The sequence below is a fragment of the Shewanella sp. SG44-2 genome (assembly GCF_014164215.1).
GTDB lineage: Bacteria > Pseudomonadota > Gammaproteobacteria > Enterobacterales > Shewanellaceae > Shewanella > Shewanella frigidimarina.
In genome coordinates this window covers 1-57,671 of the sequence record NZ_JACJEU010000016.1, presented here as the reverse complement: position 1 = coordinate 57,671, position 57,671 = coordinate 1, and the positions used below count along the sequence as shown (strand labels likewise).

Here is a 57,671-nt window from a genome sequence, read left to right as displayed (position 1 = left end):
CAGCATGTTCACCCAAAGCCCAATTGGGTACTTGTTGAAGATCGCCAAATTTATCTCGCTCACCTTGAACAATCAGCATCGGAATTGAATTGTGCTGAATAGGCGCAAGTCGTGGTTCTCCACCTTTGAGAGGAATAAAAGGGTAGCCCAAACACACAATGGCACTAATTCTATTGGCTACATCTTTAACAAGAGGTTGTTGTAATTGATGGTCTGAGCTGGTCAATATTGCCGACATACGGCCACCCATTGACTTACCCATTAAGATTATCCGCTGACAATTGATAAGCCCAAGAGCCATTTTTTGTTGAATATCTAGCAGCACCTGTTCATAGTGCGCAAGTAATTTAGGTGCTCGATCAGGCGGACGACGTTTACCATCTTGCATATTGGCTTGCATATACAAGAAATTAAATCGGTACACTTGATAGCCTTGAGCGATTAACTTATCGGTCATCGAGGTCATATATTGATGATGCATATTCGCACCAGCACCATGAGCAAAAACAATCAAGGTGTCACTTTTAGAACCTTGCAAAAGAAAATCATCAGCTAACACTGGCGTATTATCCGGTAAGCAACTCACTACGCGACTCCTCTGCAAACATATCAACCATCCACTCTCTAAAAGCTGAAATTTTACCTATTTCAGAATGATTTTGCTGACACACTAAATAATAAGCATCTTTGCTCACCAGCACCTCAGAAAACGGGCACACTAAGCGCCCTGCTTTGATATCAGGTCTTGCTAGTACGCTATATCCTAATGCCACACCTTGGCCATGCGCAGCAGCTTGCAGCACTAATGAAGAATGGCTAAATATCGGTCCTTGATTGACATTGATGTCAGTGACGCCACATTGCCTAAACCATGCCTGCCAATCTTGACGGCTGGAATCATGTAATAGGGTATGGAGCTTTAAATCGCTAGGCTGAATTAATGGCTTAGGGCCATTGAGTAATAATGGTGAGCATACTGGAATCAGCACTTCATTACGCAGTTTATCAGCACGTAATCCAGGCCAGTTACCTTGACCGTAATAAATCGCCACATCGACATCATCGGTTAACGAACTGGCATCACTGTCTACCGCTTTAATACGCACATCAATATCAGGATTTTTTTCGCTAAATTTAGCTAAACGAGGCACTAACCATTGAATAGCAAAACTCGGAGACATACTCACCGTTAACGATCCGACCGCGCTTCGGGCAAGCAGACGATTAGTAGCCTCGCCGAGCTCAATAAAAATGTCTTTAATGTCCAGAAAATAGCTTTGCCCTTCTTCTGTTAACAATAATGATCTGTTTTTACGCCTAAACAGTTTTAGCCCTAAAAAATCTTCTAATGCTTTAATTTGATGACTCACTGCAGCCTGAGTGACAAACAACTCTTCTGCGGCGCGGGTAAAGCTCAAATGTCGTGCTGCAGCTTCAAATGCTTTAACTGCATTCAAAGGAGGTAATCGTCTAGACATAGTGATCAATCTCTCGTTTTTTAATTAGTTTTTCTAATGATTATCGTTATTTTTTGTCGTTTGTAAAGAACACTGTGTTTGGTTAAATTAGCATCATTGAAAATACAGTTGGACAATCTCTACGATGTTACTGGGATAGTCCGGCAAATGTGACTTATTAGCCTGGAGGCTCACCCCCAATGTTCAACCTAAACACTATTTTTGCAGTCGCGTTAACATCCATAACGGGTTTATCTTCTGCTCAAGCGACTGAACTAGAACCTATCGATATGATCGATTTACATGCTGAATTATCGCAAAGCATTGAAGCGATGCAAATTGATATCAATTATGATGTTAACAGCATTTTAGTTGCTGACAATGATGAACAACAAAAAACTTCAGAAGCGGTTCAAGCTAATTAGAGCCAGTTCATCTTAAGCACGTTACTGAGACAATAAAAAACCGCATTAAATGCGGTTTTTTATTGTCTGTGATTCGTCGCACTCGAAGCGTATTACTGCTCCAGCTCACCGCTTCAACCAACACGAAAGAGGATAAGTCACCCAAATAGCTCCAAGTCACAACACCGTAAAGACGGTGTCGTTTCGAAGACTTAAGGACGATACACTTTAACGTTAGTATAGCCTTGCTCTACAAGGTATAAGGCTTGCAGCTTACTCATCACACCACGGTCACAATACAATAAATACGTTTTAGACTTATCTAAATCGGCAAATTGGGTCGCTAACTTAAAGAATGGAATCGCTTTAACCATTACATTATCAATTAATAATGGGCTACGTTCTTCTTCTTCAGGAGCACGAACATCAATGATTATTTCACCTGAAGCTACGTCTTTAACCGTTTCAGTTTCGGTCACTTGTTGGTTCATTTCAGCTTCAATATCACGAATATCCATTACCACTGCAGATGCTACTACACGGTCGATTAAATCTTCAGAGAATTTCAGCTCTTCTGCTTCAACCTTAGATAATACCGCTTTAACTGTAGGTTTTTGTGAAATCACACCACAATACTCGGGAATAGACTTCGCAAAATCTTCAGTGCCAATAATACGGCTCTGATTAATAATATCTTGTTTATCCATTGCGATAAGCGGGCGTAAAATCAATAAATCGGTACTGCGATCAATAACATTTAGGTTAGTCAGTGTTTGGCTTGATACTTGACCTAAGCTCTCACCTGTTACTAACGCTTGAATACCGTATTTGTCAGCAATACGTGTCGCTGCACGCATCATTACACGTTTAAGTACCACACCCATTTGACCGTTATCAATACGCTCTAAAATCTCTTCAACCACGGGCTCGAATGGCACTGACACAAAACGTACTTTGTGAGACTCACCGTACTTTTTCCACAGGTGATACGCGACTTGCTTAACGCCAATTTCGTGCTGAGCGCCACCTAAATTAAAGAAACAGTAATGGGTACGAGCGCCTTTCTTAATAAACTGAAAACTCGACACACCAGAATCGAAACCACCCGAAATAAGTGACAACACATCTTCTTGTGTCGCCATAGGAAAACCGCCCAAACCTTGAATGCGACGTTCAACCATGTAAAGCTTATCTTGATTGATTTCAAGATTAACGGTTACGTCAGGGTCTTTAAGTTTTACCCCTAGCGCCTCAGTGTGTTGATTTAATCCACCACCGACATAACGCTCAACATCAATTGAATTAAAGTCGTGATTACCAGAACGTTTTACGCGGACACAAAAAGTTTTACCGGCAATTTCATCACGGTATTTAGGCAAAGCTTGCTGATAAATATGATCGATCGAATCAAAACTGTACTCACTCACTTGCACCACATGAGCAATACCTGGAATACAAGCTAGTCGCTCTGCAAAAACGTCACACAATTCAGGTTTATCGCTCGGTACTTGCACGATGATACGATCGTATAAACGTTGTACTTTTGCACCTTCATCCACATTTTTAAGCACATTACGTATATTAGTTTCAAGCATTTTGGTAAAGCGCATTCTTACCGACTTGCTCTTCATCATAATTTCAGGGTACAGCTTTACAATAAACTTCATGGGGCGTCCACAGGTATAACCATCACAATAAAACTACACTCGGTGTTACTCGGTAAAGAGATAGTAATACATTGATAATAAATAAAAAAACAGCAAAGCTCTGTCTACTCGGTTAGCTTAAGCCATCAAGCGCAGAGTAAAGCGTATGCAATAATTTGCGGATTATACCAAAGGATGCCTATTAACCAAACATATTCACTTTGTTTATCTGTGATTCGTCATAGGTCGAGACATAGTTGATAGTGTTCGGCTTGTGAATATCGATAGCTAAAAGCCATTTTATGACTAAAAACCATATTGCTAGAACAAAAAAAACGCAACCTCGTTAATCTACAGAGATTGCGCTTAACATTTGATGGCAAACTATTTAGTCACTATTATTTCATTCGACTCTTTAGCTTTACCTTGCTCGATGGAGATTTCAACACGACGGTTTCGAGCTTGATTTTCATTGGAATCATTGGCGACTAATGGTCGGTTAGATGCCTCTCCAACTACTTTCATCCTGGATTCATCAAAACCAGAGACTCTTCTTAACTCATGAGCCACAGCAACAGCTCGTTGAGTTGATAATTCCCAGTTTGAACTGTAAAGCTCATTATTGATATCTGCACCATCAGTGTGACCTGACACAGTAATAATGCCGGGGACATCTTTTAATAACTCACCAATAGAGCGCACAATCGGTTTGAACTTAGGTTGTAAAAAACCTGATCCAGAAGCAAACGAGCCTTTCTCACGAATACGAATAATAATTTGTTGGCCTAAAGATTCAATTTCAATGGCACCATCAACAATTTCTTCATTGAGTTTTTCAGCCATTTTTTTAACTTGATCATTAATGTTTTCTTGCGAAGAGGCTGCGTCTTTTTTAACAGCTTCAGCTTCTTGTTGCGCTGTTGCGGCTGCATTGCCACCACGTTGCTCACCGCTTTGCTTTTGAGTACCACCAGCACTGTCTTCTTCACCCGCCTGATATTCTATCGTCGGCTGAGTCATTTCATTGGTTTGTTGATTAATGATCTCAATGGGCGTGGGATCGGGGCGACCAGGGCGGAATTCAAGCGCAATAACAGACGTCCCCTTAGGAATGTCTTTCACTTCAACTTTATTTTGCACCCCGAATGCATACTTCATAGAGCCAGCAATTTGTTTAAACTTCATCACGTCCATTTCAGAGAACGCTAGCAACAACACGAAGAAACACATCAGCAACGACATTAAGTCTGCAAATGTGGCCAGCCACATAGGGGCGCCAGCGGGTGGACAATCACACTTGGCCTTAGCCATGAGTTACTCTCCGTCCGTTGTATCAATTTTTCGCAGACTTTCAGCCAAATAATTCTTCAAAAATCCTTCAATAACTCGTGGGTTCTGCCCATCTTGAATCGCTAAAACCGCATCCATAATTAAATTACGATTAAGCAATTCTTCGTTCATTCGTAATGATAATTTATCCGCCATCGGGATGGCGATCATGTTGGCAATCACCGCACCATAGAGAGTTGTTAACAATGCAACTGCCATTGAAGGGCCAATGGATTTGGGGTCGTCCATGTTAGATAGCATCGCCACTAAACCAACCAAAGTACCAATCATGCCCATTGCAGGTGCCACATCGCCCATGGCTTTAAAAATACCCACCCCGGTTTTGTGACGTTCTTCAGTTAATGCAATGTCTTTTTCTAATGCGTTGCGCACCACATCACCGTCATGGCCATCAACTAACATATCAACGGCTTTTTGCATAAAGGTGTTGGTAATAACCGCTTCTTCTAATGCTAAAAAACCGCCCTTACGGGCAGCATCAGCCATGGTGACAGCTTGTTCTATCAAGTCTTCAGGCTTATCTAATTTAAACATGAAGGCTTTCATACCAATCTTTATTGAACCTAAAAATTGCTTTAGGTTAAATTTCATCATCACCACAAATAAAGAGCCTGCCACAACAATCAAAATTGACGGTACATCGATAAATAATCCGATACCACCACTGGTGATCATTGCACCAATAATAAATGCAAAAGCACCGATAATACCTATTAGGGTAGCTAAATCCACAACCTCTCCTCAATCGCAGTCATTACGCTGCGTATTTGTGCTACTTCCACCGTGCTGTTAGCGCACGTTATACGACCCGAATAATCCGTCAGCATTTTGTGTTGATAACAATGCCCATCGTTATGTATTACAGCAAAAGTTTCAATACTATTTTTCGCTAGTAATGTTAAATCATGACTTGTTATCGGACAAACTTGGCTCAAGTTTAGCTTGTTTTTGTACATTCTAAACAAAATTCAATAACAAAGCGTGCTGTTGAGCAAATAACCAGCGACTGTATTTGACCGATACGCTGGGCTGATATACCTTGTCACACGCTGAATGAAAGGAATATAACTCGTGGCTAAAAAACCTGAAAATCTCAGTTTTGAACAATCATTAACTGAACTTGAAACCATTGTTGCTCATTTGGAGCAAGGTGAAGTGTCGCTGGATGATGCACTTAAACAGTTTGAGCGCGGCATTAAGTTAGTTCGTCAAAGCCAAGCCAAACTTGAGCAAGCACAGCAAAAAGTCTCTATCTTATTAAATGAAGATGATGCCGAATTAGCGTCGTTCACTGTAGAAAGTGAATAATCGTCAACATAGTGTGTATTGAATAATAGGTATTGATACGTGTTAGCTGAAGCAATAACAACATACCAAAATCGCGTTAATGGAATTCTTAACCAACATTTAACGCTGCTTGATGACGCTGCACCAGATTTAAAAGCAGCGATGCTGCATGGCGCGCTATTGGGCGGGAAACGCATAAGACCATTTTTGGTCTACAGTGTAGGTGACATGTTAGGTGTTAACATCAATGCACTTGATAAAGCCGCTGCTGCCATTGAGTGTATTCATGCCTATTCGTTAATACACGATGACTTACCGGCAATGGATAACGATGCTCTTCGTCGTGGCCAACCTACTGTGCATATTGCATTTGACGAAGCCACCGCTATTTTAGCCGGTGATGCATTGCAAACATTGGCTTTTGAAATTATCACAGCCCCTTGTAATGACTTACATCCGAAGCAACAACTGGCGATGGTCAGAGTACTCGCGAAAGCATCAGGCTATCAAGGTATGTGTGGTGGGCAAGCGATTGATTTGAGTGCAACAGATCACAGTATAAATTTAGACCGATTAACCGAATTACATAATAAAAAAACCGGAGCGTTAATCAGTTGTGCGGTTGAGCTTGCCTTAATTGCTGCTGACGTACCCGATGAGCATTACAAATTAATGATGAAATATGCCCATACGCTTGGGCTAGCTTTTCAAGTGCAAGATGATATTTTAGATATTACCGCTAGCACCGAAGAGCTAGGCAAACCACAAGGCAGCGATCAGCAATCGAATAAAAGCACTTTCCCGAAACTATTAGGTCTCGATGGTGCCAAAGCCTGTGCAGAACAACTAATACAAGATGCACTATCAGCGCTGACTAAATTACCATACAATAGCCAGTTAATTGCAGACTTCGCCCACTACATTATTGAGCGAAGATTATAATAAAGAGTCAGACAATCTCGCTATGAGCTTCGATATTTCTAAATTTCCAGTACTAGCGAAAGCTAATACACCAGAAGAATTAAGGAAGTTACCTCAAGGTTTACTTCCGCAAGTGTCTGATGAACTCAGACAATTCTTACTTCAGTCTGTTGCTATTTCTAGCGGACATTTTGCTTCTGGCCTAGGCACAGTTGAATTAACTGTGGCACTTCATTATGTCTACAATACCCCATTTGATCAGTTAGTTTGGGATGTAGGGCATCAAGCTTATCCACATAAAATCCTTACCGATCGTCGTGAACAGATGCACACCATTCGACAAAAGAATGGCTTACATCCTTTCCCATGGCGTGAAGAAAGCCCATACGATACGTTTAGCGTGGGTCACTCTGGTACCTCTGTTAGTGCCGCATTAGGCATGGCGATTGCGGCAGGCAAAGAAGGTGTTGGTCGAAAAGTGGTTGCTGTAATTGGTGATGGTGCCATGACCGGGGGAATGGTATTTGAAGCCCTCAATCATGCTGGCGACTTGCACAATGATATGCTCGTGGTATTGAATGACAATGAAATGTCGATTTCTGAAAATGTTGGCGCGCTTAATAATCATTTAGCACAATTAATGTCAGGCCGTTTTTATACCACCATTCGAGAAAACAGTAAAAAGGTCCTTAAAGGAATGCCAGTCATTAAAGAAATGGCTAAGCGTACTGAAGAACACCTTAAAGGCATGGTTGTGCCTGCAACGCTATTTGAAGAGCTAGGGTTTAATTATATTGGCCCAATAGATGGCCACGATGTTGACTCGCTCGTTGAAACAATGCGAAATATGCGCAACCTCAAGGGCCCACAGATACTGCATATCATGACCAAAAAAGGTCGTGGTTACGAACCTGCTGAAAAAGATCCTATCGGTTGGCACGCGGTGCCTAAGTTTGATCCCAGCCAGTTTAAGAAACCGACAACTAAACCAGGTTTGCCTACGTTTTCACAAGTATTTGGTAAATGGTTATGCGACATGGCCGCAACAGACGACAAGTTAGTCGCTATTACGCCCGCTATGCGTGAAGGCTCAGGTATGGTTGAATTTTCACAACGATTCCCAAGCCAATATTTTGATGCTGCCATTGCCGAACAGCATGCAGTCACATTAGCAGCTGGTTTTGCCTGTGCAGGACTAAAGCCTGTAGTCGCTATTTATTCGACTTTTTTACAGCGCGGATACGATCAACTTATCCATGATGTGGCTTTACAACGTTTACCAGTATTATTCGCCATTGACCGTGGTGGCATTGTTGGTGCAGATGGCCCAACTCATCAAGGTGCATTCGATTTAAGCTTTATGCGCTGTATTCCGAATATGATTATTATGGCACCATCAGATGAAAATGAATGTCGCCAAATGCTCTATACCGGTTATTGCTATCAAGATGGGCCGACTGCAGTACGTTACCCTCGAGGTTTTGCTACAGGGGCGGAACAAATTGACACCATGACGATGATACCCATTGGTAAAGGGGTGTTAACCCGTCAAGGTCAAAAAATTGCTATTGTTAACTTTGGTACCACACTAGAGGCTGCTACCGATGCAGCTGAAAAACTGGATGCAACCATTGCCGATATGCGCTTTGTTAAGCCACTAGATTTAGGCTTGCTTGAACAACTTGCCAATAGCCATGATGTCATCGTTACCGTTGAAGAAAACGCGATTATGGGAGGTGCAGGCTCAGGAGTGATTGAAGCATTACACAAAATGCGGATTGTGAAACCTGTGTTACAGATTGGTTTACCTGATGAGTTTATTAAACACGGTGCACCTGATGAAATCACCGCAGAGTTGCAACTTGATGCCCAGGGTATTTTGGCGCAAATCCAAGCCTTTATGGCTTAATATTTAGCTATTCCTACTGGCAGATGATCAAAAAAGGACTGAAAATTCAGTCCTTTTTTGTGGCTAACATTCTAGTTATCATAGTGTCGGTAACTAGATGAATAGCACTATGTCGAATAGCACGACAATGCTATTTGCTACAGCGCTAGAGTCAATTGAGATTAACGTTATCGTTAAGCTTCAATATCCACACTGCCACCGCCTTGAGATACCATCACCATCGCTGGACGCAGTAAGCGGTCATTCAATAAATAACCTTTCTGCATTACCATCATCACAGTGTTCGCAGGATACTCAGCACTTGGCTGCATGCCAATAGCTTGATGATGTTCAGGGTTAAATGCTTGGCCTAGTGGATCAACTTGAGTTACACCAAACTTTGCCACCGAGGTTAAAAAGCCTTTCATGGTCAGTTCGACACCCTCATAAATCGCTTTAGTCGCTTCATCTTCAGGGTTAGTCCCCTGTAAGGCGCGTTCCATATTATCGATTACAGGTAATAATTCGTTAGCAAACTTTTCCAAGGCAAACTTACGTGCTTGTTCGACATCTTTTGCCGCGCGAGTACGAATGTTCTGTGTTTCTGCCGCTGCGCGCATTTCAACATCTTTACGCTCAGCTAACGCAGTTTCAGACTCAGCCAATAGTTGCTCTAGTTCTTCAATTCGAAAATTTGCTTGGGTTAATTCATCCATCAAACTTGCCTCATCAACTACGATTTCAGGAGTTACCGCTTCTTCCACTTGATCTTGCGATGTGTTGTTCGATTCGTTGCTCATTTTCACTCCAGCTAAAAAATGCGTTATTTCGTATTCTACGACAATAAATAAAGTGGCTATTTGCTGATAATTTAACAGCAAATCTCACACTTTTAATAAGTTTGAGTATATTATGGGGATCAATTCTTATGTTTCAAGGCCTAAAGGCATAACAAACTCGAATATGACTAAAATGTTCCAGACTATCGGTCTCATCGGTAAACCACATCATCAAGGGACTAACCTCACGTTAACTCGTTTGCATCATTGGTTAAGCATGCAGGGCTTTAAGGTGATCGTTGAAGGACGTGTCTCTGCAGAGCTAGGAGCGGATGTGTGTTCAATGGACCTACTTGAAATGGGTGAGCATTGTGACTTAGCCATCGTAGTGGGTGGTGATGGCAATATGCTAGGAGCAGCCCGAGTATTGGCTCGTTTCAATGTTGCAGTGATTGGTGTAAACCGGGGTAACTTAGGCTTTTTAACCGATTTACCTCCCGATAACTTCGAAGAGGCCTTGTCTAAAGTTCTCAGCGGTGAATTTGAAACTGAGCATCGTTTTTTATTGGAGGCTGAAGTTCACCGCCACGGTAAAATTACTGCCAGTAATACCGCCGTCAATGAAGCAGTACTTCACCCTGGAAAAATTGCTCATATGATCCAGTTTGAGGTTTATATAGACGAACAGTTTATGTATAGCCAACGCGCTGATGGCATGATCGTGTCCACGCCGACAGGTTCAACAGCTTATTCTTTGTCCGCTGGCGGTTCAATATTAACCCCTAATCTGCAAGCACTTATTTTAGTGCCCATGTTTCCTCATACCTTGTCTTGCAGACCCATTGTAGTCGATGCCTGTAGCACCATTAAATTAGTGGTATCACCTGAAAATGGCGAAAACCTTGAAGTCAGCTGTGATGGTCATGTCCATTTAGCCGTATTACCCGGTGATGAAATTTTTATTCGCCGTTCAAATGAACGCCTAAGACTCATCCATCCAAAAGGTCATAATTATTTTCACGTATTACGTAACAAATTAGGTTGGGGAAGTAAACTTTTCTAACAGTTTGAGCTCGGTCACAACCCTATCACTTTTCTAGTGAGCCCCTTCACATTACCAAATGCTAATTAATTATATTGTAAGCCAATCGATAACTCGCTTGGTTTTACTTTATATGAACTGCCACATCCCTAAAAAACGTGACCTCAAACACGCACTAAAAACCTCGCATCAGACTCGCTTCACAGTTCTATCGGCTAATGCACTTTCTCGTGTGTTAGATGATCTCGATCAACACTTTTAACACTTAAATAACGTCTATTACGCCCTAGTTAGCCAAATGCTAACAAATAATAACAATTTAGTACCCACTTATAGTGATACGAGGTATGCATGACAATATTACAAATACTAGCAAGCTTAACCCCCATTATTAGCGTAATGGTATTCTTAGTGCTTATGCGCTTACCAGCGTCTAAAGCAATGCCCATATCCATGGTCGCTACAGGCCTTGTAGCAATGTTTATTTGGCAAATGGATACGCAACTTCTTGCGGCATCTGTCGTTGAAGGTCTTCTCGCTGCGTTAACGCCGCTGACCATTATTTTTGGCGCGGTATTTTTGTTAAATACCCTTAAATATTCTGGCGCCATGGACACGATTCGTTCTGGCTTTACCAACATCAGTGCAGATGCACGTGTTCAGGTGATTATTATTTGCTGGTTGTTTGGCTCGTTTATTGAAGGTTCTGCAGGCTTCGGTACTCCAGCAGCCATCGGCGCACCGCTACTAGTATTATTAGGTATCCCACCCATTGCTGCTGCCGTAGTGGCCTTGATTGCTGATTCAACATCAGTGTCATTTGGTGCAATTGGTTTACCAGTGCTATTTGGGATGGAACAAGGCTTAACGGAAGGCGGCGTAAACATGGCAGCAGCTCAAATTGCTGAACATGGTGGCACCTTCGCAGGTTACGCACAGTACATTGCTAAACACATGATCACCATAGATTTAATGACAGGTACATTAATTCCGTTAGTGATGGTTTGCGTATTAACAGGCTTTTTTGGTCGCAACAAATCAATTAAAGAAGGTTTACAAGTTTGGAAATTTGCAATATTTGCCGGTTTTGCCTTTACCATACCAGCATGGTTAATTAACTACTTTGCAGGTCCTGAGTTTCCATCGGTTATTGGCGCACTTGTCGGTATGGCGTTAGTTATCCCTGTCGCGAGAAAAGGCTGGTTACTGCCATCAACACCTTGGTGTGACTTTACCGAAAACGACAATAAATCAGATGAAGAATTAGCGATTAACCAAACACCGGTTAAATTTTCACAAATTGCCGCTTGGTCTCCATACATCATTATGGCGTCGCTATTAGTCTTATCTCGTGTCGTTGCTCCATTTAAAAGCTGGTTACTCGGCTTTAACATCAGCTGGACAGGTTTATTAGGCACAGAGCTTAAAGCTGGCTTTGCTACATTATATGCACCGGGGATCTTCTTTGTTGTTGTATGTTTATTCGGTTTTATCTTATTTAAAATGAAACCAACTGCGATGAAGCAATCAATAACCGTTTCTTGTCGCTCAATGTTACCAACAATCATTTCACTAGGTGCATCAGTACCTATGGTGAAAATATTCCTAAATTCAGGAGAAAATGGTGCAGGTCTAGCTTCAATGCCTGTTGCATTAGCAGACCTATTGGCCAATAGCATGGGTTCAGTTTGGGCTTGGGTTTCACCTATTGTCGGTATTTTTGGTGCATTCCTATCGGGTTCTGCGACATTCTCAAACATGATGTTCTCAGGCTTGCAGTATTCAGTTGCAGATAATATCGGCATGAATCACGCCATCGCGTTAGCATTGCAAGGCATTGGAGCCAATGCGGGCAACATGATGTGTGTAATGAACGTCGTTGCTGCGGCTACTGTGGTAGGTATGGCTGGTCGTGAATCTGAAATTATTCGTAAAACAATGCCTATCGCACTGGGTTATGCCCTAGTTGCAGGCACTATTGCTGTTATCTGGGGGGGATTCTAATTAACGCTAAAGTTACTTATATTCTAACGATAACAATACAACAGCAGGCACAAAATGCCTGCCGTTCATTCGAGTGTAAAGAGAGCATGTTATGACTATTAATTATCAAGTAGTGATGGATACGTTAACGTCACAGCTCGGCAGTCACGCCGTATCTAATGATCCAGTGCGTCGTTTTGCTTGGTCAACTGATGCCAGTTACTTTCGTATCGTACCTGAAATTGTGGTACACGCAGATACTCCAGAACAAGTTAAAATAACCCTTAATATCGCCAGAGCACATAATGTGCCCGTAACCTTTCGTGCTGCCGGTACCAGTTTATCGGGCCAAGCAATTGGTGATGGCATTTTACTTATTTTGGGTCATGATGGTTTTAGAAACATTGAAATTAGTGAAGATAGAAATTCAATCACTCTAGGTGCTGCGGTCATTGGTTCAGATGCCAACATGGCATTAAAACCTTACAATAAAAAAATTGGTCCCGATCCTGCCACACTAGCCTCTGCGCAAATTGCCGGTATGGTGGCAAATAATGCCTCTGGAATGTGTTGTGGTACCGCACAGAACAGTTATCAAACCATTAAATCAGTTAAATTAATGCTTGCCGATGGTACTGAACTTGACACAGGTTGCCCGCATTCAAAAGCGGCGTTTAGCAAGTCGCATCCATTGTTGCTAACTGCGTTAACCGATTTGGCACAACTGACACAGAATAACCCAACACTATCAGCTCGGATCCATAAAAAGTTCTCAATTAAAAACACCACGGGTTACAGCATTAATGCATTAGTGGATTTTAGCGATCCATTTGACATCATTAATCACTTAATTGTGGGTTCAGAAGGCACACTTGCGTTTGTCAATGAAGTTACTTACCACACGGTTGAAGAAGCGCAATTTAAAGCTTCTGCTATGGCGGTGTTCTTCAATATGGAAGATGCCGCAAGCGCAATACCACCGATTAAAGGTGATAGTGTAGCCGCAGCAGAACTACTTGATTGGGCATCGATTAAGTCGGTTACCGGTAAAACAGGCATGCCTAAATGGTTAAGCGATCTACCAGAAGGTTCAGCTATTTTATTAATTGAGTGTCGTGCTAATGATCCAGAAACATTAGTGCAATATACGCAAGATGTAATCACAAAAATCGCTCACATTGACACTGAACGCCCAACAGAATTCAGTAATGATCCAGCAGTATTTGGCCAATATTGGGCTATGCGCTCTGGTTTGTTCCCAATTATTGGCGGCGCAAGACCTAAAGGTACATCGGTTATTATTGAAGATGTTGCATTTGAATTACAGCATTTAGCCAGTGCAGCAGCAGACTTAACCGCATTATTCCATAAACACGGTTACCCTGAAGGGGTCATTTATGGTCATGCTTTAGCGGGTAACTTCCACTTTATTATTACGCCAACATTTGCCTCTCAAGATGACATCAATCGTTTCCAAGACTTCATGCAAGATGTCGCTGAAATGGTGATCAATAAGTACGATGGTTCTATGAAAGCAGAACATGGTACTGGTCGAGCGGTAGCCCCCTTTGTCGAAATGGAATGGGGCACTGACGCTTATACGTTAATGAAGCAAATCAAACAGATTTTCGACCCAAGTAAATTGTTAAATCCTGGGGTAATCCTCAATGATGACACGCTAGTACATGTAAAAAACATCAAACCTTGTCCAGTGGTAGATGACTTTGTCGACAAATGTATTGAATGTGGATTTTGTGAGAAAACTTGTCCTACATCGGCGCTAAATTTCTCTCCTCGTCAACGTATTGCGGTACTACGAGAAATTGAACGCTTAGAACAATCAGGTGATAAAAAAGCGGCAGCAGAAATGCGTGCTAGCTCTAAATACGATGTTATTGATACCTGTGCAGCATGTCAGTTGTGTACTATTGCTTGCCCTGTTGATAACAGCATGGGGCAGTTAGTGCGCAAATTACGTACACCTTACATCACCACTACAGAACAAAAAGTACTCGACTTCCAGGCCAAGCATTTTGGTGCAGTAAACCAAGTGATCAGCACAGGTTTTGACATCTTAGGTATTTTGCACAAAGTGACTGGCGATGGCATTACCAACTCGTTGATGAAAGCCGGTCGTTTAATTACGAAAGAAGTGCCTTATTGGAATCCAGACTTCCCTAAAGGTGGCAAAGTGGCTAAGCCATCAGCCCACAAACCGGGTCAGCAAACGGTTTTATACTTCCCTGCTTGTGGTGGCAGAACCTTTGGCCCAACACCAAAAGATCCTGACAACCGCACTCTGCCAGAAGTGGTTATCACTTTACTTGAACGTGCTGGCTACAATGTAATTATTCCAGAGAATACCCGTCATTTATGTTGTGGACAGATGTGGGAATCAAAAGGTGATTTTAAAAACGCTGATGCTAAGCGTGATGAACTGATTGAAGCACTCAGTAAATTGTCTGAAAATGGCAAAGTACCTGTGGTGGTTGATGCACTATCTTGTACTTATCGCACATTAACGGGTAATCCTAAGGTCAAAATAACTGACTTAGTCGAGTTTATGCACGACGAATTGTTACCTAATATGGCTATCACCAAGAAATCGAACGTCACCTTACACCAAGGCTGTAGTGCCCGTAAGATGAAATTAGAACCTAAGCAACAAGCCATTGCTGATGCATGTGCTAATCATGTAGTGTTGCCAGCAGGCATTAGTTGTTGTGGTTATGCGGGTGAGAAAGGACTTTATAAACCTGAAATTAATGCCAGCGCACTGCGTAACATTAAGAAACTCATCCCAGCAGAAACGAAAGAAGGTTACTACGCTAACAGAATGTGTGAAGTAGGCTTAACCCAACACAGTGGTATTTCTTATCGCCATTTAGCTTATTTACTAGAAGAATGTACTCGTTAAACTAACGGACAATCACAGTAAATAGCGTAAACAATAAGGGCATTGATATTATATCAATGCCCTTAATTTTTGTTTGCATACTTAACACTAATTCTCATATTCAACGTTAATTATTGGACTCAACGAATTGTCCTATCCAATCAAATTGTCCTATCAAAACGAGCAGTCCAACTCAGACTAAGCCTATAAACACGCCAGTAACTGTTGCTGTAATCGTTGATGTTCAAGTGGCATATCACTAATAATTTCAACCCGAGTATCTAACGCATCATCAAGCTCATTAAGCATCAACTTATCATCCACCATATTGACACTCAACACCCCATCATAGGTGATAACAATAGCTTTTAATCTCAGCACATTTTCCATTTTAACCGTGTCTACCCACGCCATGAATTGCTCAAAATGAAAACAATGTTCTGCTGAAAATACCCAACCACTACTGTAACAGCCTTCACCCTGGTTAGTTTTGTGAATAACCCCCGCTGGAGAAAATTCAGGAGTATCGATATCGCTCAGTGGTGGTTCGTTAGACAGCCAGTTATCCATAAGCGTTTTCCGCCCTAATAGCCGTTGTCCCGCTTGCATCGTTTGATACTTTGTCGGGGTATTTAAGCGCAACAATAGCTGTTGGATTAGGTCAACATCAGTAAAATGATTATCGACATTAATAAGTGGTGCCTGTTGTAAATGTAACGTGCTGAGAAATTGCTGTAACTGTACATGATCTGTTTCAGTGTAATGCTGTGCTTTGTTGGCCAACAGCACATCCGCCATTTGTAATTGCTGCGCAAACGTACCATGATTTTGATAGCGCGGATCGCTGACTTTACGCGCATCAACCAGACATACACTACTTTGCAAAGTAATAACATTTCGATAATATTCAGATGTTAATAACTTCACGATTTCGGCAGGATGTCCAAGCCCAGTAGGCTCTATCAATAACCGGTCCGGTTTAGTCTGCTGAATAAGCTGATTTATCGCGACTTGAGTAGGTAAGCCAGAGACACAACACAGGCAACCACCTGGCACTTCTTTTATGACAATACTGGCAGGTTTTGCTGGTGTAGCATCAGGATCACTATTTTCATTACCAGCAGCGGTAGCATTTAACAACCCGCCATCAATACCTATTTCGCCAAACTCATTTACCAGCACGGCCCACACTTCGCCTTTGGGCTTATGAGCTAATAACTGGCTAATGAGCGTGGTTTTACCCACGCCCAGAAAACCAGTAATAATATTGGTGTTAATCGGTTTGGTGATCATTTTTTCGCTTTAGCGTATTTGCCCTTTCGAGTAGGCTTCACATCAGTTTGCGATGGCTTACCACGTTTGTATTTAAGTACCTTTTTCGGTTTCTCTGCCGCAACATCGCGATATCGAGCAGGTAATGGTGCCCCTTCCTCGTATCCTGTCGGCACCAATATCGGCAATGATTGTTCAATAAGTTGTTCAATCGCGCCAAGCAACTCTAGCTCTTGTGGACTCACCAGAGAAATCGCTTCACCGCCTAATCCCGCACGGCCAGTACGCCCTACTCTATGAATGTAATCTTCGCACTCTTCAGGTAATTCAAAGTTAATGACTCTTGGCAGAGCTTGGATATCAAGCCCTCGAGCGGCCAAGTCGGTAGCGATTAACACGCGTAATTGGCCTGTTTTAAACTCTTCCAACGCACGATTTCGAGCCCCTTGGCTTTTATCACCGTGAAATACCGATGACTTAATGCCGTCTAAGCTTAACTCACGGTATAAATGATCTGCTGTTTCTTTGCGGCTGGTGAATACCATAACTTGCTGCCAGTTATGCTTACCAATTAATTCAGATAACAGTTCGGCTTTACGGCGGGTATCCACTTGGTACACTTGCTGGACAACATTAGCGGCTGTAGTTTGGGTTTCTACATGAACGTATTCAGGGTTGTTTAGCATTTTAGCGGCAAGGGTTTTAACGTCTTCAGAAAAAGTAGCAGAAAACATCATAGTTTGGTGTTGTCTGGCGATTAAACGCTTCACTTTTTCAATATCTTTAACAAAACCAAGATCAAGCATGCGATCAGCTTCATCAATCACTAGGTGGGTAACAAAAGATAAATCCAATTCATGCTGGCCAATAATGTCAAACAATCGTCCTGGCGTTGCCACTAAAATATCTATGCCTTGCTCTAATGCCTTACGCTGAGGATTGATACTCGCGCCACCATAAACGGCTAAGCTGGTCAGATTGATAAACTGGCTGTACTTAACTAAATTTTGCTCAATCTGAATCGCTAACTCACGAGTCGGAGTCATAATTAATGCGCGTAAACGATTTGCTGGCAATAAGTCTGAATGATCTTGATTCATCAAATGGCTTAGTAAAGGTAACGCAAAAGCAGCTGTTTTTCCGGTACCGGTTTCGGCACTGGCCAACACATCTCGGCCATCTAGCGCTAGTGGGATCACAGCTTGTTGGACAGGAGTAGCAGTTTGATACCCAGATTGATTAACCGCATCTAATAATAATGGCGGTAACCCTAGCGACGTAAATGACATAACAGACCCAATAACACAAATAAAAATAGGTCGCTATTGTATACTAATCTAAACGTCATTAACTATTACATTAGTAATGGCATTAGCCATATCATCACGATGGATCATGCAGGATTTGAAATAAGAGTCACTGCATGAGCGTTACATCTGCTGACTAGCCTGCAATGGTATTGCTTTCTCCACTAAATACTTTTGTTCAAAATCATCACGGCACAAGGCATGCGAAAATAAATATCCTTGGCCATAATCACAGCCAGCAAACGCCAATAAACGCCGTTGACTTTCGGTTTCAATACCTTCAGCAATGACTTTGATGCCGAGTTTATGCGCCATTGCGATAATGGCTTCACACAAACACATATCATTATTTTTGGCAGCCAAACGACCCACAAAAGATTTGTCTATCTTAAGGTAATCAACATTATATTTGGTTAAATAAGGTAAGGATGAATAACCAGTACCAAAATCGTCAAGCGACAATTGCATACCAGCATTACCATAAGCCTGTAATTTAGCCTCAACATTAGGTTCAATGTCATGCAGTAAACTTTCAGTGATTTCAATACAAATGCTATTGGTTGGCAGTGCGAGCAAAGACATCTGCTTAAACCAATTATCAACATCGGTCGACTCGTCTTTAAACTGTACAGGTGACATATTAATACTAATTTGAATATCGCAATTAAATTGTGCCTTCCATTTAGCGGCTTGCTCGCAGGCTTGATAAAAAGCCCAATTACCAATGTCGATTATCATCCCAGTCTCTTCAGCAATAGAGATAAAATCTGCAGGTGGGATTAACCCCATGGTTGGATGGTTCCAACGTATTAACGCTTCAACCTTGATGATCTGCTGACGGCTTAAATCCACAATAGGCTGATAATACAACTCAAATTGCTGCTGGATAATCGCCACTTTAAGGTCTTGAATCAACGCCATCCGCTTTTGTGCATTGTCTTGCATTGCGGAGGTAAAATAATTAAACCGATTACGACCATGGGATTTTGCCGAATACATGGCTTGATCGGCATTCTTCAATAATGCTTCGGTTGTTTTGGCATCGTCTGGAAATATAGTAATACCAATACTGCCACTAATATAGGCCGTTTGATCACCTAATAAATAAGGCTCGGAAAGTCGTTTAAGTATTTGCTGTGCAACACGTTCAACTCCATGAGTATCTTCAAGGTTAGTTAACACTATGGTAAATTCATCACCACCAAGACGGGCAACAACATCGGTTTCGCGTACGCTGTTTTTAAGACGTTCCGCCGTCTCAATTAACAACACATCCCCCATATCATGGCCCAAGGTGTCGTTAATCTCTTTAAAATAATCCAAGTCTAAAAACATCAAAGCAAAGTGATTATGCTGTCGGTCAGAATGAAATACTTCTTGATTCAAAAATGTTAACAACATCCTACGATTTGGCAAACCGGTGAGTGCATCATAATTAGCCTGGCGCCATATCAACTCTTCAGTTTGCTTTTTCTCGGTAATATCGGAAAATAACGCAACAAATCGCGCACCCTGCGACTTTGTTCGGATGATTGAATTAATGGTTAATAAGATAAGGTAATTTTCACCATTTTTACGGCGCATCCACACTTCACCATGCCAATGTCCCTGCTGACTAAGCTGTTGGCTTAATTGTTGATAAAAATGTTGTGGTTGAAGATCTGTTTCAAACATACGTAAATGTTTATCTTGTATGTCTTGTTGACTGAATCCAGTGATAAAAGAAAATGCAGGATTTGAATCAATGATAATGCCCTTTGCAGTAAACACACTCATGGCTTCACTGGAGTTTTGATATACAGATGCTGCAATACTTAGCGAATCTTCAACCTGCTTGATATCAGTAATATCGCTATGAGTGCCACACACTCTAAGCGGTTTACCTTTATCATCAACATCAACGACCCTTCCAGTTTGCAAAATCCATCGACTGTCGCCGTCCATGTTAGTTAATTGATATTCTACACGTTGGCTTATGCAGCGGCCTTTTACAATTTCATTAATGCTGCGAAGAAACTTAAATTTATCTTTTAGCTGTATCGCATTTATCCATAGTTTAGGGTGTAGATTAAGCTCTTCCATTGAACAACCTAAAATGTCAGCACTGTATCGATTAGTACTAATACGATTGTGTTGTACATCCCAGTCCCACACTCCTAGCTCACTGCTATCAAGTACTAGCGCAAGCTGTTCGTTACTTTGCAATAAATCTTGCTCGGCTTGTTTCTGATGAGTGATATCGAGAAAACCGGCAATCACTAGAAAAGTATTGTCTTGAACATGACGGCGGCAGGCAATTGTCACATGGGTATAAATGACCGAACCATCTTTAGCAATAAAACGCTTATCAATTTCGTATTCATTGAGTTCGCCTTTGACCATTTTTTCAAATAATAATAAATCTTTATTCAAATCATCTGGGTGTGTTAACTCTACCCAAGTTAGCGACTTTAACTCATTTTCGGTATAACCGAACATCCGACATAAATAGGGGTTAACTCTCAACCAATGCTTAGTTTTAGTGGTAATAGAAATACCAATATTGCCAATATCAAATTGATTATTAAAAAGAAAATCCTCTTGTAATTTGACTTGTATATCGCGTCCACGAAACACTATTTTGGCAAGTAAATGACCGATGATCATAGTCAATAAAGGTAACACCACCATAATAGGAAGTGACACGGTACGCAGAGCATCTAACGCTTGATCAAACGGCAATATAAATAGCCATAATAGCAATAGGGAATGAACAATAACGCCAAGAAGGTAAAATTCACGATAACTAATTTGATCCAATTCATGCCGACGATATCGACGCCATATTAATCCGATTAGTGCACTACTGCTTAACGCACATATACCAACCCATACTGCAATTCCGCCCAAATGATAGCGATAAAGCGCCATGATAATCGTTGCGACAAGTGTTGGAATTCCGCCAAAAAATAGACCACTTAAACAGAGTACGACAGTGCGAGCATCAAACAATATGTCCTGTTGATGAACCAAGGGATCCATCATAATAACAACGCCAATAGTGCCAATAACAGCACCCATTAAAAATTGCCATAAAAAAGGCGTCACCTTACGTTGATGCGTAGGAGAGAGTGAGTAAACATAAACTAGCGCGAGTAATAGCGCTGCATTTTCTAAAATTGAGAAAAAAACATTTAGACTAAACATCTATACATTTCCCTTATTCATCCTTAACAAGCACAGTAGCATCCAAGCTATCTCTATTTAGTATAGTAGAAGTAAACTAACACTATGATTTTTCGTCTTTATACCGTAAAGCATTCTATATATAAAGAGCATAATATTCATCAGAAATATCGGTAATATTATTGAAAAAAAATAGCAATCCTAACCCGCGCAACAAAAATGCTCAATAATCGACCAGTCATAGTGTCGATGTAAAACAATACCCCCTAGATCACAGTTACTTGGAAAATGCCGTGTTGGTAATAAAACAACCTATTGATTGTGACTTATTCGACGTTAACGAGTCTCACGTCACATAATACCTGCAACGTTATTGGTATGTTTACTACAGAGAAAACTTAATTTCATAAAAAGGACAATTCATATGGCGACTAAATTCTTTATTCCAAGCGTTAACATTCTGGGTCAAGGCAGCGTAGATGAAGCGATTAAAGACATCAACGCATTTGGATTTACCAAAGCACTCATCGTCACCGACAAACCATTAGTAAGTATTGGTTTAGTCGCAAAGGTTGCAAGTAAACTCAATGCCAATGGTATTGAAGTGGTTATTTTTGATGGCGTTCAACCTAACCCAACAACAGGTAATGTTGCAGCAGGCCTAGAGCTATTAAAAGCCAATAAATGCGATGTAATAATTTCTTTAGGCGGCGGCTCACCACACGATTGTGCAAAAGGAATCGCGCTTGTTGCGACCAACGGCGGTAATATTAAAGATTACGAAGGTGTGGATGTATCAACTAAAGCACAAATGCCTTTAGTCGCGATTAACACAACCGCTGGCACAGCAAGTGAAATGACCCGTTTTTGTATTATTACCGATGAAGTACGCCACATTAAAATGGCCATTGTCGATAAAAATACCACACCAATTCTGTCAGTGAACGATCCTGAACTGATGCTAGAAAAGCCAGCATCACTGACTGCTGCTACTGGGATGGACGCATTAACACACGCAATTGAAGCTTATGTTTCTATTGCAGCGAATCCTATTACCGATGCGTGCGCAATTAAAGCCATCGAACTGATCCAAGCTAATTTAATCAATGCTGTCAAAAAGGGTGATGACATCCAAGCCAGAGAAAACATGGCTTATGCACAATTTTTAGCAGGCATGGCCTTTAATAACGCTAGCCTTGGTTATGTACATGCTATGGCACATCAACTTGGTGGTTTTTATGACTTACCACACGGGGTTTGTAACGCCTTATTGCTACCCCATGTACAAACCTATAATGCTCAAGTTGTGCCAGCACGCTTAGCTGATGTAGCAAAAGCTATGGGTGTAGATACTGCAGCAATGACTGATGTTCAAGGCGCTAAAGCGGCCATTGACGCCATTAAGCTATTATCAAAAGCGGTTAACATTCCAGCTAATTTAACTGAGTTAGGCGTAAAAGCAGAAGACATTCCAACCTTAGCAGACAATGCTCTAAAGGATGCTTGTGGCTTTACTAACCCTAAGCAGGCAACACACCAAGAGATCTGTCAAATATTCACTAACGCTTTATAACTAACTTCTGCGAGGGATATTAAGCAATTATCAAAAAGTAATTAACTTAATTTGAGCTTAATTCGTTTTGTAGCACAGCATAAAGCCCGTATTTGATTACGGGCTTTTTTTATCTGCCGTTTAATGTAAAAAACCAACAATGACAACAGCTTATTTTTAATTTAGTAAAAAGTGATGCTTAGATCTAAGTTCTTGAAATAAGGATTGACCAATATAAAAAATAAGGTCTATAGTGAAAACACTTAGATAGCGAATAGGTAGGTAAACAATGACAGCAATCACTCATATATATAATTACACCGTTCGATGCCCGCACTATAAAGAAAACGAACAAGTTGCAACATGGCTCAACCATATCGAAGTAAACCAATCTTGTGAAATTGCACTAGACCGTATCACTAAATGGCACAACCTCTCTGGTACTAAATCATTTGAACTAGACGATTTTGTGGTTCGAAAGGCCGATAATGAAGAAGCTTATTTTGCTATGCAAAGTAGCCGCCTTAAGCATGATGGCCATGCCCTTGTCACTTTTAAAATCTTTTTAGACAACTGCTGCCAAGATGCTTCTCCGAATCAAATAATGGAGCATTTAATCGATGATTATCAACAGCGTATCGCTAAAGTCGAATAATACATCAAGTCTATTTACCATCAATATTAAGGAGCTATCATAGCTCCTTATTTTTTGCGGTTTTATGTTGAATGGCTATAATTTATTGCCCTTTCGCAACCTACGCTTACCAGAACGCCCCCATAATAATATCAATACAATTAAGCGGCATTGGCTCGCATACCATGCGGGATAGGTAATCCATTTTCATTCACGTTGACAAATACCATCTTATCGATAAAAGCAATTGGCGCATGATTGATTTTATTACGTATTTTACAACGAACGGTGACTGAACTTTGGCCTAAGCTGACGAGTTCAAACCCAAATTCAATGATGTCACCCGTTTGTGCCGGTGCCATAAAGTTAATTTCAGAAATCACTTTGGCAATATGGAATTGGCTGCGCATTTGGCAACTGGCAAAAATAGTTGCTTCCTCATTAACCCAACTTAATAACTGACCACAACATAAGCTTTGAGTGCTATTAAGATGAATAGGCATGATGATATGACGTGAGAAATATTTCATAGTGACCTCATTATCTGACTTATTAATTTTGCGTTGTTAAGCGCATACCTCAAAATAAGTAGCAACGATTAAGCCAAGTATTTTTAACTTTAAAAATCAGCAAGATAAATATAACGCTTAATAGAATCGTTATCAGAATGCCCAAAATAAATGCATCTTCGCACCAAAAAAGAAAAAGCCACACTGAGTGTGGCCTTTAAAATAAATATTAACGGATAATGGTTAATGAATAGCTGTTAACGAATAATTTGCTTCAACGTATTCACAAAAACATTGATGTCATTCGCACTAATATTGTTATGAGTCACCAAGCGCAACTGTCGGCTCGGACTGATGATAATGCCTCTATCAGCCAGCTTGGCTGTAAGCATTTTAGGGTCGATATGTTCTGCGAGTGTGGCGAAAACCATATTGGTTTGTACCAAACTAACATCGACAGTTAACTCATTCATTTCAGCCAACAACAAAGCCAAGGTTTTTGCATTATGATGATCATCTGCTAAACGGTCGACCTGCTCCGTTAATGCTAATTTAGCCGCAGCAGCGATAATACCCGCTTGACGCATTCCACCACCGAGCATTTTACGCCATCGCGTCGCTTTACCAATTAACCGCTCATCACCTAACAGAATAGACCCTATAGGCGCGCACAAGCCTTTTGATAAACAAATCGATACAGAGTCAAAGTATTGGGTTATATCGGCAATGGCTATGCCCTGTGCAACCGCAGCATTAGCAACCCGGGCACCATCTAAATGGATTTTAAGCCCACGATTAAAGGCAAGACTTTGTGCTTGAGCTAAATAATCTTGGTTTAACACCTTGCCGCCAATGGTATTTTCTAAGCTCAATAACCTTGTTCGAGCAAAGTGAACGTCATCAGGCTTAATCGCAGCTTCAATATCACTTAATAAAATACTGCCATCAGCTTGATTATTCAAAGGCTGAGGTTGAATGCTGCCTAATACCGCTGCCCCGCCACCTTCAAACTTATAGTTATGAGCTTGTTGGCCACAAAGATACTCATCTCCACGCTGACAATGAGACATCAACGCCAATAAATTAGCTTGTGTACCAGAACTGACAAACAAAGCTCCATCAAAGCCAAACATCTCTGCTGCCATATCTTGTAAATTATTGACGGTCGGGTCATCACCATAAACATCATCACCCACCTCCGCTCTCGACATGGCTAAACGCATTGCTTCTGTCGGCTGAGTCACCGTATCACTTCGAAAATCAATCATGCTGCATCTCTATCCTCTCTCGCTCAACTTTATCGAAGCTAAGCAACTACTTCGCCGCTGATGATATTTCTGTTAATGCCGCTAAGGCAGCATCGTAGTCTGGATGTTCACTTACTTCAGTCACTAATTCTTGATATTTCAATATGCCTTGAGGATCTATAATAAAAATTGAACGCGCTAATAAACCACGGTCTTTAATTAACAAGCCATACTTTTCGCCAAAATCACGCCATACAGAGTCAGACAACACTTTAATTTTATCCACATTTTCGGTTTGGCAAAAACGCTTCTGAGCAAACGGTAAATCTTCGCTAATGGTTAACATAACCACATCTGCATCATATTGAGTAAACTCTTTATTAAATCGCTTGGTCTGTAATGCACACACACCAGTGTCTAAACTCGGCACTGCGCTAATCAACACAGTCTTACCTTTAAAATCACTCAGGCTTACCGGATTAAACTTTTCATCTACCACAGTAAATAATGGCGCAACCGTATTAATCTTCGGTATGTGTCCTTCTAAAGCAACAGGATTACCGCCCATGGTAATCATGGTTTTTTCGCCGGCAAAACTGGGGGCGCTCATAACAGATGAAGATAATAATGTGATAGCTGCAAAGGTTGAAAATAGCTTCATGAAAAACTCCTTGTATAAAAAAACCAGCAAATGCTGGTTTTTTAAAATATTAAGTTGCCTGCAAGATTATTTTGCTGGAACTTCTTTCACATGTAAATCCATTTGTGGGAATGGAATTTCAATCTCAGCAGCATCTAATGCATTCTTGATTTGCTCAAGTAATTCAAAACGCGCAGTCCAATAGTCTGGTGTTTTAACCCACGGACGTACGACAAAGTTAATTGAACAATCAGCAAGCTCAGCTAGACCGATAGTATAACCAGGATCTTTTAACACAAACTGGTTGTTATCTAAAATATCCGCTAATACCTTCTTAGTTTTAGCGATGTCAGCAGTATACGAAACACCAATCGTTAAATCGATACGACGCTTTTCCAGTGCTGAGTAGTTAGTGATAGTGCCATTCATAATCGCTGAGTTAGGCGCGATAATCACTTTGTTATCACCAGTACGTAAACGGGTTGAGAAAATCGTAATCTCATCAACGACACCGGCAACTCCAGCGGCTTCAATAAAGTCACCTACGCGGCATGGACGGAAAAGCACCATCAATACGCCTGATGCAAAGTTCGAAAGTGAACCTTGTAACGCTAAACCAACAGCTAAACCCGCGGCACCTATAACAGCAACTAATGACGCTGTTTGCACGCCAACTTGACCAAGCGTGGCGACAATAGTAAATACAAAGACCAACGTCCACGCTAAGTTTGCGACAAACGAAACGACTGTTGCGTCCACTTTACGATTAGTCAGTAACTTAGTGGTTATGCGTTTTGCTACACCGGAAAAATACTTACCGATGAGAAAAATAACAATAGCAGCTAGCGCTTTAAGACCATAAGTCATTAAAAACTCAGGGGCCTGCTCCACTAAAGCGTCTAAACCTTCTATATGTTCCATTTCTTTCTCCCTTAAAATGGCAGTCTTATTCTGCCGATATAATAAATTCTACTCGTCGATTACGCTGACGCCCTTCTATAGTGGCATTATCCGCGACCGGATTTTTGTTACTCATGCCAACGATCTCAATCGACGTCGGTTGAAATTGGTACTCATTTACGAGTAAATTTTTAATGGTGGCAGCGCGTTTAAGTGATAACGCTTGGTTGACAGCATCACTACCGATATTATCGGTGTGTCCCTCTAAACGAATTGCCACTTGAGGATGTTGTTTAATGTATTGTTGCACTCTAACCAATGTTGGTCTCTGAGTTAACAACACGATTGATTTGTCAAAATCAAAATACACAGGTTGAAGAATAGACCCAAAACAATCTACTGCCACAGAAACATCTCGTTGTTGACGACATTGTTCAGCAATAAGGGCCGAATTATTTGTTACTGTCGCGCCTAATTCAGCTTCATCAAACTCAGCATCATCTTCGGCATCTTCATCAACAACCAATAATTCAGTATCAATACAACCATTTGCCATAACAATGCTGTTAATAGGGGTATCATTACAGGCATCTTTTTTATCAGGAACGCCGTCAAAATCGGTATCAACCCAGGCATGGGCAGTGCAGATAAAACAGCCAATTAAGATCAATGTCACCGTTCGAACAAAAGTCATAAATACCTCTTCGACATGACATCGAAATTTGTTAATGAATCGTATTTTAACTGTTTATGACTTAAATTAAAAGACAACACTTTATAATCAACACCTTGCACAATCACGCTTAACTAAAGTCTCACTAAAGCGTGATATAGGTATCGGCACCATGCCTGAAAACCTTATTAACTTCCAGTTAACTTAACAACAAAAACAAAACAAATTGCCAACATTGCTGGTAGTTGATTGTTTGTATTGACACATTTTATAACAAGCTTAACCTCTCTGTTCCCCGCATTAACATTGACTTTATTGGCATGAAAAGGGTATATAAGGTTAGCTTTTTGATGTTTGGTTAACATTCAGCGTCAAACTGACATTATTTATTATAAAAAATAAACAATAAAGTTGCTCAGTACTGCGTAGTCACGGTCAAACACTCGATATTTCAGGTGTTAGTTGATAAAGCAGTCATAGACAACTCTTGCAAACAATTATTTCTGTGACGATATTTTCTCACAGGCAATCACAAGCTTAAGGTGGAAGACTTAATGAGTGACGCAAAACCACAAGGTACATTGTTTGGACACCCTAAGGGGCTGTTCTTACTTTTTACAACAGAACTATGGGAACGCTTTAGCTATTACGCAATGCGTGCAATTTTAGTACTTTATTTGGTAGATAAAGTCCAAAGCAATGAAGCAGGTGGTGGTTTAGGCTGGAGCCAAGCAGACGCATTATCACTATATGGTACTTTTACCGGTTTAGTTTACTTAACACCATTAATTGGTGGTTGGTTAGCTGATAACGTATTGGGTCAACGTAAAGCCATTTATATTGGTGGCTTCTTAATGGCAGCGGGTCAATTTACGCTTGCAGCACCACATAGTTGGATGCCGGGTTTAGAAACCATGATGTTTTATATTGGTTTAGGGACGTTAATTATAGGTAACGGTCTTTTTAAACCAAATATCTCCACTATGGTAGGTGATTTATACCCTGCTGGTGATCATCGTCGTGACGGCGCATTCACCATATTTTACATGGGTATCAACTTAGGTGCAGCTTTGTCAGGCTTTATTGTAGCTTGGGCTTACACTTCATTTGGTCATGAAGTTGTAATTGGTGGTGAAGAAGTATTTATCAACAACTGGCAAGCAGGTTTCTTCTGCGCAGGTGTTGGTATGATTTTATCGTTGATTATTCAGTTTTTCTTTGCGCAAAAATTACTTGGCGACATCGGTGTCGAACCGGCAGCTAAAGTAGAACAAAGAAAAAATGCAGCTAAAGGTGAAACCAGAAGTGAACCGCTAACGAAGATTGAACGTGACCGTATTAAAGTCATTATGGTAATGGGATTATTCACCATTATTTTCTGGGCTGGCTTTGAACAAGCTGGCGGATTAATGAACTTGTTCACTAACAATTTCACTGATCGTATGATTGGTTCGTGGGAAGTACCTACCACTTACTTCCAATCACTCAATGCTATTTTTATTGTTGTTTTTGCTCCAGTGATTGCCTCTATTTGGATCCGCTTAGGTAAAAACGAACCTAACTCACCCGTTAAATTTGCGTTAGGTTTATTCTTACTTGCCATCGGTTTCTTATTCATGATGGGCGCAGTATTCGAAATGGGCGGCGACGCTTCAGTTAAATCAAGCATGTGGTGGTTAGTAGGAGCTTACTTCTTCCACACCATGGGTGAATTATGTTTATCACCAATTGGTTTATCGATGGTCACTAAATTGGCACCACTGCGTATCGCATCATTAATGATGGGTGCATGGTTCCTATTTATTGCTGCAGCAAACAAAATTGGCGGCCTAGTAGGTTCGTTAATTGGTCATGGCGGCGAAGTCGAAGAACAACTCGCAAACGCAATGGCAATTTTTGCTGGGATCGGTATTACCGCTGTCGTCTCAGGTATTATTTTATACCTAATGTCAGATAAATTAGTTGACTGGATGCACGGTGCAGAAAACAAAAATGATACTGAAGAAGAAGTTTTAGAAGAAGAAATTGCAGTCACGGCCGAACATGAAGGAATTCAACGTTAATTGGTTTTGATGTAATTGTTATTCTTAATAAAATCCCCTCCAAGTTTCACTTGTGAGGGGATTTTTTATATACCCACATCATCCTGCTAGGATCGCTTCGCTGCTAGAACGGACTGCGTCCTGCTAAAGTCGCTTCGCTATGCTGTTTGCTTTTATAGCCTCTAGCCGCGAAGCGTCCTAGCAGCGCAGCGCTCTAGGTTTCTAGTGTCTAGATAGTCTCGAACAATGATCAGCGACACGCTAACTGCATAAAGCCACCCGCTTTAATATCAGATTGATAAACAAGCCCTGTAAAGCGGTTCTCAAGCAGTTGTTGTTTATGCTCATAAAAATGTGTGCCAATACAAATTTGTTCATCACGTAATAAGGTTCTAGCTTGCATACTCGGCTTATCCCACCCTGAACTGCCAAGAGGTGCTGATTCGGGCAATGCAAGAGGAGTGAGTTCATTACCGTTACGTAAATAACACCTTAGTCCTTTACCTGATTGTCCGATTGATAATTGGTAGCCGCTTAAATCGAGGCACACATAAATAATATCGGTATTAATATGTAACCCAGACTTCACCATGCGCTGATGAAGATACGACAGCATATTATTAGGCTCGATTAAGGTATTGCTTAAACCATTTCTAAACAGCTTAAGTTTCTGATTAATAAAACTGCGCAATAAGACACAGCCAAAAGCAGCGCTATTATCCTCAGGTGAAAAGTGTGCCATATACATCACTAAATGATGTTCCCCCACCATAGTAGAATCGATGAAGTAAGCACTAACATCATTATTTTTAAATAAACTGTAATTGATTTCGGCTTTAGGATAATAGATATGCGAAGCAGGAAATAACTGCTGCTGAACACTTTTGGCCGCTTGAGCATTTTGCTCAAGTAAAGATAAGTTATCAGTGAGCTCTTGATAAGATAACTCATTCATTTCTTGTAAATGCGATTGCCCAGAAACATTCATCGGCGTAGCGGCTGACATCATCGCTTGGATGATTGCCTGCTCAATAATGAATAAATCAGCAATAGGTTTAGTCAGATAATCACTGGCACCGATGCGCAATGCTTCAACAACATCAGACATCACATCATTACCAGAAATAACAATAGCGGGTATAGCAGGATTAATATCCTGCATCTGTTTAAGCATCGACAAACCATGAAGGCCAGGCATACTTAAGTCTGCAATAACAATATCAAAAATAGCATCGGAAAAAAGGGCTATACCTTCATATCCATTACATGCTTGTTGAACCCGAGCACCTTGTCCCTGCAAAAAATCAGCAACGACATGGCGAAATATCGGGTCGTCTTCAACGAAGAGGATCTCGACATCAGTAAGCGCCATACAACAACCTCGCAAACTACACTGCCGAGGTGCCTGTATGCCTCGACTATTCTAGTTCATCTAAATATTCGTCAAGTAACTCATCGTCCGCTTGACTAGATGGCACATCACCATCAAAAACTTTGTAATCCATATGCTGCAAATAGGCATCTTTTACAAAAGCATAAGGATCAAGAGCATTGTCTAATAATCTTTCTTGATCAATGGCTTTAGAACGTGCATCCAAGCCCTTTAAGCCCCATTTTAATACTGACTGCCACATCGTTAACTCTGATAAAGGAAAGTATAGACCATCCACCCAATCAGAGGCGATTTCTCTTGTCACAATTGGGCCATAAAACGGCGCCATAAAATAAGGACCATTTGGTGTACCGTAATAACCTAACACTTCGTTAAAATCATCTTGTTTACGGTGCATCCCCATCATGTCAGCAACATCGACTAAACCCAGTAAACCGATGGTGGTATTAACCGTAAAACGACCTCCTGCATTAGCAGCCCACCCCCACTTTCCTTGTAAGGTATTATTCACCAGAGAGCTAGGTTCCTCTAGGTTATAAACAAAATTATTAACCCCCGTTCTGACAGGATTAGGAACATAGTCTTTATAACCATGAGCAACTGGGCGAATAACATACCTATCTAAAAACAGATAGTTAAAGTCCCACATTGTGCGGTTAACTTCTTCAAATGGATCGCGAGGATCATTATATTTAATTTCAACCGCAGGTCGTGATGATGTGGTAACTTGAGGTGCTTCGGTTTCGGCATACGCGGGCATGCTAACTGCAACAAACACCTGAAGTAATATCCATTTATACTTCATATAATTCTCTTTAAAATGACAAAAGGTACTACTCAACAAACTGCTATTTTTGTCTTTTTATTAAAGCAATTTTTGTTCAAGTCGATATAATTTAGCAAGCAAGTGTAAGGCTGTTATCATTCACTATTTAGCAATCAGACCTTACTCATACGTCTTTGTTACCAGCAATCATTCACTATAATGGTAATAAAACCCAATATGTTGTCCCAATAAAGGTAACAGGGAGCTAAGGATACTGTGCCATTTGACAATATCAATCAAAAAATTGTAAATGAAGTTGATATTGTTCACTGACAAGTAGATTGATTTCAATAGACAAACATGTTCGTTTGATAGGATTTCTATGGCTGTACCAACAACGCTCCCTCAAAAACCGGTCAATACCGTCACAATCAAACCTGTCGATGTCAGTCCGCAGGCAGTGACTGAGCGTAAACAAACTCAAACCGATAGTACTTCTTTGCCAGCAAAAACCTCAAATGAAAAATCCGTTGTATCCAACTCGTCGACCACAAAATCAGATTTAGCAGCAGTATTATTGCCTGTAAAAGTGGTGCAACCACCAGCAAGTGCACAACTCGACATCAGTATTGAAAATCAACAGTATCAACTTAACAAGACCGCTGAACTGCAAAAGTTATTACAACAGACAGCGCAAGTCGTTATAGCAAGCGATCAAGCTAAGCTTGTGGCTCGTGCCGTTTCCAGCGTAAATTTACCCGTAGCCCAAGCAGAAGTCATCAACAGCCAAAGTACCTCGCCTGCAATTCCAACGGCTTCTGCAGGTTCAACTGCCACACCACCCGCCCAAGCGGTGGCGACTCAATTAGTGCTGTTGGCACAACCTATTCAACTTGCCTTACCACAAGGTCTCGAGGAACTAGCAAAACAAAATGGTGTTTCAACACAACAACTCGCATCATTGGCAGCCAGAGTTCAAGGTTATCCTCTGCCAACTGCAATAATAGACCAAGGGAAATTGACCTTTTCTGGTGGCACAAGCATTCAATTATCGCCCAATACCGCGTTAAACTCAGGCCAATATCTAGCTAAGGTCGTAGTACAACATCAGCAATTGCAACTTGCGCTCACGCCAGTCATTGCAGAAATAAGCGTTAATTTAACGAAACTTACGGCACCACCTCAAGCGGCCCAGACACTTGAATCAGCAAACATCATCATAACTAAAAATGAACCAGCACAAATTCTCAGTCAATTTCTAAAAAAGCTAGAGTCTACACCACTGCCAATCATTGATAATGCGGTAAAAGGAAGCGATGCCCAACAAAAAACGCCTAATGAATTAACATCGTCTTCTGCCAAAGTCGGCCAAGACAGTACGGCAGTAAAAATCTTGGCTCCGGCAACACAACAGCAAAGCTCATCAGGACTATCAGCAGAATCGAATCTCGCTAAAACTGGCAGCAATATGGAACAACAGCAAGCCAATCTAGCCAAAAGCGCTGTTAACAACACTGTAGAGCAAACAGCATTACCAACTAAATCAGTAGCGGAACAAAACAATCCCAAAGCAAACACCGCTTCTACGATAGACAATAGCGCAAAAAACAATCCACCAAACAACCCTGCATCAAACAACAACGCATCAAACAAAATGAACAGTGACAGTGACCCTGCACCAATAGAAGTGCTGAATAAAGCGTTATCAAAAGCAGGCGCGATGCCAATCAAACAGCAGTTAAGCCAACAAATTCCACATAATCTTGCCAGCGAACTGTTTAAGCATCTACCACAAATTAGCCCACATCCATTAAGTGCATTGAGTGATCCGGCATTACTCAGCAGTGAGCTATACAGTTTAGCGGCGCTTAATCTTGCCCATACCCAACTAGGTCACTCAACTAGCGCACAACCCTCACCACTGTTTTCAGGTAGTGCTATCATAACCTTATTCCAGTTATTATTAGGGGTAAAAACAAAATCAACAGGCTCAGGGATCAGCGATAAACTTCAAGCGCACCTTGCGCAGTTGCAACAACGAACCTTGAGTAAACTCAGTGCGAATTCAGGTCTATTAGCTGCATTAGATAAGCTAGGAGGTGCAGACTCTTTGGCACAATTGGCTAACAGTATTGCGCTGTATCAACATGCAAGCACCGATCCCAATCAAGCCATGACTTGGTACTTTGCTCTACCATATTCAATTAACCAACGCGATGAACAATTTGAAGGTAAATTTGAACAAGAAAATGATTCAGACAAAGATAAAAAAGCAGGATGGAAACTACAACTCAAATTTAATTTAGCCCAAGGATCATTATTGATTTGTGCTCATAAGCAAGCTGATGTGCTTGATATCCAATTTAAAGGCAACAATCAAATGCTACTTGCAAAAGTAGAACGCTTTAACCAAGCACTGTCAGATAAAATTACTCAAATTGGTTTTACACCAGGTAAGCTCACAACGCAGTTAGCCCAAATTCCAGCAACGTTATTACCTGGCGATCACTATTTAGTCAAAACAAGAGCTTAATAGAGAACATGATGAAAGATGACTCGAAAAAAATACAGCAAGCAGTCGCACTCAGTTTTGATGGTAAAAGTGCCCCAAAAATTACTGCTACTGGTAAGGACTTAGTTGCCGAGGAGATGATATTAATCGCTAAGGAAGCGGGGATCCATATCCATCAGGACCCACACTTAAGTGAGTTTTTGCAGTTATTAGAATTAGGTGATGAAGTACCGAAAGAGTTGTATCTATTAATCGCTGAATTGATTGCATTTGTGTATATGTTGGATGGAAAGTTCCCTGAACAATGGGATAATCTTCATCAAAAAATTGTCGCTCAAGCTTAACTCCTTTCAGCTACAAAATTGTCAAACCTAGATCATCTAATGTTAATGTTGTAAAAATTGGTAAATCAAGCTCGCTGTTATCATTATGCCACCGACTCCCAGTCCACCGAGACACAATCCAGCCAAACGGTCTTGGTCAAAATCAAGCCAGTCATTAAATGCTGCATAATAACGCAGCGATATCCCATACAATACAATGAGGACTAAAGAGATAAAACTATACAAATAGTGTTCTGGATAGGCAAACGTCAGCAACGGAAGAAATGCCAACAGGTAATCACAACCCTTTTGCTGTACGTCAGTTCGATACACAATATACGCATCAATACACATTTGGATTGGAATATATATGGCTAGTAAACCTAACAACCAAATGAAATCCATCACAACCTCTGTATCGGACTGTAAGGAACTGAAACGCTAATACTGCAGAAAACTATCGTGATATAAATACTCTCAAAAAAATCAATCTCACTTAAAATCATATCATCAATAACAATGTCATAAATGACAATAATAAAAGCTACAGCAGAGCAAATTAATCGATAAAGTATTGCGGATATATGGGGGATATAAAAAATGTCGAAAAACAATAACTGAGTAAATCGAGAAGAAAGTTGTTTCATTACAAATCCATTTTATTAATGCGTATCCATTACACATTTTGGTGAAAATAACGCTTAAAAAATACAACTAAAAAACACTGTGTAAACCGATAACTGAACATCACAAATAACACACTAAACAAACAATACCTAAATATAGCAGCAACATGAGAACAGCAACTAGAATTTATAGCAAAGTAATAGATTAAAATATCAAACCAATATTAACACTGTTGTATAAATTTATAATCAACAATAAATGTACATGTTGCTATTAGATAACAATCAAGACCTTACAAACACAATAGCAGCTCAAATATTCAGCGATATTGGCTGGCTTAATCTTTAAAAAAGTGAATACTGTTGTTAGCATAGGAGTGGTTATATAACTGAACGTCATAACGTGTTCCTTTTTGGATATTTAAATTATGTTTTCATACCATCATAATGCGCACTGCCCTATCAATTAAAATGACTAAATATTGGCTGACACGAGTATTAATTTTATCTTTGTAATTTGCATACACTGATAAATTAACTGGACAGTAAACTCAGGGAATTGTAATGAAGACCAACCTTAAACTGATATCCGTTGTGAGTATTTCTTTCATCTTGCCTGCACAAGCGCAAGTAGTCAGCTTTGATGATTACGGACCTTTACAAGTATATGCACAATCACCGATGCAATCTCTCAATCTTAGCCCACTGTTGCGTTCTGGTTTTTCATTACCTCAAGGTCAAAAGGAATGGTATATCACAGCCAACGCTGCCAGCGTCTGGTCCGAATCCGATGAGTTATTGGCTGATTACTACCAAAATGCGATTAGCAGCGGCTTAAAATGGCAAATTACAGAGGATTTACTGTTTGATACTAATTACACTTGGCAATTTAGTGGTGACAACCATTTAGATTCATTAACAATGTGGTTCCACGATGCTTTTGGATTTGACCAAAATGGTCGTAACCAGCAAGCTAAACACCAAAGTCAAATGCGTTCAGAAAAATACGATATTGATATTGAAAACTTTAATGGTGAAACTCTCAATAATGCATTTACAGCATATTTAGGTTATCAATTACTGCAAAATGAACACCATGGTATTTCGGTTGGAGGCACGCTGTACTACAAGTCTGTTGATTCTGGCCCATTTGCTGATGAAAGCTTCCAGCAAAGCGTGCAAATTAATTACGGCTATCACAATGGCAATCACCATGTGAACTCTACTCTAGGGATCAGTTTCCTACACGATAAAGCGCCGCTATCGCAAAATAGTTTCGAATCTCATTACCTAACGTTGGGGCTGGGTTACGAATATCGTACCGGTCGGCACGGTTGGTTAGCTGAATACCATCGTTATGATGGCATGGTAAGTTGGGATGAGAACTTCTCAGAGGCGTCTAATGAAGCGTTATTGGGTTATCGCTATTACTTCAATAGCAGCGCCATCGAATTCACTATGGTTGAGAACTTTTTAAACATGGATAACAGTGCTGATATAGCTTATGTATTAGGTTATCGGCATAAATTTTAGATCCTAGGTTCTAGTGCGCTACGCTTCTAGTGCGGACTACGTCCTGCTAGGGACTGCTGCGTTGTTACAATAAAAAATGGATAGCAAGCGATGAAAAGCGATATCAAGCGAGTTAGATTCCAGTGCGTAGCACCTCTAGTTATCCAGACTCTAAGCCTATACATTTATAGCATCTAGCAGCGCAGCGATCTAGTTACCTAGGTATTTTCTTCAACTAAACAACCTAGCACTCTATTTCTGCCACGGTCTTTGGCTAAGTACAATTGTTTATCTGCCGCTTCAACTAAGATTTTATTGGGCATATCATACATTGGCACCACAGTTGAAACCCCTGCACTTACAGTAACAAATTTAGAAATTGGTGAGTTTATATGGGCTATTTTCAATGACACTATACTGTCAACAATTTGCTGAGCCACATAAGTGCCACCAATTAAATCGGTGTTTGGTAGTACACAGATAAACTCTTCACCACCATAACGCGCAACTAAGTCATAAGGGCGGTTAACGGTGTCTTGTATCTTCTGAGCAACAACACGTAAACATGTATCACCCTCAGTGTGGCCGTAGGTGTCATTAAAATGCTTAAAGAAATCGATATCCAATAAAATAATGGTCAATGGCTGTTTTTCACGTGCGCATTGTAACCAAGTAACGGGTAGCACTTGATCAAACTTACGCCGATTAGCCACACCTGTTAATCCATCTAACAAAGCAATAGAGCGTAATAAATCAGTTTGAGATTTAGCCATCATCTGATTTTTAATGCGTGCTTTAGTAATAACGGGATTAATGGGTTTATGAATAAAATCAACCGCGCCTAACTGAAATCCCTTAACCTCTTTATCTTCATCAAAATGACCAGACACAAAAATAACGGCGACATCTTCTGTATCGGGGTCTTTTTTCAAATGCGCACACACATCAAATCCATTAAGCATTGGCATTTCAATATCTAACAATACGATATCTGGTTTGACTTTTTTACACATATCAATGGCTTGATGACCATCGCGAGCCATATAAATGTCATAATCCGCTTGCAAGAGCTGATGCAATATTTTGATGTTCACCACTTGATCATCAACTAATAGTATTTTACCTCTAACTGGCGCGACACCAGAAATATACTCATCTATGAACACGCATCACTCCTTAATTATCGATGTTAATGTATCGACAGCATCCACGAACTCAAGTTGGCTCACTTGATTTTTCAATCTTAACCACTGCTTATCTGGCACCACGTCGCTTAACAGGCGCTCAAGGTACTCAATGGCATCTAAATTTTGCTCAACCAATAATTCCATTAATCGGTTGATTTTATCGGGTTCTATACTTTGTATCGGCAATACTGCATTATTATCCAGCGCATTAGTTGTTAATACTGCACTTTCATCTGGAAAAAGAGTATCTAACATATGCAAGCTATCATTAATCTGACCTTGCATTTGGCTTAAGCAAGCGAATGAATCGATATTAACAGCATTCTTTATATTTTTCTCTAGTGTGGCAGCAAAAGCTGCGAGTCGCTTAGCACCAATATTACTGGCAGTACCTTTAATCGTATGAGCAATACTACAGATAACATTGTCATCATTTTGTGCGAACGCTTGAGTAAGTAATGATAATTGTTCTGACATTTCTGATGCAAAATGATGCTTCACATCAATGAAAAATGCAAGTTCACCACCAAAACGACGCAGAATAGAATCTGGGTTTTCGATAATCGCTTCATCGTCACCATCATCAAGCATCTCTGGTAACGCAATAGGTGAATTATTGATAGTTGAATGATAATAAGCACTATTATCTTGGCCCAATAGACTAAGCATACAAGGTAATAAAAGAGTCATGTCTATCGGTTTACCGATATGTTCATCCATACCCGCCTCTAAGCATAATGTTTTATCAGCAAGCGATGCATTAGCCGTCATCGCTAAAATGGGTAAATCATTAAATCGGCCATCGGCACGAATAAGGCGCGTAGCCTCAAGTCCATCCATTACTGGCATTTGCATGTCCATAATGACAATATCAAATTGATTATTTGACTTAGTAACCCAATCAACGCCCTCAATACCGTCTTTAGCCAATGTCACTACCGCGCCTTGTAGGCGTAATAATTCATCAATAACTTGGCGGTTAAGCTGATTATCTTCAACCACCAACACCCTGACACCTTTTAAGACTAAATGGGTTATTTTTCTAGGTTGCACAGGCTGAACTAAACCATTTATGGCTCGGTAAACGGCCTCAAGCATTAAGTTGGCAGTAACAGGTTTGGTTAACATACTCACAAAAGGTTGCTGGCGATATTGTTTAGTTTGTTCCATCACCTCTGCACCATATGCCGTCAGCATAATAATGGCTGGAGCCTTACCTGCCGGAAACATCGCTTGAATATGATTGGCGGTTTCTAAGCCATTCATATCGGGCATGCGCCAATCCATAATAATTACATCATAGTGACTGCTGGCATTTAAGCTTTGCTCTATAAGATTGATAGCCTGTTTACTATTATGAGCTTCATTAACATAAGCACCATGGGCCATTAAGGTTTTGGATAAAATTTTACGACTCATTTTACTGTCATCAACAATCAGAATATTCTTACCCAGTAAATCGATATCTAGATCGTTATTCTTCACTTCAACAATATTAAACGTCAACTCAAACCAAAAACGACTTCCCTCACCAACATGGCTCGATAATGATAATTCTCCCCCCATCAACTCAACTAAACTTTTAGTGATAGCTAATCCCAACCCTGTACCGCCGAATCGTCTTGACGTTGAAGACTCTGCTTGAACAAAACCTTGGAAAATTTTGCTGCTTTGTTCAGGGCTAATTCCGATACCAGAATCAGTAATCGAAATAGTTAAATTCACTTGATTCGCAGTACACTCATTACAGTGTACCCCAACAATAACATGACCTTCAGAGGTGAATTTAATCGCATTACCCGCAAGATTTAACAACACCTGTCGTAAACGAAGTTCATCGCCTTCAAGCAAGTACGGAATGGCAGGATCTAAATCAAAAATGACTTCTAAATGTTGACTGTGTACGTTGGCCGCTAACATCACCGCTAATTCGCGCATTAAGGTTTCGAGTTGAAACGGATGCAAATCAAGTTCTAACTTACCAGCATCAATTTTCGAAAAGTCTAGAATATCATTTAATAACCCTAATAATGACTTCGCAGCAATCTCCGCTTTAGTGACATAATCAGCTTGTTGGCGGCTCATATCAGAATGCTGAATAAGTTGTAGCATGCCTAATACCGCATTCATTGGAGTACGAATTTCATGACTCATATTGGCTAAAAATGCTGATTTAGCCGCACTCGCAGCATCTGCGGCTTGTTTAGCTAAACGCAAAGTTTGTTCTAACTCGCGTTGCTCTGTAATGTCACGGTTAATCCCAACCACGCGCAAAGGTTTACCTGTTTTGTCATAACTAATTTGGGCCCCGGCATGAATGTAGCGAATTTGATTCGAGCTGGTAATGATCCTGAAAGTCGGTTCATAAGGAATATTCAAGTCAATGGCTTGTCGTAGAGCGAGTTCAGCCATTTCAATATCATCTGGATGAATCCGTTTTTGCCAATGCTGGTAATTTAAGCCCTTTTCTGTAAGCGCTGTTGGGTAATCATACATAGCAAACATCCGATCGTTCCATTGTAAGTCGTCGGTGTCTAAATCTAAATTCCAAATACCTAACTCAGCAACTTCGGCTGCTTTACTCAGTTGATTACTGGCCGACACTAACTCCTCTTGTTGCTTGAGCATTTGATCGATATTCACCGCAACACCTAAATACCCTACAATCTCTCCAATTTGATCGCGCATAGCCGAAACCGACAACGACACTTGGCATTGAGATAAGTCTTTACGGATATACGTCCAGGTACGCGTTTCAGGCCCTTGTGTTCTAGGCTTATACACAAACACATCAAAAGTACTAATATCTTCGCCAAACTCCTCTGTTAACTCTTCACTGCGTTGGCGGACCTCTGAAGGTAGATGCCATATTGCAGGACTTTGCTTACCTACAATCTCCTCAGCCTTATAACCAAGTAACAACTCTGCACCACGATTGAAAATGTTAATAATGCCATCATTATCGGTTGAAATAATCGCAATTTCTGTTGCTGCGGCAAGCACGTTTGTGAGTAAAGACGCGAGTTTATTCTTTTCTAACTGGGTATTTTTACGTTCAGTAATGTCAATCCTCAATGCGATGCAGCGAACAAGATTACCGTTTTCGTCCATCACTGGGGCAATTACCGTATCAAGCCATTTAATATTGCCCTGTCTATCTCGGTTACAAATTTCATCATGCCAAGTCTCGCCTGCATGAATGGTTTGCCACATCTGCTGCCAGAAGGCACGATCATGTTCATTGGATTTTAAAATAGAATGTTTCTTACCAATCATTTGCTCGCGAGTGAACCCTGATGTTTGACAAAAATTATCATTTACCACCAAAATAACGCCATTTTTATCTGTTTCAGAATAGAGCAGCTGCTGATTAATATTATCAAGTAAGGTTTTATTTTCTGACAGGGCTTGTTGTAACGCTTGAGTACGTTCGGTAACTTTACGTTCAAGACTGGCATTAATGTTCAAAATTTGCTTTTCAGCATTTAGCTGTACTGTAATATCTCGGATAGTCTGACTGACGCCGATAATTTTGCCAAACTCATTATAAATAGCCAATGAGGTCATCGATGTTGACAGTAATTCATTGTCTTTTCGTTTATGTTGGCTAACAAAATTTAGTAACGATTTACCACTTAGTACCTGATTAAATTTTTCATTTTCAGCATCATAGCCGTCGTTTGGTACAATAAACGTTGTTTTCTTGAGGCCTATCACCTCATGTTTCTCGTAACCGAACATTGTTACCGCACCATCATTCCAACTGGTAATAACACCATCACAGTCAAAACTAATAATCGCATCAAGCGAATGCTCTAAAATATTGGCTCGTCTTTCATTATCTTCCAAAATGATACGCTTACGGCCTAATGCATAGCCGTAAAAACCAATAAGCCCACCCAATAACAAGCTCACAATCGCACCATAACTAAATACAATTTTCGGTGAACTTAAATGTAAACCGCTGACAAATTCAGGATAAGCCACTAACGTTACTTGCCATTTACGTCCAAATATTTCTCGATCTAATGTAACAACAAAAGATGTTAATGGATTAACCTCATCAACATGTGTTTCATAAAACATGACATTATTTTGAGCATCGGTCACATCATTGACCAATAGTTTAGTGGTTTTACGGGATAAATTAATCTGTTCAAAAACTTCATTGGCAACGAGTGGCGCATAACTCCAACCAAAAGCTTGTTGCTCCCTTAACGCCGGGGTTGCTGGAGTCAGTCCAGTACGGTAAATGGGCATTAAAATAAGAAAGGCTTGTAACGGATGACCAGTCGCCTGCACTAACGTGATTGGACCGGTTAAGCGTGTCTCACCCGTTAAATATGCTTGTTGTGCGGCATTTTTGCGGTTTTGTTCAGAGGCAATATCTAAACCGACAGCGGCGAGATTACGATCAATGGGTTCGATATAGTCAATCACGTACCGTTCATCATCATGAGGAGTAAGTTGACGCACACTGAAATCGGGCCAATCATCAAGTTTAGCTTTGGCAACAAAACTCGCTTCATCGTTGGCTGGTACACGGCGGATATAACCAAACCCTCGCGCACCGGGGAACTCACTTTCAAAATCGCGAGTTAAGCTATATTTTTTAAAAAAATCACGAGAAATATTATCTTCACCAACGGTATAAATAACTCCTCTGGCACCTCGCAAACCATATTGATACAATACGATACGATCGATAATATTGTTAGCAACTTGCTCTGTCACCGTTTTAAGAGATTGAGTAATGATGGTGTTATTTTGATTATTAACACTTAAAGCAGTAATAAAACTGATGACTAAGCCAAAAGAAAATACTCCAATACCCAATTTAAGCGCATTTTTATAGCTAGATAGTCTGGTCATTTTTATCATTAGTTAAGAGTCACAGACATTAACTTTGGACGACAAATGCTTTTTTTACAAGCTAGACATTGAAAAATATAGTGTTTCCGAAATTGATTACGAATCTAGACTGCTACGCGGATAGTGCGCTGCGCTTCTAGGGCGGACTACGTCCTGCTAAGGACAGCAGAGCTGTAAAGCTTAGACGCTAGGTTTTAGTGCGCTACGCTTCTAGGACGGACTACGTTCTGCTAGGGACAGCTGCGCTGTTAAGATGTTATAGAACCGAGTCAGCTAGAATCTAGTCATCTAGGCTTGTGCTTTTATAGCATCTAGCAGCGTAGCGCTCTAGTCATCTAGCTTCTAATTCCAAGCTATCCCGCTCTAACGCCCAACTGTCGTTTCGGTTAATGCGTCAAACTGAATGATATAATAGTGGCCATCACTTTTGTCTTGCTGGTTATTAACCGCTGGAGACTGATGTAACTTATTCACCGTAACTAACAACTTACCATCGGCCGTAGTTGAAAAACCGTCAGACCAACTGAACTTGTCACTATCTTGATGCAAAATATGATATTGACGATCTGTGTCGATATAACCGACAGCATTATTGCTTATATCAGTAACATAAATGTTGCCGCCATTATCAATGGTTATGCCGTCGCTGACAGGCTTATTAGCATAAAACTCCACTTTGCTGCGTAACATATTGGCCGATAATTTAGCATCTAGTAGATATTGAGTGTGCACCCGATATAACTTCTCACCACTTAATGCACCAAAATAAACCCACTCGTTATTAGGGTCTATAGTCAGTGAATCAACCCCAATACGAATAGGCTGGCCACCGATAGATAAAGTATTGCCATTAATCACCGTATCAACATTTTCAGGACGGGTATAAACGCTGCCATCTAATACTCGTCTTGCTGTGCCACTCGTTAAATCAACCACAATTAATGCCGCATTACTGCCACCAGCAGGATCGGAGATATATACCGTTTCATGTTGCCTATCAACCGCAAGATCATTCAAAAATGAATTATCCGGCAATACTGGTGCCGCTAAAGAAATCATTTTATATAAACGGTTTTGTTGAGTGTCCCAACCGATAAGTCGCCCGACACCGTCAGTAGAAGCAGTTTCAAGCATCCATAAAATGCCCTGTTCATCAATCACCACGCCCAAAACAGGATTAAGATTTTGATTGAACTCTGTATTAGGGTAATCGACGATAGCGCCATCTTTTTTAAGCTCGACAATTCTCGAATCAACACTGTAAAAATGATGATTACTCATGAAAACTCGCCCAGTAGATGACACGGCCACATTACCAGGGGGATGTTGGCTGTCTAACTCGCGGAACACTGAATAATCGGCAGCATATACAGTACTGATAAATAAACTACTCAGTAACACTAAAGACGCAATCACTCGCGTTTTAGATAACAACACTATTTTAGGTAGTATGTTCATTCTAGATGCCATAGCGGTTGTAGATTCAAATAAACTTTTAAACATCATAAATTAGATCCCTACAGCGCTTTTAATGAGCTAATGATATCTTCAGGATCAAGACGGTAAGTATAATCAGCATCAACAAATGCTTTCACAATGGTGCCGTCTTTTGCAACCACAAAGGTCGCCGCTAATGGAAAATTAAATTGATCCGCACCATTATGTTTCTCAACTTCGACACCAAATTTCTTATAAAGATCACGAATAGAATCGGGTAACGAAAAGACTAAACCAAGCGCTTTGGCATACTCTGCATTCACATCTGACAAGACATCAAATTCAAGTTCATTTTTCTCTGCGGTTGAAAGTGACATATCAGGCAACTCAGGCGTAATAGCCACAAACGTTGCCCCTAACTGTTTAAACTCAGCTAGATGTTGCTGATAGGCGCGCAGCGCTAAATTACAATATGGACACCAACTACCACGATAAAATGTCACCACAACCGGTCCATTAACTAACAACTCGGATAAATGACGGGTAACGCCCAATGGATTGGTTAAAGAAAACGCAGCCAGTTTATCACCCGCTTTAGGTGCGCTATCGATAATGCCGGATAACTTCAGGTTTAACGTCGCATCCGACATGATCGCCAATACCTCAGGAGGTAAATTGGCAGCGTTGGCATCTCGTTTTTCAGTCAGCTGGGTGGATAATGACATAATAGCGTCTCATTTTATCTTGAATATTCATTCAAGATAATCAAATCATAACAACAACGCAAGCAGTTTTTGAACAATCATTCAAGTAGTGCTATTATAGCGTCAGTAACGATTGAGGATCGATGTCATGGCAAAGAAAAATTTTGAACGAGCGGACGTATTAGATAAGGTCATCACCCTATTTTGGCAAAATGGCTATGCCGCATCAAGCATTCAGCAAATCACTAAAGCCACTGGATTAAAACCAGGTAGCTTATATTATGAATTCGATAGTAAAGAAGGCTTATTCCAAGCAGCCTTAGCACGCTATGCCACCTTTTCGATTGAGGCTATTCATCAACTAATGCAACAGGCTGACGATGTCAAAGCAGGTATTAGACAGATCCTCGACAACATTGTTGAGCAATCAAAGTCTTGTGATTACTGCGGTTGCTTCTTAATCAAAACTCAACTTGAACTCGCCTCTCAAGGTAACGAGCTATACAAATTTGCTTCATCACAATTAACTGAGATTGAGCATGTATATCAACATTACCTGAGCCAATTATATGAGGCTGAAACAGCTAAAGCCTATGCAGCTCAACTGATGACCGTCACATTCGGTATCCGCATCTATGGCTATCAGTCAGAATCAGCAGCAACCCAAATCAACACTATCAACGCGCTACTGCCATGGCTAAAAGTTGAGTGTTAAGCTTATACGTTACCCAGTATATTGAGAGTTCCCCCCTGCTGTCACGGACTGAATGTGGACAGTTTAACCTCGTTGTTATTGATGATAACAGCGGTATCTTGGTGCAACAGTTTACCTATGTAAGTGGTCGCTCAACGTCAAACTTTCCAATGACCACATCATTTTGATTAGGTCCTTTTGCGCACGTTGCCCACACGTAAAAAAACAGCCTCGCAATGCGAGGCTGTTTAACCTTAAGTAACCTCAACTCGGGTTAAGAGGTGGGATATGTAAGGCAAAATGACAATATTCGGCTTATTTAATATCAAACTTGTCATTTGTTTTGCTAGCAAGGCGCATCGATGCGTCAATAGCTAACCAATTACAAGCCAAAACAACACAGTCAGCGAGACAAATGGCTGTTTGATAAACGTTTATTATCCCAAGTTGAGGTTAAGTCACTACTCTTCTTTTGTCTCAGGGTAGAGGTTATTCCACCACTGTGGCTCATCCTTTAACTTCATGTCGAACCATGCCATAGTGGTATTCCACCAATCAAAGCGGGCTTGGCGGCTATTGATGTGATGGTCTTGATCGTTAAACTCAACCAACTCCACTTCTTTACCTAATAGCTTAAGTGCAGTGTACATATAATGGCTTTCACCTACTGGTACGTTGGTGTCTGCATTACCGTGAATAAGTAATAACGGCGTGGTAATTTTGTCTGCATGGTATAGCGGGCTTTGTTCTACATAGAGCTCTGGATTATTCCACGGAAAACTGCCGCGACTCGCCACGCCAGAATAACCATAACCCCACCAGCCATGACCCCAGTAAGACGATAAATTACTGATCCCCGCATGCGACATTGACGCCGCAAAAATATCGGTTTTTGTAGCCAAATACATGGTCATGAAACCACCATAAGATGCACCCATATTTCCCACACGTTTAGCATCAACTGATGGGTACGCATTTAAGAAGGCTTTAGTACCCTCAATAATATCGTCAGCGCTGTACTTGCCCCAGGCATTAACATGACGACCACTAAAGGCTTGGCCATATCCGGTAGCACCGTTTGGTTGCACAACATACACAACATAACCTTGGGCTGCCCATAAATTAAATGGCCAACGCCCGGTAAAGTGACGCCCTACAGGTGAGGTACCTCCATAGTAATAGACTAATGCGGGATACTTTTTACTGGCATCAAAATCGGCAGGTAAATAAACACGGCCATCAATGTTATGCCCATGGGTATTAGTAAAATCAAAATCTTCAATTTTACCTAAACGCGTGTTGGCATAGCTAAGTTGTTGACTATCAAACAGCAACTGTTTACGGCTTGAATTAACCTTCATTTTATAGGCTTTTTGCGGCGCAGTGGCAGAGGTACCTGCAAATACTAATGTGGGTGTAGATTGCTCAATGGCAACACTAAAGCCGTCGATCATATCCACACCGGTGTCTATTCGATTAAAGTGTTTTTTGCTTTTATCAAATAAATACAAAGGTGCACGGTCGCCTTCGGTTACCGTCACAATTAAATCATCATTTTCAAGCTTGGTGATGCTGCCTATGGAAGGATCAAATTCTTTACTGAGTGCACTGACATTGCCTTTAGCATCACGCCAATATAACTGACCATCATAGTCGTTCACTTCAATATTAGGATCTTGTATTCCTGTGCCGTCCATAAAACGCGGCCCAGCGGTAATATACATACCGTCATTAGCATATAGTGCACTATTAAAACTGCGATACTCACCCATCATGGTTTCGCTTAAATCAGCTAATGCCAGCTCAATAAGCTGCGTTATTCCATGGGCTGGCTGTGCATAATCCACTGGCGAGCGCGTTAACAATAGTTTGCCTTTATCTGCATTACTGTCTAACAAAGAACTGCTGACGTTGTTGTCTGTCAGTTGACGGATAAAGCCCGAGGCAACATCTACTTGATAGAGTTGACTGTTGTTACGCCAATAACTCCAGCGGTCTTCTAATGCTTGAAAACGCTTAGAGGTGGCTTTTTCATCGGCTTTAAAGGGCTTTTCCCAGCTAAATAACACCGTGTCACCTAACCACTGTAAACCAGACACATTGTCCATATCAGTCGCGACTACGTTAATGCTCAAATCAGCAACATTGAATAATTGAATTTGTTTGTTAGCCACAAAAACGAGTTGTGAAGAGTCGCTTGACCAAACCGCACTGCTTGGGCGGTTATCTTGCCAGCGGTACATCACGCTGTTGTCTGATAATTTACGTAACTCGGTCACTTGAATCGGCGTATCACCTTGGCTAGCTTGGTATTCAATGGTCGATTGCAATAAATACTTGCCATTAGGTGACAGGGTTAAGCCACTGATCACTTTTGAATCAAATAACTGCTCCGCAGATACTTGCTGTGTTTTTTGTGCAGTAAAGTCGAGATTATCAACTTCACTTTTGCCCTGCCAATCAAGGCTAAATGCGCTATCTTGTGCTTGGCCATCGGCCAATACCACAAGGTGGTAGTCACCATTTATCAGTTCAAGTTCAACTTTATCGGCAGATTTAAGCAGTTGCCCATTCAAATACATTTGAGGATTTTCAAGCCCGTTAACGGTTAATGTGCCTTGGGTAAAACGATCTGTCGACATTGGCACTTGATAGGCTAACCAACCCTCGCCTTCAACCTTAGTTGATGCAGCTTGCCAAGACAGTGGCTGATTAAATATCGTCACCTTACTGGCGTGATTAGCCTGGCTGAGCTGAGCAACCAAATTAGCACGCAGCGCATCGGCATGAGCACTTTTCGATAATGGCGCTGCTGAGACTTTATTTACTGGGCCAATACGTTGAATGTACTTAGCGTCAATTTCTGCGCCGTGTGCCATGCCTGATATTGCAATGGCTAAACTGGTTAACACCAGAGAAAACGTTTTCATTACCTGTCCTTATTGTTGCTTTTTTATTGATTCTTTATGCAAGTGTGACAAAACTGACCGATAAATGCATATTTTTTGTGTATCAATAATTGTCGACTTTATATATACGAATCATTGATTAACAAGGATAAGTGAATTAACGAGAGGAAGTGAATTAAAGAAGCAATACAGTGAAAATTGAAATGAAATAGAAACCGCCAGTATTAGACTGACGGTTTATCTGTTTTGTGGCGGGCCAACTTACACGAGCAAAACGCGATTAATGACCAAATTTAACTCTTATACCTGCGTTAGCAATAAAGCCATCGTTACGTGACCAGATATCGGTAGTCCACTGACCGCTAGGCGCTCTATTAGGCAGTAACATTGGATGTTCATCGGTTTGTTTTACATCGAGTAAGTTTTCTAAGTTAATAAACCAACTGACTCTGCCCACAGTAATTTCGCCCATTAAACCAAGATGCCAATAAGGGTTGGTTTCATCAATATAAGGGTTATCGTTAACGTTTTGGGTGCCGGTATAATAAGCTTCAAAGCCAGCTCTAAAGTTGCCATGTTGCTCCCACATAGCAACAAAACCACCAGAATGACGTGGTGTTAAGGCAATGGCTCTTCTGCCGTCCCCGTCGGGTGAAGCTTCAGTTGCATCTAAATACAAGTAACTTGCAGTCAGTTTTACATCGCCCAAATAATAACGCAGTAACACTTCAGAACCACGGATCTGACTTTCACCAGATGCATTCACTAACCTAACTGCGTCTAAGGAGCCATCGTTATTGACAGAGAAAGCCTCTAAACCCGTGACGTTATCCACATTCGAGCCAAACAAGGTCAAACTCGTTTCCACATCATCAAAGGTATAACTCACATCAAGCGATGCCGTTTTAGCGCGCTCTTCTTGTAAGTTGTCAATCGGCGCTAATCTTGATAATCCTGCGGCCTCAATCTCTTCAACAAACGGTGTAGGGGCAAAGTACCCCTCCCCATAAGAGCCTCTTATGGTTAAGTCACTTGGGCGATAAAGCACTGACACTCTTGGGCTAAATTGAGTACCATATTCACTGTGCTCATCAATGCGCGCACTGTAAGAGGTGGTGATTTGGTCTGTCAGCTCGTAATCAAGTTGAGCAAATGCACCCGGCACTTTATAAGAATAATCAAAATCAGGAAAAGTCTCAGAGGCAAAGATTTCAGACTGATACGCTAAACCAACAACCCAATCACTGTTATCGGTATAACCTGCGATGCTATTTTCAAGTAAATAACTCTCGTGTTGGTCTTCTTCTATATCGGCACCATAAACATGCACATGATCTTGTACCATCGCCGATGCGCGTGTATTAAACGTCAATGACTCCAATAACGGCATACTAAACACTAGGCCGCCATCAAGCCTATCGGAATCCTGCGATTGCTCAAACGAAGTACCATCAGCGACCGTGTTATCACCTAAAGTACCGCCAGTGCGCTGCTCGGTCATAAACCCGCTAGTCACATACAGTGTTTGCCCTTCTTGCCCTTCCCAAAATAATCGAGGACGCACTGTGTATCGCTCATAACCTGCCAGATCGATCCAGCCGTCTTTATCAATATCTTGCTTGTCTTGATAATGAGCCCCTGCCGTCACCGACCCTTTTACATTCTCGCTCAATGGCGACTCAAAATAGGTGGTCACATCCTGACCATCACGCGTGGTTGCATTGACCAACACTTCACCACTGAGTTCATCGCCAGGCGTTCGAGACACAAGGTTAATCACCCCACCGAGTGCTGAACCACCATAAAGTGATGACGCCGAACCTTTAATAATTTCAACGCGACTTAAATCTGTCGGCGGCACTTGCAACAAACCAATCGACCCTGCTTGATTACCGTACAGCGGTAAACCATCGGCCAGTAATTGGGTATAACGACCATACAAGCCTTGCAGGCGAATATTGGCACTGCCTAACGCCGGAGAAGTTGTTTGTAATCTTACACCGCCCGTTTCAGCCACCAGCATAGAAATATTACCCGGTCTCATCGCTGCTTTTTCTTCAATCTCTTCGCGGTTAATCACCTCGACTCGAATAGGTTGTTCATCGGCAATCCGCCCAGAACGAGTGGCTTGTATGACAATGGTTTCCATTTCTTCTTCGTGTTCATGCTCGTGTTCATCCACATCAGCTTTTGGGTCATCATGCTCAGAATGTTGAGGATTTTTACTGTGACTATCACTGTCATTCTTACTGTAATTTGCACTCTGCCCAGACGTATTTATCGAGTCGTCCACCATACTGGCTTCACTCACCCCAATAACACCTAGCGACAAAATTAATGACGCCGCGGAATAACTCAACATACAACTTCCTTTTAACAACACATTATCGAAAAATGATATGCTTTAGCTTAAAGGTTACAGCCACTGGAAGGTCAATATGAAAATAAGTGAATTGGCATCAATTGCCCAGGTATCGGTTAAAACCATCCGATATTATGAGCAAATTGGTTTACTCTCTCCGCCAATCCGTACCAGTAATGGCTATCGTCATTACCAAGAAAAAGACATCGAGACATTGGTATTTATAAGACGATGCAGAGAATTAAACATCGGACTCGATGACATCAAGCGTTTGGTTGATACACAACAAGATCCAAAATCGTCGTGCGCATTAGTCGACAACATCATTGCCGAACAACTTGCTCGCATTCAACAAACTCAGCGAGAATTGGCATTACTAGAACAATCATTAGCCGCACTCGCGAGCTGCTGTAAAAGCCATCAGATAAAAGATTGCAGCATTTTACAGACGCTGAAATCGGCTTAGACTAAAACCAAAACCACTGTTTTTTAATCGTTGAATAAGGGTTTATTGCGCTTTACTGCATGCATCTAAACGACTATGATTCCGACCCATTAGGTGTTGCGTATTCGGTACGGTTAATCCTCTCATTTGCAAGAGAGTTAAATCATAATAACAACGCTAGGCTTGTATATTATTTAACATAAGAAAGGATCATCTGGGCACCCAGAAAATGTATGGATACAATTATGACAACACAGACGATAACAGTACTTTACTACCCAGCTGAACTCGCCATCAAACCCATAGCCGAAGTGTTATACGATCTCGAAGTGGGCGTGAGCGGACGTGTGATTATACCAACGGATTACAAAGTGGATAAAATCATCGTGGCGGTATTTAAAGGTGAAGTTGAAATGTTGAATGCACTTGGTGACCGAGTGGCATCAGAGCTTAATGACGTTGCCTAAAGGTCATATCATTCATTACTAGAAACGGCTTAACCAGCATAGAAGTCACTTTACAAGCTTGACGTGAAAACAATCACTTTTATCTGGTTAAGAGCCATCTCTCCATAAACATGCCGTTAAACTCGACCCAGATCGGCAAGCGATATTATGTCCGATATGATGCCAGGTGTGATGTCCGGTATGATTACCCTCTTAATCTAATCCCTCTAGTAATCTCACCCAAAGTAATCTCACCCAAAATAAATCATGACAAAAGCAGAATACTAAGTACTAGTCTTTGCAGCATTCTCGCTAAATGTTTAATTAACTTTCACTTAGTCAACTACCTTACCATTAGTAAATATTAGTAAATGGTAGTTGTAAGTCATTATCGAATAACTGCGATTCGGGCTGATATCATCTTCGGTTTATGCCTCATATACATGTGAAAAGAGTCAGTCTTTTTTGTTTATTAATTGATTTAGATGTTAATCATTGATCACATTTCATCATTTTTTTTGTTGCACTTTATTTAAAACTCACTTACGTTAAACAAATGTTTGGTATGCAAACATTTGTTTGCTGAATGGATAGTGAGATCACTCATATGACGGAACGCGAGTTAGAAATCTTAGCATTACTCAAGCAAGACCCCTTAATGCCGCAACAAGATATGGCCGATAAATTAAGCATGAGCCGATCCGCTGTCGCCGGACATATTATGAATCTAACCAACAAAGGCATCATTCGCGGTAAAGGTTATATTTTGGCCGAAGCGCCTTATGTCGTTGTGATCGGCGGAGCTAATATGGACATACTAGGCCGACCAGCAGGTTCGCTTAGGGTGGGTGATTCGAATCCCGGCAGCGTCAGCTGTTCACCAGGCGGTGTAGGACGCAATATTGCCGAAAACTTAGCGCGATTAGGCACCGATACTCGCTTGACCACAGCTGTAGGAAAAGATACTTACGGCCAAGAAATTATCGAACATTGTCAGCGGGCTGGCATCGATATGAAGCACACTTTGCAATTGCCTGATAGCGTAACCTCAACCTACTTGTCGGTGTTAGATGGCGAAAGCGATATGCACGTGGCCATTAATGATATGGCGATTTTAGAACGCCTTAGTGTTGATGTACTCAAGTCTCAGCAAGCTATGCTGCAACGAGCCAATGTGATTGTTGTAGATGCTAATTTATCGCAAACCTCATTAGCTTACATTCTAAGTAATTACGCAGATATTCCATTGTTCGTCGATCCCGTTTCTTGTGCTAAGGCAATTAAATTAAAGCCCTATCTTAGTGCCATTCATACCCTAAAACCCAACCTTAAAGAAGCCGAACAACTCTCAGGGATCACAATTACAGATCACGACCAACTGCCCGAGTTAGCCAATTGGTTTCATGCTCAAGGGGTAGAACGGATCTTTCTAAGCCTCGGCGTTGATGGCGTATTCTTCAGCGATAAGCAGGAACAAGCCCTGCTCCCCGCAATTCCCGTTTCTATGGTTAATGCCAATGGCGCTGGCGATGCTTTTTTAGCTGGTCTAGCCCATGGTTTTATTCAAGATTGGTCAACTCGAAAATCGACCGAGTTTGCCATGGCCGCCGCGGTAGTGGCCTTATCCGATATCGCAACGATTAATCCCAATATGTCTGAAATATCAGTCAATCAAGTTATCAAGGAGTCATTATGTTAAGCCAGTACCTAGATATCAACCCTGAAGTCAAAGCAGCATTGGATGCCAAGCGACCTGTAGTGGCATTAGAATCAACTATTATTTCTCATGGTATGCCTTATCCGCAAAATGTAGAGACAGCGCTTAAGGTTGAACAAATAATTCGTGATAATGGTGCAATACCGGCAACCATCGCAATCCTCAATGGGCGACTCAAAGTGGGGATGACCCATGAAGAGATTGAGTATTTAGGTAAGGCTGGTCAAGCAGTAATTAAAACTAGCCGTCGTGACATTCCTTTTATTGTGGCACAAAAAGCGGATGGCGCGACGACTGTAGCATCGACCATGATTTTGGCCGCGATGGCTGGTATTAAAGTGTTTGCAACTGGTGGCATCGGTGGTGTGCATCGTGGGGCACAACAAACATTTGATATCTCAGCCGACTTGCAAGAATTGGCTAATACTGACGTAGCAGTGGTCTGTGCTGGAGCTAAATCAATTTTGGATATTGGTTTAACGTTAGAATACTTAGAAACCCAAGGTGTGCCTGTTATCGGTTATCAAACCGATATGCTACCTGCCTTTTACACCCGCGAAAGCGATTTTCATGTTGACTATCGTCTCGATGAACCTAAGCAAATCGCTGCTGCGATGACGGCTAAGTGGCAAATGGGATTAAAAGGCGGCATGGTTATTGCTAATCCAATCCCTGAACAATATGCACTAGATAAAACAATGATCGATCAGGTGATTAAAGATGCGGTAGCCGAGATGAATGAAAAAGGTATCTCGGGTAAAGCCTCAACCCCTTTCTTATTGTCAAAAGTAGCAGAAAAAACGGCAGGGAGCAGCTTAGTGGCCAATATCGAGTTGGTATTTAATAATGCCAAACTAGCCTCAAAAATTGCCTGCGAGTTCTGCCAATAATCATTGTTAGCTGACTAGTAACAATAAAAGAATTCATAATGTACTCATGCCGATCACTTAAGTTGATCGGCAACTTTATTTCTGACATAACCTCATTATATATTCATAGTATTGAGTTTAATGTTGATGAAAATAAATCTAGCCCCTTCATTGTGCAGTAAGACTAGTCTTATGATATCTCAGTTCATTCTAAGCAGTATCCAGACTGAATCATGAATTCGGTACTAACAACCTTACCTGGTGCTTGGTAGTGCCCCAGTATACATCACCATTATTAACCCTAAGGTTACTTCATAGGCTGAACCTTAAGTATTCCAGCACTCGACTGGCAACAATAAAACGCTGTATTTAAAGGATTTAACTCCAGAGTCGCGGCTCCACGATGCGTTAAAAAGCGATAACAAGCCTAACCGCTAGAATCTAGTTCGCTTGATATCGCTTTTAATCTCTTTCATCGCTTGTTATCTATTATTCGCCTGCTACCGCTTGTTATCGTCTGTTACCGCTCGATATCGCCTGCTATCGCTTGTTATCTATTTCCTCACTCGCTATCGTTTGTTACCGCTTGTTATCGCTTATTCGCCTGCTACCGCTTGTTATCTATTTCCTCGCTCGCTACCGCTTGTTATCGCTTATTCGCCTGCTACCACTTGCTATCGTCTGTTACCGCTCGATATCGCTTGTTACCGCTTGCTATCTATTTCCTCGATCGCTACCGCTTATTCTGTCTGTTCCCGCTCACTATCTATTTCCTCAGCAGCAAAGCTGTCCTTAGCAGGACGCAGTCCGCCCTAGAAGCACTGCGCACTATCCGCGTAGCGGCCTAGATCCCAGATCCTAGCAAAATCACAAAACCACTGCTAAGTTAACTAACCGTACTGAATACAATTAACGCTAAATACAATTAAAGGACTAACATGCAAATCATCCACCATGGAGCGGTAAACGGTGTAACAGGATCATGTCATCAACTGGATGTGAATAATTACAATAATAACAACAGTCATGACCACGGAAACGGCAACAACATCAGCAGTTATCTTATCGATTGTGGTTTATTTCAAGGGGCAGAAACTGCCGGAAAAAGTTCAGCAGAACAGCTACAAATCACCTTTGACATTAGTAATATCAAAGCGCTCATTATTACCCATTGTCATATAGACCACGTAGGGCGAATTCCCTACTTACTGGCTGCAGGATTCAATCAGCCTATTTATGCCACAACCGCTACAGCAGCACTATTACCACTGGTAATAGAAGACGCCTTAAAAGTGGGTGTCACTCGCGATAAAAAACTCATTCAAGCTTGCGTTAATAGACTTAAAAAACTGCTTGTTCCAGTCGATTACGGCCAGTGGATAACGCTACCAATCAACCCTCCGGCAACAACGACAACAAATTCAAATAGCGCTTCAATCGAAACTGAACCGACAGCCGCAATATATGCCAGCGCGAAACTTAAATTTAAACCTGCCGGCCACATACTCGGTTCTGCCTATGTTGAAATAGACTTAAGCGGCCCAAACGGTAGCCATAGAGTGGTTTTTTCGGGTGATTTAGGCGCAACCTACGCGCCGTTACTTGCTAGCCCCAAAAGCCCGTATAGAGCAGATACCTTAGTCATTGAATCCACCTACGGTGATAAAAACCATCAAGGTCGTAAAGAGCGCAGCAAGCAACTCAAAAGTATCATCGAAAGCGCCGTAAAGGATAATGGCGTGGTACTCATTCCTGCATTTAGCATCGGCAGAACCCAAGAGCTATTATACGAATTCGAACACATCATTCATCGCAATAAACACAACCCAGTATGGCAAAACATCGACATTATCGTCGACTCCCCCATGGCAGCTAACTTCACCCAAAAGTATCGTCAGTTCAAAACACTCTGGGACAACGAAGCCAAAGGTAAACTAGCCCAGGGACGCCACCCACTCGACTTCAACCAACTCATCACCATAGACAGCCACCAGGACCATCTTTCAGTAATTAACTACCTCGACTCAACCCACAAACCCGCCATTATCATCGCCGCATCCGGCATGTGCACCGGCGGGCGGATAAGCAACTACCTCGCCCGCTTTTTATCAAAACCCACTACAGACGTTCTATTTGTCGGCTATCAAGCCAGAGGCACTACCGGCCGCGACATACAAACCTACGGCCCACAAGGCGGATACGTTTACATCAACGAAGAAAAAGTTGATATCAAAGCCGCCATCCACACCATCAGCGGTTACTCCGCCCACGCCGACCAACACAACCTCATCAACTTCGTCAAACGCATGCACCACAAGCCCAGCCACATTAGAATCGTCCACGGCGACAATGAAGCCAAACAAGCGCTAGCAAAGGAATATAGAAAAATGCTGCCAGAGGCAGAAATCGTTATCGGTAAGGAGTGATAAAGAGAGATGGTGAGCGGTAACAAGCGGTAACGGGCGGTAGCGGGCGGTAGCGGGTAAAAAAGAGGTAAAGAATGATAAAGATAGAAGGCAAGCGGTAACAGGCGGTGACGGGCAAAAAAGAGTTAAAGAATGATAAAGATAGATGGCAAGCGGTAACAAGCGGTGACGGGCGGTAGCGAGCTGAAAAAAGAGAGTTGACTAGCGGTGAAGGACGATAACAATCGGTGGCGAGCAGAAAAAGATAGGTAACTAGCGATGAAGAACGATAACAATCGATGACAATTGATAAATAGCGGTTGTGGTCGGGTATATAGAGGAGGATGAAATGAAATTTAAAAACTTAGAGGTTTGGCAGCTGAGTTATCAACTATCTTGTGCTATTTATCATCAGACCAAAGATCTTCGAGATTGGGGATATAAAGATCAGATAACACGTTCAGGCTTATCTGTTCCATCAAATATTGCAGAAGGTATTGAAAGGCAAAGTAACAAAGAACAAATTCAGTTTATGTACATTGCTAGAGGTTCATTAGCAGAATTAATGACTCAATTAATGATTGGAAGAGACATTAACTATTTGGACCCTGAGTTTGTTGAACAACAATTACAGCAAGCAAACAAAATATCAGCAATGCTCGCTGGATTAATTCATAAAATAAAAAATAGATAATAAAAGAGGTAAAATCGATGACAAACGATATAAAGCGATAAAAGAGGTAACCAGCGGTGAAGAACGTTAACAATCGATGACAAGCGAAATAATGACAAAAAAAGACAAAGCTTATTATCGTCTCAGCCTTAACACGCTTGCCATCATCTCAGCCTCAACACGCTTGCTATCATCTCAGCCTTAACACGCTTGTCATCATCTCAG

43 protein-coding genes (1 of these 43 running past the window's edge) are annotated in these 57,671 nt (G+C 41.2%); 20 read left to right on the top strand and 23 right to left on the bottom strand.

What is annotated here, in order from left to right; genetic code table 11:
- Together H5181_RS13060 and H5181_RS13055 are read right to left on the bottom strand one after the other, a co-directional pair.
- Positions 1-586, bottom strand: the 5' portion of a protein-coding gene (locus H5181_RS13060; RefSeq protein WP_182751233.1) for an alpha/beta family hydrolase. The gene continues 125 nt to the left of window position 1, outside the view; 586 of the gene's 711 nt are visible here — the first part of the coding sequence; the start codon lies at positions 584-586; its stop codon lies beyond the left edge, outside the window.
- A complete protein-coding gene (locus H5181_RS13055) occupies positions 567-1,478 on the bottom strand; it encodes a transcriptional regulator GcvA (protein WP_011638232.1) in 912 nt (303 codons plus the stop codon). Before H5181_RS13055 ends, H5181_RS13060 begins: the two co-directional genes overlap by 20 nt.
- A 179-nt stretch (positions 1,479-1,657) precedes the next feature.
- Here H5181_RS13055 and H5181_RS13050 point away from each other — a divergent pair, with 179 nt between their 5' ends.
- Entirely contained in the window at positions 1,658-1,882 is a 225-nt protein-coding gene (locus H5181_RS13050) for a hypothetical protein (RefSeq protein WP_182751232.1), read from the top strand.
- A gap of 191 nt (positions 1,883-2,073) precedes the next feature.
- On the opposite strand, the gene thiI is transcribed toward H5181_RS13050, so the two are convergent.
- The 3 genes from thiI to pomA all read right to left on the bottom strand — a co-directional run bounded on the left by thiI (position 2,074) and on the right by pomA (position 5,589).
- Positions 2,074-3,528 (bottom strand): tRNA uracil 4-sulfurtransferase ThiI, encoded by a 1,455-nt coding sequence (gene thiI, locus H5181_RS13045; protein WP_059744317.1) that lies wholly within the window; start codon positions 3,526-3,528, stop codon positions 2,074-2,076.
- 363 nt (positions 3,529-3,891) lie between these two features.
- Positions 3,892-4,818 (bottom strand): flagellar motor protein MotB, encoded by a 927-nt coding sequence (locus tag H5181_RS13040; RefSeq protein ID WP_182751231.1) that lies wholly within the window; start codon positions 4,816-4,818, stop codon positions 3,892-3,894.
- 3 nt (positions 4,819-4,821) lie between these two features.
- The gene (pomA, locus tag H5181_RS13035) at positions 4,822-5,589 is read right to left on the bottom strand and encodes a flagellar motor protein PomA (RefSeq protein ID WP_123881577.1); all 768 of its coding nucleotides are present in this window, start codon (positions 5,587-5,589) and stop codon (positions 4,822-4,824) included.
- Positions 5,590-5,928: 339 nt separating this feature from the next.
- Between pomA and xseB the strand changes: the two genes are divergently transcribed.
- From xseB to dxs, 3 genes are read left to right on the top strand one after another with little or no spacing between them, the layout of a single operon-like run.
- On the top strand, positions 5,929-6,165 hold the full coding sequence (gene xseB / locus H5181_RS13030) for an exodeoxyribonuclease VII small subunit (RefSeq protein WP_011638237.1): 237 nt from the start codon (positions 5,929-5,931) through the stop codon (positions 6,163-6,165).
- A gap of 39 nt (positions 6,166-6,204) precedes the next feature.
- Complete coding sequence (gene ispA / locus H5181_RS13025; RefSeq protein WP_011638238.1) at positions 6,205-7,086, top strand: (2E,6E)-farnesyl diphosphate synthase; 882 nt, start codon at positions 6,205-6,207, stop codon at positions 7,084-7,086.
- A gap of 22 nt (positions 7,087-7,108) precedes the next feature.
- On the top strand, positions 7,109-8,974 hold the full coding sequence (gene dxs, locus H5181_RS13020) for a 1-deoxy-D-xylulose-5-phosphate synthase (protein WP_011638239.1): 1,866 nt from the start codon (positions 7,109-7,111) through the stop codon (positions 8,972-8,974).
- Between the two features lie 173 nt (positions 8,975-9,147).
- On the opposite strand, the gene grpE is transcribed toward dxs, so the two are convergent.
- Positions 9,148-9,753, bottom strand: coding sequence for a nucleotide exchange factor GrpE (gene grpE, locus H5181_RS13015; RefSeq protein WP_182751230.1), 606 nt, complete (start codon positions 9,751-9,753; stop codon positions 9,148-9,150).
- A gap of 163 nt (positions 9,754-9,916) precedes the next feature.
- On the opposite strand from grpE, the gene nadK reads away from it, so the two are divergent.
- The 3 genes from nadK (at position 9,917) to H5181_RS13000 (ending at position 15,674) form a co-directional block, all read left to right on the top strand.
- Entirely contained in the window at positions 9,917-10,795 is an 879-nt protein-coding gene (nadK, locus tag H5181_RS13010; protein WP_041413134.1) for an NAD(+) kinase, read from the top strand.
- 330 nt (positions 10,796-11,125) lie between these two features.
- On the top strand, positions 11,126-12,778 hold the full coding sequence (locus tag H5181_RS13005) for an L-lactate permease (protein WP_182751229.1): 1,653 nt from the start codon (positions 11,126-11,128) through the stop codon (positions 12,776-12,778).
- 91 nt (positions 12,779-12,869) lie between these two features.
- Complete coding sequence (locus tag H5181_RS13000) at positions 12,870-15,674, top strand: FAD-binding and (Fe-S)-binding domain-containing protein (protein WP_123776283.1); 2,805 nt, start codon at positions 12,870-12,872, stop codon at positions 15,672-15,674.
- Between the two features lie 183 nt (positions 15,675-15,857).
- Here the strand turns inward: H5181_RS13000 and H5181_RS12995 are convergent, their stop codons facing one another.
- From H5181_RS12995 to H5181_RS12985, 3 genes are all read right to left on the bottom strand, one after another.
- On the bottom strand, positions 15,858-16,946 hold the full coding sequence (locus H5181_RS12995) for a GTP-binding protein (RefSeq protein WP_123776284.1): 1,089 nt from the start codon (positions 16,944-16,946) through the stop codon (positions 15,858-15,860).
- Positions 16,943-18,214 (bottom strand): DEAD/DEAH box helicase, encoded by a 1,272-nt coding sequence (locus H5181_RS12990; protein WP_123776285.1) that lies wholly within the window; start codon positions 18,212-18,214, stop codon positions 16,943-16,945. Before H5181_RS12990 ends, H5181_RS12995 begins: the two co-directional genes overlap by 4 nt.
- Positions 18,215-18,355: 141 nt before the next feature.
- Positions 18,356-21,418, bottom strand: a complete 3,063-nt coding sequence (locus H5181_RS12985; protein ID WP_182751228.1) for an EAL domain-containing protein — start codon at positions 21,416-21,418, stop codon at positions 18,356-18,358.
- A 403-nt stretch (positions 21,419-21,821) separates the two neighbouring features.
- On the opposite strand from H5181_RS12985, the gene yiaY reads away from it, so the two are divergent.
- Together yiaY and H5181_RS12975 are read left to right on the top strand one after the other, a co-directional pair.
- Complete coding sequence (yiaY, locus tag H5181_RS12980) at positions 21,822-22,970, top strand: L-threonine dehydrogenase (RefSeq protein ID WP_182751227.1); 1,149 nt, start codon at positions 21,822-21,824, stop codon at positions 22,968-22,970.
- Positions 22,971-23,238: 268 nt separating this feature from the next.
- Entirely contained in the window at positions 23,239-23,604 is a 366-nt protein-coding gene (locus tag H5181_RS12975) for a hypothetical protein (RefSeq protein WP_011638248.1), read from the top strand.
- Positions 23,605-23,744: 140 nt separating this feature from the next.
- On the opposite strand, the gene H5181_RS12970 is transcribed toward H5181_RS12975, so the two are convergent.
- From H5181_RS12970 to H5181_RS12950, 5 genes are all read right to left on the bottom strand, one after another.
- Positions 23,745-24,113 carry an acyl-CoA thioesterase gene (locus H5181_RS12970; RefSeq protein WP_011638249.1) on the bottom strand — a complete coding sequence of 123 codons (369 nt, stop codon included), beginning with the start codon at positions 24,111-24,113 and terminating at the stop codon, positions 23,745-23,747.
- A 236-nt stretch (positions 24,114-24,349) separates the two neighbouring features.
- A complete protein-coding gene (gene ltaE / locus H5181_RS12965) occupies positions 24,350-25,360 on the bottom strand; it encodes a low-specificity L-threonine aldolase (protein WP_182751226.1) in 1,011 nt (336 codons plus the stop codon).
- A gap of 46 nt (positions 25,361-25,406) precedes the next feature.
- Complete coding sequence (gene tpx, locus H5181_RS12960; protein ID WP_102036229.1) at positions 25,407-26,000, bottom strand: thiol peroxidase; 594 nt, start codon at positions 25,998-26,000, stop codon at positions 25,407-25,409.
- 66 nt (positions 26,001-26,066) lie between these two features.
- Positions 26,067-26,900 (bottom strand): mechanosensitive ion channel domain-containing protein, encoded by an 834-nt coding sequence (locus tag H5181_RS12955; protein ID WP_220491720.1) that lies wholly within the window; start codon positions 26,898-26,900, stop codon positions 26,067-26,069.
- A gap of 25 nt (positions 26,901-26,925) precedes the next feature.
- Entirely contained in the window at positions 26,926-27,573 is a 648-nt protein-coding gene (locus tag H5181_RS12950) for an OmpA family protein (RefSeq protein ID WP_182751225.1), read from the bottom strand.
- 533 nt (positions 27,574-28,106) lie between these two features.
- Here H5181_RS12950 and H5181_RS12945 point away from each other — a divergent pair.
- The gene (locus H5181_RS12945) at positions 28,107-29,615 is read left to right on the top strand and encodes a peptide MFS transporter (RefSeq protein WP_182751224.1); all 1,509 of its coding nucleotides are present in this window, start codon (positions 28,107-28,109) and stop codon (positions 29,613-29,615) included.
- Positions 29,616-29,844: 229 nt separating this feature from the next.
- Here H5181_RS12945 and H5181_RS12940 read toward each other — a convergent pair whose 3' ends face one another.
- The gene (locus H5181_RS12940; protein WP_182751223.1) at positions 29,845-30,966 is read right to left on the bottom strand and encodes a response regulator; all 1,122 of its coding nucleotides are present in this window, start codon (positions 30,964-30,966) and stop codon (positions 29,845-29,847) included.
- 46 nt (positions 30,967-31,012) lie between these two features.
- Positions 31,013-31,747, bottom strand: a complete 735-nt coding sequence (locus tag H5181_RS12935; RefSeq protein ID WP_404948508.1) for a VacJ family lipoprotein — start codon at positions 31,745-31,747, stop codon at positions 31,013-31,015.
- A 388-nt stretch (positions 31,748-32,135) separates the two neighbouring features.
- Between H5181_RS12935 and H5181_RS12930 the strand changes: the two genes are divergently transcribed.
- Both H5181_RS12930 and H5181_RS12925 read left to right on the top strand, forming a co-directional pair.
- Positions 32,136-34,286, top strand: coding sequence for a flagellar hook-length control protein FliK (locus tag H5181_RS12930; RefSeq protein ID WP_182751222.1), 2,151 nt, complete (start codon positions 32,136-32,138; stop codon positions 34,284-34,286).
- A gap of 11 nt (positions 34,287-34,297) precedes the next feature.
- On the top strand, positions 34,298-34,609 hold the full coding sequence (locus tag H5181_RS12925) for an EscU/YscU/HrcU family type III secretion system export apparatus switch protein (protein WP_041413136.1): 312 nt from the start codon (positions 34,298-34,300) through the stop codon (positions 34,607-34,609).
- A gap of 42 nt (positions 34,610-34,651) precedes the next feature.
- Here H5181_RS12925 and H5181_RS12920 read toward each other — a convergent pair whose 3' ends face one another.
- On the bottom strand, positions 34,652-34,993 hold the full coding sequence (locus H5181_RS12920; RefSeq protein ID WP_102036493.1) for a hypothetical protein: 342 nt from the start codon (positions 34,991-34,993) through the stop codon (positions 34,652-34,654).
- Positions 34,994-35,778: 785 nt separating this feature from the next.
- Between H5181_RS12920 and H5181_RS12915 the strand changes: the two genes are divergently transcribed.
- Positions 35,779-36,747: a DUF3187 family protein gene (locus H5181_RS12915; RefSeq protein ID WP_182751221.1), complete on the top strand. Its 969-nt coding sequence runs from the start codon at positions 35,779-35,781 to the stop codon at positions 36,745-36,747.
- A 197-nt stretch (positions 36,748-36,944) separates the two neighbouring features.
- Here the strand turns inward: H5181_RS12915 and H5181_RS12910 are convergent, their stop codons facing one another.
- From H5181_RS12910 to H5181_RS12895, 4 genes are all read right to left on the bottom strand, one after another.
- Complete coding sequence (locus tag H5181_RS12910) at positions 36,945-37,892, bottom strand: diguanylate cyclase (RefSeq protein WP_182751220.1); 948 nt, start codon at positions 37,890-37,892, stop codon at positions 36,945-36,947.
- A gap of 3 nt (positions 37,893-37,895) precedes the next feature.
- A complete protein-coding gene (locus H5181_RS12905) occupies positions 37,896-42,785 on the bottom strand; it encodes a PAS domain S-box protein (protein ID WP_404948507.1) in 4,890 nt (1,629 codons plus the stop codon).
- A gap of 363 nt (positions 42,786-43,148) precedes the next feature.
- Positions 43,149-44,291 (bottom strand): L-dopachrome tautomerase-related protein, encoded by a 1,143-nt coding sequence (locus H5181_RS12900; RefSeq protein WP_182751218.1) that lies wholly within the window; start codon positions 44,289-44,291, stop codon positions 43,149-43,151.
- 11 nt (positions 44,292-44,302) lie between these two features.
- Entirely contained in the window at positions 44,303-44,947 is a 645-nt protein-coding gene (locus H5181_RS12895; RefSeq protein ID WP_011638263.1) for a peroxiredoxin-like family protein, read from the bottom strand.
- Positions 44,948-45,074: 127 nt separating this feature from the next.
- Here H5181_RS12895 and H5181_RS12890 point away from each other — a divergent pair, with 127 nt between their 5' ends.
- On the top strand, positions 45,075-45,641 hold the full coding sequence (locus tag H5181_RS12890; RefSeq protein WP_011638264.1) for a TetR/AcrR family transcriptional regulator: 567 nt from the start codon (positions 45,075-45,077) through the stop codon (positions 45,639-45,641).
- A gap of 440 nt (positions 45,642-46,081) precedes the next feature.
- On the opposite strand, the gene H5181_RS12885 is transcribed toward H5181_RS12890, so the two are convergent.
- Together H5181_RS12885 and H5181_RS12880 are read right to left on the bottom strand one after the other, a co-directional pair.
- On the bottom strand, positions 46,082-48,550 hold the full coding sequence (locus tag H5181_RS12885) for a S9 family peptidase (protein ID WP_182751217.1): 2,469 nt from the start codon (positions 48,548-48,550) through the stop codon (positions 46,082-46,084).
- A gap of 259 nt (positions 48,551-48,809) precedes the next feature.
- Positions 48,810-50,891, bottom strand: coding sequence for a TonB-dependent siderophore receptor (locus H5181_RS12880; RefSeq protein WP_182751216.1), 2,082 nt, complete (start codon positions 50,889-50,891; stop codon positions 48,810-48,812).
- Positions 50,892-50,967: 76 nt separating this feature from the next.
- Here H5181_RS12880 and H5181_RS12875 point away from each other — a divergent pair, with 76 nt between their 5' ends.
- From H5181_RS12875 to H5181_RS12850, 6 genes are all read left to right on the top strand, one after another.
- The gene (locus tag H5181_RS12875) at positions 50,968-51,357 is read left to right on the top strand and encodes a Cd(II)/Pb(II)-responsive transcriptional regulator (protein ID WP_011638267.1); all 390 of its coding nucleotides are present in this window, start codon (positions 50,968-50,970) and stop codon (positions 51,355-51,357) included.
- A gap of 224 nt (positions 51,358-51,581) precedes the next feature.
- Complete coding sequence (locus H5181_RS12870) at positions 51,582-51,803, top strand: DUF2375 family protein (protein WP_182751215.1); 222 nt, start codon at positions 51,582-51,584, stop codon at positions 51,801-51,803.
- Between the two features lie 565 nt (positions 51,804-52,368).
- Positions 52,369-53,481 carry a PfkB family carbohydrate kinase gene (locus tag H5181_RS12865; protein ID WP_259397047.1) on the top strand — a complete coding sequence of 371 codons (1,113 nt, stop codon included), beginning with the start codon at positions 52,369-52,371 and terminating at the stop codon, positions 53,479-53,481.
- Positions 53,475-54,389, top strand: coding sequence for a pseudouridine-5'-phosphate glycosidase (locus H5181_RS12860; protein WP_102037560.1), 915 nt, complete (start codon positions 53,475-53,477; stop codon positions 54,387-54,389). The genes H5181_RS12865 and H5181_RS12860 overlap by 7 nt, the downstream gene beginning before the upstream one ends.
- 917 nt (positions 54,390-55,306) lie before the next feature.
- On the top strand, positions 55,307-56,794 hold the full coding sequence (locus tag H5181_RS12855; protein ID WP_182751214.1) for an MBL fold metallo-hydrolase RNA specificity domain-containing protein: 1,488 nt from the start codon (positions 55,307-55,309) through the stop codon (positions 56,792-56,794).
- 328 nt (positions 56,795-57,122) lie between these two features.
- Positions 57,123-57,467 (top strand): four helix bundle protein, encoded by a 345-nt coding sequence (locus H5181_RS12850; protein WP_182751213.1) that lies wholly within the window; start codon positions 57,123-57,125, stop codon positions 57,465-57,467.
- Positions 57,468-57,671 lie beyond the last annotated feature (204 nt).

Excerpts from the sequence above, each read along its gene's own strand:
- grpE (WP_182751230.1), bottom strand. The coding sequence starts at position 9,753 with ATGAGCAACGAATCGAACAACACATCGCAAGATCAAGTGGAAGAAGCG.
- H5181_RS12950 (WP_182751225.1), bottom strand. The coding sequence starts at position 27,573 with ATGACTTTTGTTCGAACGGTGACATTGATCTTAATTGGCTGTTTTATC.
- H5181_RS12915 (WP_182751221.1), top strand. The coding sequence starts at position 35,779 with ATGAAGACCAACCTTAAACTGATATCCGTTGTGAGTATTTCTTTCATC.
- thiI (WP_059744317.1), bottom strand. The coding sequence starts at position 3,528 with ATGAAGTTTATTGTAAAGCTGTACCCTGAAATTATGATGAAGAGCAAG.
- H5181_RS12885 (WP_182751217.1), bottom strand. The coding sequence starts at position 48,550 with ATGAAAACGTTTTCTCTGGTGTTAACCAGTTTAGCCATTGCAATATCA.
- H5181_RS12925 (WP_041413136.1), top strand. The coding sequence starts at position 34,298 with ATGAAAGATGACTCGAAAAAAATACAGCAAGCAGTCGCACTCAGTTTT.
- H5181_RS12895 (WP_011638263.1), bottom strand. The coding sequence starts at position 44,947 with ATGTCATTATCCACCCAGCTGACTGAAAAACGAGATGCCAACGCTGCC.
- H5181_RS13050 (WP_182751232.1), top strand. The coding sequence starts at position 1,658 with ATGTTCAACCTAAACACTATTTTTGCAGTCGCGTTAACATCCATAACG.
- H5181_RS12975 (WP_011638248.1), top strand. The coding sequence starts at position 23,239 with ATGACAGCAATCACTCATATATATAATTACACCGTTCGATGCCCGCAC.
- H5181_RS12945 (WP_182751224.1), top strand. The coding sequence starts at position 28,107 with ATGAGTGACGCAAAACCACAAGGTACATTGTTTGGACACCCTAAGGGG.
- nadK (WP_041413134.1), top strand. The coding sequence starts at position 9,917 with ATGACTAAAATGTTCCAGACTATCGGTCTCATCGGTAAACCACATCAT.
- H5181_RS12880 (WP_182751216.1), bottom strand. The coding sequence starts at position 50,891 with ATGTTGAGTTATTCCGCGGCGTCATTAATTTTGTCGCTAGGTGTTATT.
- H5181_RS12850 (WP_182751213.1), top strand. The coding sequence starts at position 57,123 with ATGAAATTTAAAAACTTAGAGGTTTGGCAGCTGAGTTATCAACTATCT.
- H5181_RS12940 (WP_182751223.1), bottom strand. The coding sequence starts at position 30,966 with ATGGCGCTTACTGATGTCGAGATCCTCTTCGTTGAAGACGACCCGATA.
- ltaE (WP_182751226.1), bottom strand. The coding sequence starts at position 25,360 with ATGATTGATTTTCGAAGTGATACGGTGACTCAGCCGACAGAAGCAATG.
- H5181_RS12900 (WP_182751218.1), bottom strand. The coding sequence starts at position 44,291 with ATGATGTTTAAAAGTTTATTTGAATCTACAACCGCTATGGCATCTAGA.
- H5181_RS12990 (WP_123776285.1), bottom strand. The coding sequence starts at position 18,214 with ATGTCATTTACGTCGCTAGGGTTACCGCCATTATTATTAGATGCGGTT.
- yiaY (WP_182751227.1), top strand. The coding sequence starts at position 21,822 with ATGGCGACTAAATTCTTTATTCCAAGCGTTAACATTCTGGGTCAAGGC.
- H5181_RS12865 (WP_259397047.1), top strand. The coding sequence starts at position 52,369 with ATGGATAGTGAGATCACTCATATGACGGAACGCGAGTTAGAAATCTTA.
- H5181_RS13000 (WP_123776283.1), top strand. The coding sequence starts at position 12,870 with ATGACTATTAATTATCAAGTAGTGATGGATACGTTAACGTCACAGCTC.
- H5181_RS12905 (WP_404948507.1), bottom strand. The coding sequence starts at position 42,785 with ATGACCAGACTATCTAGCTATAAAAATGCGCTTAAATTGGGTATTGGA.
- H5181_RS12955 (WP_220491720.1), bottom strand. The coding sequence starts at position 26,900 with ATGGAACATATAGAAGGTTTAGACGCTTTAGTGGAGCAGGCCCCTGAG.
- H5181_RS12870 (WP_182751215.1), top strand. The coding sequence starts at position 51,582 with ATGACAACACAGACGATAACAGTACTTTACTACCCAGCTGAACTCGCC.
- H5181_RS12970 (WP_011638249.1), bottom strand. The coding sequence starts at position 24,113 with ATGAAATATTTCTCACGTCATATCATCATGCCTATTCATCTTAATAGC.
- H5181_RS13040 (WP_182751231.1), bottom strand. The coding sequence starts at position 4,818 with ATGGCTAAGGCCAAGTGTGATTGTCCACCCGCTGGCGCCCCTATGTGG.
- H5181_RS12855 (WP_182751214.1), top strand. The coding sequence starts at position 55,307 with ATGCAAATCATCCACCATGGAGCGGTAAACGGTGTAACAGGATCATGT.
- H5181_RS13005 (WP_182751229.1), top strand. The coding sequence starts at position 11,126 with ATGACAATATTACAAATACTAGCAAGCTTAACCCCCATTATTAGCGTA.
- tpx (WP_102036229.1), bottom strand. The coding sequence starts at position 26,000 with ATGAAGCTATTTTCAACCTTTGCAGCTATCACATTATTATCTTCATCT.
- H5181_RS12920 (WP_102036493.1), bottom strand. The coding sequence starts at position 34,993 with ATGGATTTCATTTGGTTGTTAGGTTTACTAGCCATATATATTCCAATC.
- H5181_RS12890 (WP_011638264.1), top strand. The coding sequence starts at position 45,075 with ATGGCAAAGAAAAATTTTGAACGAGCGGACGTATTAGATAAGGTCATC.
- H5181_RS12930 (WP_182751222.1), top strand. The coding sequence starts at position 32,136 with ATGGCTGTACCAACAACGCTCCCTCAAAAACCGGTCAATACCGTCACA.
- dxs (WP_011638239.1), top strand. The coding sequence starts at position 7,109 with ATGAGCTTCGATATTTCTAAATTTCCAGTACTAGCGAAAGCTAATACA.
- H5181_RS13055 (WP_011638232.1), bottom strand. The coding sequence starts at position 1,478 with ATGTCTAGACGATTACCTCCTTTGAATGCAGTTAAAGCATTTGAAGCT.
- H5181_RS12995 (WP_123776284.1), bottom strand. The coding sequence starts at position 16,946 with ATGATCACCAAACCGATTAACACCAATATTATTACTGGTTTTCTGGGC.
- H5181_RS12875 (WP_011638267.1), top strand. The coding sequence starts at position 50,968 with ATGAAAATAAGTGAATTGGCATCAATTGCCCAGGTATCGGTTAAAACC.
- H5181_RS12935 (WP_404948508.1), bottom strand. The coding sequence starts at position 31,747 with ATGCCCGCGTATGCCGAAACCGAAGCACCTCAAGTTACCACATCATCA.
- H5181_RS12985 (WP_182751228.1), bottom strand. The coding sequence starts at position 21,418 with ATGTTTAGTCTAAATGTTTTTTTCTCAATTTTAGAAAATGCAGCGCTA.
- H5181_RS12860 (WP_102037560.1), top strand. The coding sequence starts at position 53,475 with ATGTTAAGCCAGTACCTAGATATCAACCCTGAAGTCAAAGCAGCATTG.